Origin of the sequence: Collinsella sp. LCP19S3_H3 (assembly GCF_052119145.1) — a bacterium.
GTDB lineage: Bacteria > Actinomycetota > Coriobacteriia > Coriobacteriales > Coriobacteriaceae > Collinsella.
In genome coordinates this window covers 1-46,189 of sequence record NZ_JBQKFW010000016.1, presented here as the reverse complement: position 1 = coordinate 46,189, position 46,189 = coordinate 1, and the positions used below count along the sequence as shown (strand labels likewise).

Genomic DNA, 46,189 nt, shown 5'->3' with positions numbered 1-46,189 from the left:
TTCCGAACCCGGAAGCTAAGCCCCATCGCGCCGAGAGTACTGCGGGGCCAGCCCGTGGGAGGCCAGGGCGCCGCTGACCGGTGGACGGCACCGAGCCGTGCGCTTGGACTGGGAAGGGGGAGGCCTCGCGGCCTCCCCCTTTTTTGCGCTATATACAAGCTGTGCTTTGTGAACGGACTCTTCCTTTGACTCTCTTACTGTTTGGCTGTTTTTTGAACCGTCGCTTTGTATTTGCGCGATAATTACTCGCATTGACGTTAGGGAGGGCTTGATGTTTACCGTTTTCGTTTTGGGCAATATTGCTTCGGGTAAATCGACTGCCTGCCGCTTTCTGGAATCTCGCGGAGCCCTGCTTATCGATTTAGACGTTCTTGCCAAATCGCTGTACGTGCCGGGGTCGGATATCGTCAATGCTCTTGCTGAAGAGTTTGGCTGGGATATTTTGGACGAGGATGGCGGTGTTCGACGTAACGTCCTCGCTTCTCGAGCTTTTGTTTCTCTCGATACGGTTGCAAGGCTCAATAGTATTGTGCACCCCGTTCTCGTTGAGCAGCTTTCGCTGAGGATTCTCGATCCTGTTTGCTGTACGGTTTCGTCTCCCCGCTATCCCTTTGCGGCGGTCGAAGTATCTGCTCCTACTGGCTTTGAGGACGCCTTTGGCCTTGCGGATGAAATTATGGTTGTTAGCGCTCCTTTAGCGGTCCGTCGCGAACGCGCTATTCACCGTGGTATGGAACCATCCGATTTTGATGCTCGCTGTGCTTGCCAACCCGATGAGTCTTCGCTTTGCAGTCTCGCCACGACCGTGATTGATAACGCAGCGGGCGACAGCTCGCTCTTTGAACAACTGGACGCGTGGCTTGCTCGCCATGGCCTTATGGATGCTATGGATAAGGAGACGACAGATGCCTAAGACGCGTTTCTTTACGTGGTATCGCCTTGTGCCGCTGGTTGTCGTTTTCGTCTTTGGCCTTATCTCGCTCGTTTACTCGTGTGCTCCCGCCGCTTTCTTTAAACCGTTCTATCCGATTGACTATGAGGCGTATGTAAAGCAGTCCAGTATTTCGCATAATCTCGATCCGTATCTGGTGTGTGCCGTCATCAAGTCGGAATCAAACTGGGATCCCGAGGCGGAATCAAACCAGGGCGCCCAAGGTCTCATGCAACTTATGCCCGAAACCGCTCAGGATATGATCGCTAAGGGCCTTGTCGACGGGGATGAGTATTCTGCCGATAACCTGAATGACCCCGCTTCGAATATCGAATTTGGGTGCGCGTACCTCTCGTACCTGCTGACATATTTCAATGGTTCGACGGATAGCGCTATTGCTGCTTACAATGCCGGAATGGGCAATGTCGATGGGTGGGCGCAGCAAAACACATCGCTCCATAACGCGATTGCCTTTCCCGAGACGCAAGCCTATTTGATTCGTGTCAATAATGCCTGGGTTCGCTATAAGACCCTCTATCCTGACCGGTTCGTATAGGACTATGCCTGCCGCCTGCGTATACTGCAGATGTATGAGTTAGGAGTATCCATGGCGGATTTTGAAGTTGAGCGTGTTGGCGGAGAGCTCAAACGTTTTGGCGTTGAGGGCTCTGAGGTACCGTTTGAGGTCGTGTCTCCCTATGAGCCTGCAGGTTCCCAGCCAAAGGCCATTGAGTCGCTTGTGCAGGGTGTGAGGGACGGAGACCGCTATCAGGTTTTGCTTGGCGTGACCGGCTCGGGCAAGACCTTTACCATGGCCAAGACCATCGAAGCTCTCGGTAAGCCAACGCTGGTCATGGCCCCCAACAAAACCCTCGCCGCCCAGCTTGCGAGCGAGCTCAAAGAATTCTTTCCCAACAACGCCGTGGTCTACTTCGTCTCGTACTACGACTACTATCAGCCCGAGGCATATGTGCCGCAAAGCGATACGTATATCGAGAAGGATGCTTCGATTAACGAAGAAGTCGAGATGCTTCGACATCAGGCGACCGCCTCGTTGCTTTCTCGACGCGATGTGATTGTCGTTGCTTCGGTGTCCTGCATCTATGGCATCGGCTCTCCTGAGGACTATGCGGGGCTGGCGCCGAATGTCGACAAGAAAGTACCGCTCGAGCGCGATGACTTTATCCATGCGCTCATCGACATTCAGTACGACCGGAACGACTATGACTTGGCGCGTGGCACCTTCCGCGTGCGCGGTGATGTTGTCGATGTGTATCCGCCCTATGCCGAGCATCCGTTGCGATTTGAGTTCTTTGGCGATGAGGTCGAGCTTATCGCCGAAATCGATGAGGTTACCGGTGAGATGCTTCGTGAGTATGAGGCTATTCCCGTGTGGCCGGCATCGCACTATGTGACCGAGAAGCCCAAGGTCAAGGCGGCCTTGAAGTCAATCAGTGAAGAGTGCGAGAAGCGCGTCGCGGAGCTCAAGGCGACCAATAAGCTGCTCGAAGCGCAACGACTGCAGCAGCGCACCGATTATGACTTAGAGATGCTCGAGACCATGGGTTTTTGCAACGGTATCGAGAACTACTCTCGCCATTTAGACGGGCGTAAGCCGGGTGAGCCGCCGTTTACCTTGATTGACTACTTTCCCAAGGACATGCTCTGCATCATAGACGAGAGCCACGTGACGGTGCCACAGATTCGCGGCATGCACGAAGGCGACCGATCGCGCAAAGTTACGCTTGTTGAACATGGTTTTCGCCTGCCCTCGGCGCTCGACAATCGTCCGCTTCGCTTCGATGAGTTTGAGGCGAGAATCCCCCAGTTCATCTATGTTTCGGCAACGCCGGGCGACTACGAGCTGCGGGTGAGCCAAAACGACGTGGAGCAGATTATTCGTCCGACCGGCCTGCTCGATCCCAAGATCGACGTGCGTCCCGTTCGCGGTCAGATTGACGATCTTGAGGACGAGATTCGCGAGCGCGTTGCCCGCAAGGAGCGCGTGCTGGTGACCACGTTGACCAAGCGCATGGCCGAGGACCTGACCGACCATCTACTTGATGCGGGCATTAAGGTCAATTACATGCACTCTGATACGGCGACAATGGACCGTGTCGAGATCCTGCGAACGCTGCGCGAGGGCAAGATCGATGTTCTCGTTGGCATCAACCTGCTTCGCGAGGGCTTGGATCTTCCCGAGGTCTCACTGGTGGCAATTCTCGATGCCGATAAGGAAGGCTTCTTGCGCAACCGTCGTTCGCTGATTCAGACGATTGGCCGTGCGGCCCGTAACGCCGATGGCGAAGTCATCATGTATGCAGATGTTGTGACCGATTCGATGAAAGCGGCCATCGAGGAGACGCAGCGTCGTCGCGAGATTCAGATGGCATATAACGAAGAACATGGCATTGTGCCCAAGACAGTGCGCAAGGCCATCAACGACATCTCAAGTTTTATTGCCGAGGCCGAAAAAACTGTGGGCTCCAAGGGACGCTCGAAGGGCGACTCTCTTGGCCATGGCGCATTCTATACGCCCGATGAGTCGGGCGAGGGCGGTGTGCCGGAAACGGCGGCGACCGAGCAGACACTTGCGGAGCAGTTGGAAGAACTACCGCATGACGAGCTTGTGCGGATCGTCGAAACCATGGAAGAGGATATGCGTAACGCTTCTGCCGCCATGGACTTTGAGGAGGCGGCGCGCCTGCGTGATGCTGTCGTTCAGATTCGGGCGATGCTCGAGGGTGCGTCTGAGGACGAGACGATCGAGCGCTTACGTTCGCAGGCCCGCAAGGGTTCCACGTTCGCATCGGGTAGAAAACGCCAGGGTGCACGGTTTAAGAAATAGCGAACAGGCCCCGAGCTCCATAGGGAGCTCGGGGCCTGTGTCTTTTGCGCGCTGGAATTCGTTCGCTAGAGGTCTGCGATCAGGGCTTCGGCACAACGGATACCGTCGGTGGCCGCGCTCATGATGCCTCCGGCATATCCAGCTCCCTCACCACAAGGGTAGAGGCCCGGGGTCGACACGGCATGGCACGTTCGGTCTCGGGTGACAGTGACCGGTGAGCTCGAACGAGTCTCCACGCCGGTAAGAACGGCATCGGGGCGGTCGTAGCCCCGTAGCTTTTTTCCGAGTAGGGGAAGTCCCAGGCGGAGCGACTCGACGATATGCTGCGGCAGGGCTTCGTCAATTGCCGTCCAGGTCACACCGAGCGGATAGGTGGGCTTTACCTTTCCCGGCGCCTTGCTGGCGCGTCCTGCGAGGAAATCTCCGACGAGTTGTGCCGGTGCGTTCCAGTTGGAACCGCCCAGGCGATAGGCGGCCGCCTCGCAGGCGCGCTGGAGCTCGATGCCGGCGAGCGGGTCATCGTCGGGAAGGTCCTCGGGCGTGACGTTAACGAGCAGGGCGGCATTTGCGTTACGGCCGTCGCGGGCATTGAGGCTGGCGCCGTTGACGCACAGGTGGCCCTGCTCGGAAGAGGCGGCGACAACCTGCCCGCCGGGGCACATGCAAAACGAGAACACGCTGCGGCCGTTGGGAAGATGGGCGACGAGTTTGTAGGGGGCTGCTCCGAGGGCAGGATGTCCCGCCGAGGCTCCATATTGGGCTCGGTCGATGTCGCGCTGCGGATGCTCGATGCGAACGCCCATGGCAAAGGTCTTTTGTGCGAGGGCCACGTTGTGGTCCTTAAGGAGTTCAAAAATATCGCGAGCAGAATGCCCGCAGGCGAGGATGAGGTGCTTTGTCTCAATTGGCTCGCAAGCGGCGTCTTGGGACGATTGGACATCAATACCGATGATGGCGCCAGACGCGTCGATGCGAATGTCGACGAGTTTTGTTCGATAACGGACGACACCTCCGAGCTGCTCGATGCGCTGGGATATAGCGGTAACAACCGTGGGAAGGATGTCGGAGCCAATGTGCGGCTTGGCATCCCACAGAATATCGCGGGGCGCACCCGCCTCGACGAAGGTTTCGAGGATGAGGCGATGGGCGGGATTTTTGGTTCCCGTATTGAGCTTGCCGTCCGAGAAGGTCCCCGCGCCGCCCAGACCAAACTGAATATTGCTCTCGGGGTCGAGGATGCGCTCCTTTAGAAAGAGGTCGATCGCCTGCGAGCGGCGAAATGCCGGGTCGCCGCGCTCGATGAGCAAGGGCTTCAGACCTGCTTCGGCAAGGGTGAGTGCGGCGAAAAGGCCGGCGCATCCGGCACCGACGACGACGGGGCGCTCTTTGGGTGCGCCGGAAACGGGGGAGGGGAATGAAGGCTCATCGTCTTCTATCGCGCGTACGCGCGAGCGGTCACGCTCGGCAACGCTGTCGATCGCTTCTCGCTCGAGGTGGGGACTAGTCAGCTCAACACGAAAGCTCAGGATAAAATGGACGTCTCGTTTTTTGCGAGCGTCGATTGACTTGCGGTGGAGCTCGATGGACTTGATCTCGGAGTCCTTGCAACGCAGGACGCGCTTGGCGACTCGCTTGCCAACAATGAGGCAGGCATTTTCATCGCCGGCTTCATCGAGTGACGCGTTGACTTGGGTGATTTCGATCATCGAGGTCTCCTTAGAGGCAAGAAAGAGGCCGTCCGGTATCCCAGACGGCCCGAATGCGTTTTTGATTATAGACTGTGCGGCTACAGGCTGCTTGCAGCGCGAATGCCCGAGATCCAGGCCCACGCAAGGTTAAAGCCTCCGCAATCGGCGTCGATGTCGAGCGCTTCGCCGCAGACGTATAGCGGGGCGTCGACAACGCTGCGCGCGCGTAGACTGGGCGTTGAGATGCTCTCGACAGATACGCCACCCCGCGTGACCTGCGCCGAGCGCTCCTCGGCTGTTCCCTCGACGAGCAACTTAAAGTGCTTGAGGATCGAGACCAGGTGGATGACATCGTTGGAGCCTGGATGGCACTGCTCGAACGCTGTGCAGACGACGCGGGAGAGTTGCGGGGCGAGCATGCCGTCGAGCCAACGGGGATCGCGGGGCGAAAAGCCGCCGAGCAGCTTAACGCGCCGGTTAAGCATATCGAGCAACTCGTCTTTAGAGAGGTCGGGGAAAACGTCGAGCAGGATCGTATCGCCGCGCTGGATACGACGGGAGAGGTTAAAGACAGCGACGCCCGAGATACCGAAGGTTCGAAACAGTACTTCACCGTCTTCGTGCCAGAGCTCACTATGGTTACGGGTGAGCGTCAAGCGGGCGCGGACGCGCAGACCATCCAACGTCTTGAGTGCCGCCCGATCGCCGACGACCGTTGCCGATACGGGGCAGAGGATGGGGCGCAGCGAAGTGAGGGGGAGGCTAAACGTATCGGCGATACCGGTGGGGTTGCCACCCGTGGCGATAATTACGGCATGTGCCTCCAGGGCCTCGTTCTTGCGAGGGACATCGGCGAGTGCTTTCCGAAGCGAGCGGAGCTCCGATTTTCGGTCGTCGTGCTTTTTTGCCTTGAGCGCCCGCGCTGGACGGTTTATTTGGAGTGCCCAGCCTTCGGAAGCTTTGTGCGCCGAGGCAACGTTGGCCCCGCAGATTAAGGTGACACCTAGGCGGTCGCAAACGTTGAGAAGCGCGTCGCGTACCGATTCGGCGCGAAGGGAGCGCGGGTACAGCCGGCCTTCCTCGGAGGTTGTCATGATGCCCAGCGAGGAGAAGAAACCCATAAGCTCTTGTTCGGGCTGGGGGCCCATGACGGATTCGACGAATGCGGGGTGGTTATACCGCTGTGGTTCAATCGATTCGTTGGAGAGGTTGCAGCGACCGTTGCCGGTCGCAAGGAGCTTAAGGCCGCAGGCGACATCGCGCTCAACGATGCAGACGCTTTTGCCAGCGCGTGCGGCCGTAATGGCGGCGGCGAGGCCTGAAGCCCCGCCGCCGATTACCAGGACGTCATAGAAGGCGCTCGTGTTCACTTAGGCCTCGTCGGTCTCGTGCGGGGCAATGGCCTCGACGGCAGAGACTGCCTGAGGCAACATGCCGTCGGGCAGCGCGGTCTCGACCTCGCCCTTATCGCAGGCCTCGGCGAGTGCCGGATTAATGGGAATCGTGCCCAAGATGTCGAGGTTATAGCGCTCTGCGACCTCGGGGAGCTTGCTCTTGCCAAAGACCTCGATCTTCTTGCCGCAGTCGGGGCACTCAATATAGCTCATGTTCTCGACAATGCCCAGAATGGGGACGTTCATCTTCTCGGCCATGTTAACCGCCTTGGCGACGATCATCGAGACCAGATCCTGCGGGCTCGTGACGATGACGATGCCGTCGACGGGCAGTGACTGGAAGACGGTGAGCGCGACGTCGCCTGTTCCCGGAGGCATGTCGACCAGCAGGTAGTCGATGGGGCCCCACGAGGTCTCGCTCCAGAACTGCCTAATGGCGCCTGCGATGACCGGACCGCGCCAAAGGACGGGGTCGGTCTCGTTTTGGAGCAGCAGGTTGGAGCTCATGACCTTGACGCCGTGCTCGGAGATTTCGGGCAGCATAAGGTTGCCAAGGGCATGGACGTGGCGTCCGCTCATACCGAACATCTTGGGGATAGAGGGACCGGTGATGTCGGCATCGAGGACGCCGACCTTGTGGCCGTGACGGGCAAGCTCGGTGGCGATGGCGCCGGTGACAAACGACTTGCCGACACCGCCCTTGCCGGAAAGCACGGCGATGACGCGTTTGACCTCGGACAGCGTGTTCTCCTCAAATTGCGACGGCGACGTTTGTCCGCCGGCGGCCTGTGCGTGCTCGCAACCCATGTATGACTCCTTTGTATATGTTGGGGCCGGGGCCCCGTGATGTGACACGAGCGTCATTGTACCCTCGTTTGCGAGCGGGAGTCATTTGTGATGCATTTGGGCCGAGCGTGCTTGCAATACGATGGGCCCAAGCGAATGAGCGGGCTTACTGAACTTTGCTGGCGAACTCGAGGTATTGCATGCGCTGCAGCTTGTCGATCGTCGAGGCGTATGGGCTGTCTTCAGATTCCAAATCGTAGCGCAGCCCGTCGGCACCAAGATAGCCGGCGACATTGATGGTGGGCACATCTGACCTTGTTGCAAGCAGAGCCTTTTGATAGTCGGTGAGCGGGGCGCCGATCTTATTAAGGGTAATGGCTGCAATCTCGTTTGCCCCGACGGTGTCGTAGACGTTGAGCTCGGTATTGCCAGCGATTTCATAGTTAGCCCAGACGAAATAGGTCGACTGATAGATACGGAAAGCGTGGCTTGCCGTATCTTCCTGAGGGTACAGCTCGTCGTTGAGAGTCGTTGCGGCGCTCGGCTGATGGTCGCCAAAAAAGACAAGGACAACCGGTCTGCCGATATTGCGGAGCTCGTTGATAAAGTACTCGAGGTCCCGGTCGGATGCGTTGATGCAGGTAAGATAGGTGTTGAGCGCGCTATTGGCGCCCTCGCTGGCTCCCTCGACCCAATAGTTTGTCAGCTCTTCGGCGGGAACGGTGCCATAGTCGTAGCCGCCGTGATTTTGCATCGTAACGTCAAAGATGAACTGCGGGGCTTCGTCGGTTCTAAGCAGGTCGAGTATCTTGTCGTAGGTGGCGTAGTCGCATACGCCGGCATGGTAACAGGGCGCACCTTCGAAATCGCCGATTGAAAGAAAGTCTCCAAAGCCCAGCTGCTGATAGATTTTATCTCGATGGTAGTTGACGGGGTTTTGCGGGTGCATAGCGGTAGCGGTATACCCAAGCTCTTTAAGGTCCTTTGCCAGGCTGTTGACGCCATTCATCTGATACAGCTGATAGGGGATTTTGCCTAATCCGACAAAGGCCGTTGTCGCTCCGGTCAAAAATTCGAATTCGGAGTTCGCCGTTCCGCCACCGGCGACCGAAGCGAGCATGGTGCCGCGAACAAGTGTGTCGGGAAGCGAGTTGTAGAATGCGGGGCCGGTGTACCCGGCCGCCTGGAGCTGCTCAAAGCACGAAAGGTCGCTAAAACTCTCGTTCATGACGGCAACAATCGTCGGCTTGATTTCATTGAACTGGGCAACGGCCGCCGCGCGCTGCTCGCTCGAGCCATACGTGCTGTCGTAGGTGGCGGCGAGCTCCTGCTCGATGCTCTGCGCCTCATCGGGCGTATAGTCTTCGGGCTTCTCAATGGGCAACTCGTTGACCATTTCGGTGAACGAAGTGATAAAACCCTGAGACGCATACGTGGTGATGGGCTGCCAACGGTCAAATCCAAAATTCAGTGCCTGCTCCAAGTCGATGCTGGAAAAGCCCGAGAGCCCCACAACGGTCACTAGCAGAAAAGCGCAGAGGTTGGCGGCGATTGCGGGGAAGACATGGGTGGGCGTACGGACCTTTCGCGGTCGAATAAGCGAAAGAAGCCCCAGGGAAATCTCTAGCAGGGCTAGAGAGGTTACGATTCCGGCGGTAAAGGTAAACTCGTATCCCTCGCTCACTTCCATTGCGGTGCCAAGGGCCAAGATATCGCTTGGCAGGATGGCCTCGCCTTTAAACGTTATGACGAAGTGCTCGGCAATGCCAAGGATGCAACAGACGACGGGCACGAGGACCATGACGCCTCCATGACGCTGTCCCAGCAAATAAAGGGAGAGCAGAACCGTCGCGAGCAGCCCGACGGAAAACCCGAATGAGTTGGCGGGAATGCGATAGAACGTTTCGTTGCAGGAAATTTCGAGTGAAACGAACGAGAGCGCTGAAACAGCGGCGATGACAAGGATGTCACGGCAAATACAGGCAACCGTTCCCGTCGCAAGATCGGTTTGGTCGATAAGTCCCGAAACCAAAGGCTCGACAAGAAGTATGACGGCGGCAGCACCGAGCGCCGAATAAGAAAGGACCCATAGGGAACTGCCCTCATTTACGAGCAATTGATTCGTAATCCATGCAGCTACCATGCCGAGCGGGATGAGGAGCGTCGCGCACCAAAAGACGCGGGCAATGGGCGGCTTTTCATTGTGTTTGATTGAAAAATACACGCGCACGACGACGGTGGCCACGATAAGGACGGCGATGAATATGGGCAGATTGGCCATGTCGCTCGAAGTGATTTCAAGGGGGATATCTTCGGTCATGGACGTTCCTCTGTTACAGCAAATTAAGTTCAGTATTTGATTACTGTAACCTTTCCACGGCATTTCGAGAAACAAAGCGCCCGATACGCAAAGCTAAAGGTCTGCGAATCTTGTATTACGAACATCTGTGCGCGTCGAGTGCGCTAAACTCATCGGCAGTATGATTCGATGCAATAGGAGGCAAGGAGCTTCCATGTCTGATTCTTCTATCGTTATTCGCGGCGCTCGTGAGCACAACCTCCGTGATATCGATGTTTCCATTCCGCGTGACCAACTCGTGGTCATTACCGGTCTTTCTGGCTCGGGCAAGAGCTCGCTGGCATTTGACACTATCTATGCCGAGGGCCAGCGTCGATACGTCGAGAGCCTTTCGAGCTATGCGCGCCAGTTCTTGGGCCAGATGGACAAACCCGACTTGGATTCAATCGACGGCCTTTCGCCGGCGGTGTCGATCGACCAAAAGACGACGTCTAAAAACCCTCGCTCGACGGTTGGCACCGTAACCGAGATTTATGACTATCTGCGCCTGCTGTTCGCCCGTGTGGGCACCCCGCACTGTCCCGAATGCGGCCGCGTCATTGAGCGCCAGACGACCGACCAGGTTGCCGACAAGGTCTTGGCGGCGGGGGAGGGTCGCCGCGCGTTTGTGCTGGCACCGGTGGTGCGCGGGCGAAAAGGCGAGTACACCAAACTGTTTGAGGACCTTCGCGCCGAGGGCTTTAGCCGCGTGCGTGTCGACGGTGAAGTGCGCTCGCTCGACGATCCAATCGATCTGGACAAGAAGTTCAAGCACGATATCGAGGTCGTGGTCGATCGCATCGTGATCCGTGAGAACTCTCTGGGCCGTATCGCCGAGTCTGTTGAGCAGGCGACCGCGCTGGCTCACGGCAATGTAAATGTGTACATGCTGCCCGATCGTGATGCTCCCGAGGGGACCGAGGGCGAGCTGCTGGAGTATTCGTTGGCCTTGGCGTGCCCGGAGCATGGACACTCCATTGACGATCTTCAGCCGCGTGATTTTTCGTTTAACGCTCCCTATGGCGCATGTCCTGAGTGCGACGGCCTGGGCTTTAAGAAAACCGTTGATGCCGAGGCGCTGATCGAGGACCCCTCGAAGTCCATTGCCGACGGAGTCTTTGGTAGCCTGTTTGGCAATTCGAACTACTACCCGCAGATTTTTGCTGCGGTCTGTAAACACTTTAAGGTAAGCGCCGATACGCCGTGGGAGGACTTGCCCCCTCGCGTGCGTCGTGCATTCTTGGATGGCCTGGGCGATACGAAGATCTCGGTTGACTACCAAAAGCTCGACGGACGTCGTAGCCAGTGGGATACCAAGTTTTCGGGCGTTCGCAACATCCTGTACGAACGCTATACCGAGACGACGAACGAGAACACCAAGGCGCGCTTGGAGAAGTACATTCGCGAGGAACCGTGCTCGAGCTGCCACGGCGCTCGTTTGCGCCCTGAGATGCTCGCCGTCACCGTGGGCGGCAAGTCCATTTACGAGGTTTGTTGCCTGTCGTGCCGTGAGTCGCTCGAGTTTTTTGAGGGCCTGGAGCTCACCGAGCGCCAACAGTTTATCGGCGGGCGCATCGTCAAGGAAATCCTGGAGCGCTTGCGTTTTCTGGTCGATGTTGGACTCGACTATCTGACGCTCGATCGTGCCTCGGCGACGCTTTCTGGTGGCGAGGCGCAGCGTATTCGCCTGGCAACACAGATCGGCGCCGGCCTCATGGGTGTCCTGTACATTTTGGACGAGCCATCGATCGGCCTTCATCAGCGCGATAACGAGCGCCTGATCAAGACCCTTGAGCGTCTGCGCGATATCGGCAATACCGTCATCGTCGTCGAACACGACGAGGACACGATCCGTGCCGCCGACTACGTGATCGACATGGGGCCCGGCGCCGGCGTCAACGGCGGACACGTAGTCGCGGCGGGAACGCCTGCCGATATCATGGCGTGTCCTGAGTCGATGACGGGCGCTTATCTGACCGGCAAACGAATGATCCGGGTGCCTGATGAACGGCGCAAGCCCGGTCGCGGCTGCCTTAAAATTACGGGCGCTCGAGCTAACAACCTCAAAAACGTTACTGCCAAGATCGAGTTTGGTACGCTTACGGTTGTTACCGGCGTGTCGGGATCGGGCAAGAGCTCCCTGGTTACCGACACCATTGCGCCTGCCCTTACGAATGCTATTCACCGTTCGACGCGCCCTGTGGGTCCGTATAAGAGAATCGAGGGCATCGAGTGTATCGATAAGGTTATCGATATCGACCAGTCGCCGATTGGCCGCACACCGCGTTCCAACCCTGCTACCTATATTGGCCTGTGGGATGATCTTCGCGCGCTGTTTGCGAGTACGCCGGAGTCGAAGGCGCGCGGCTACTCGCCGGGCCGTTTCTCCTTTAATGTGAGTGGCGGGCGCTGTGAGGCGTGCAAGGGCGACGGACAGATCAAGATCGAGATGCACTTCCTTCCCGATATCTACGTTCCCTGCGAAGTTTGCGGCGGTAAACGCTACAACCGCGAGACACTCGAGGTCACCTACCGTGGCAAGACCATCTCGGACGTGCTCGACATGAGCGTCACCGAGGCGCTGGCCTTCTTTGGGAATATCCCGCAGATTAAGCGCAAGCTTCAGACTTTGTATGACGTTGGCTTGGGCTATGTGAGTTTGGGGCAGCCTGCCACGACGCTTTCGGGCGGCGAGGCGCAGCGTGTGAAACTCGCCAAGGAGCTTCATCGACGCCAGACGGGCAAGACGTTCTATATTTTGGACGAGCCGACGACCGGCCTTCATTTTGAGGACGTCCGCCAGCTGCTCGATGTGCTGCAGCGCTTGGTCGATGCGGGCAACACGGTTCTGGTGATTGAACACAACCTTGATGTCATCAAGGTTGCCGACCGCCTGATCGATATGGGTCCCGAGGGCGGCAATGGCGGCGGAACCGTCGTGGTCTCGGGTACGCCGGAGCAGGTCGCGGCATGTTCGCAGAGTTACACGGGCAAGTTCTTGGCACCGCTGCTCAAGCGCGACCGCGAGCGTCAGGCACAACTCGACGCCCAGTAAAGAGACGCCGTCGTACGAGAAGCGCCACCGATTCCTTTCGATTCGGTGGCGCTTCTGTGTGTCGAGATGACGTATGCGGCTAAATTGGACATATACTTAGGCGTTACGTTCGAATGCGAGGGAAGGGACATGCCATGGCAAAGGCTGCAAAGACGCCGAAAACCAATGCGATGCGCGAGCTGGAAAACGCCGGCATCTCCTATATTCTCCATACGTATGAAGACGATGGCGATGAGTCGGTGGGTTTAGGCGTCGCAATTTTGGAACAACTTGGCGAGGAGCCTGGCCAGGGGTTCAAGACCTTGGTTTGCGTGACGCCGTCCAACGAACACGTTGTGTGCTGTATTCCCGTTGCCGACGAGCTTGACCTAAAGGCCGCCGCGCGCGCCGCTGGTGAAAAGTCGCTGACCATGATGCATGTCAAGGACTTGCTTGCCGCGACGGGGTATGTCCGGGGCGGCTGCAGTCCAGTCGGCATGAAAAAACGCTTTCGGACGCTGATCGATGAGACATGCGTCCTTTGGGATACCATTTTTATCTCAGGCGGTAAGCGTGGCTATCAACTTGAGCTTGCCCCCGACGACTTAGTTGCATTTTGCGGGGCGACGGTTGCCCCGATCACGAGAGAGGACTGAGCGATGCCGCAGGAAGAATCGAAGCGCGGAGCTCACTTTGCAAAGGGTTCGGCTTCTCAGACGCCCGCGCCTGAGGCTTCTTCGGTCGATGACCAGATTCGAAACGCTTGGTCCGTTGCTGCAGATCCAGGGGAGACGGCTGTGTATTTGCGTGCCGCCGGTGCCGGTACGGTGCCTCCCCGCACGATTCTCTCTTCGGCTCGCCCCGATGAGACGGCGGTGTTTTTGGCCGCGGCTCAATCCCGTGCCGGACGGATGCCTGACGCCGGGGCGTCTCGTGCGCCGCGTCCCGATGAGACGGCGGTGTTTTTGATGGCGGCTCAGGGAAAGGGCGCACTGCAGGGTGTCCCAGCCGATCGTCCCGCGAGGCCTGCAACCGACGGTGATGGCGAGCAGTTGCTTTTGGATGACGAGTGGTCACCGCTCGGCTCGACCGATCCGGTCGAGGGCGTTGCTGTTGAGGACGATGATTGGGGTCCTTTGTCGTTTTCTGGTCGAACCGCTGCCGCCAGGGAAGTTGACACGGTGTTTGGTAATAATGCCGTAGCTAACGATGACGCTTCGTTTGACAACGATGTCACGCCTGTTGACGGAGCTTTTTCTGCCGATGATGCCGTTTTGGTCGACGACCCCTTCGCGATAATCGATGAGCCTGATATCGAGGTTGATTCTCGACAACACACTGAAGTCAGCCCCCAATCACAGGACGACGTAGATGATATGGGCTCGTCGGACTACTCTACGGTTGGCCGCTCTGCCGGCCTCATGACTGCACTGACCATTGTGTCGCGCGTCACCGGGTTTATCCGTACTTGGGCTATGGCTGCCGCCATCGGCATGTCGCTGCTTTCGTCTTCCTATCAGGTCGCCAACAACCTGCCCAATATGCTCTATGAGCTCGTGATGGGCGGTATGTTGGTTACCGCCTTTTTGCCGGTGTACATGGGCGTGCGTCGTGAGCAGGGTCGCGACGCCTCAAACGAATACGTAGGTAATCTGCTCGGCATCCTGCTTTTGCTGCTGGGCGGCATTTCGGTGTTGGGCACCGTGTTTGCTCCGGGCTTTATCTGGACGCAGTCGTTCCTTTCGGGCGATGGCGGAAGCATGGATACCGCTGCATTCATGTTCCGTTTCTTTGCCATTCAGATTTTGTTCTACGGCTTGGGCTCGGTGTTCTCGGGCGTTCTTAACGCGCATCGTGACTACTTTTGGTCGACGTTCGCCCCGGTACTCAACAATGTGATTGTCATTGCGAGTTTTATGGGCTTCGCTCCCGTATCTGCCTGCTTTGGTGAGCAAGCGGGCGTCGTTTTGATTTCGCTCGGCACGACGCTTGGCGTTTTTGTCCAGATGGCGTGCCAGATTCCCGCACTCGGTAAGCATGGTGTCCGGCCTCATATTCATATCGACTTTAAGGATCCTGCACTGCGACAGACGCTCGCGCTCGGCGTCCCGACGTTGCTCGCTACGGTATGCATGTTCGTGTCGACTTCCATTACCAACGCAGCCGCGCTGGTGGTGCAGCCCGAGACCGGTCCTTCTGTAATTGCCTATGCGCGCCTTTGGTACACACTGCCTTATGCCTTGATAGCCGCCTCGCTCTCGACGGCGCTTTATACCGAGCTTTCGCACGATGCCCAGGAAAAGGATTATGACAGCGTGCGCGTTGGTATCTCGCGCGGCGTGGCCCAGATGCTCTTCTTCCTGATTCCTTTCGCGCTATATCTCATTGTGTTTGCCCGTCCGCTCAACATGATTTATTGCGCCGGCAAGTTCGACGAGTCGGGTGTGGCGCTTGTGTCCGAGTTTCTGGTTTATCTGGCGCTCTCCCTGCCGCTCTACGGCGTGGTCGTGTTGATGCAGAAGAGCTTCTCGGCGTTGCTCGACATGAAGCCCTATAGCCGCTATTGCCTATACTCTGCTATCGGTCAGGCTGGTTCGGTTCTGCTGTTTGGTGTGGTGCTGGGCTATGGCATGCCTGCGATTGCGATTTCGTATGTTGTCGACTATGTGATTCTGGTCGGCTGTTCGCTGTGGTGGCTGCGTCGTCGTCTGCAGGGTCTTCAGGTTAAATCTATTCTGCACGGCTGCTTCTATGGCCTTTTGCTCGGCGGCCTGGGTGCCGCAGCGGGTGCCGGCGTTTTGTGGGCGCTCGAGAGTTTTGTCGGAGCGCTTGGCGGATCGATTCTTATTACCTTGGGCTATGTTTGCATCGCGGGCATGGTTTCACTTGCCGTGACTTTTGGCCTTGCCGTCCTTCTAAAGATGCCTGAGGTCTCCGCGCTTCTTCGCCGCAGGTAGGCAGTCGTGGCAGGTCATGACAACATTCCAACGCTTGCCGAACAGGTTTCGCGTGTGCCCATGCAGCCTGGCTGCTACCTTTGGAAAGATGCCAAGGGCGATGTCATTTACGTTGGCAAGGCTAAAAATCTGCGCTCGCGCATGCGTCAATATGTGACGCTGCAGGACGAGCGCCAAAAGATTCCACTGATGATGCAACTGGTTGCGAGCTTTGACTATATCGTTGTCGAGAACGAGCACGAGGCGCTGGTGCTCGAGCGCAACCTGATCGGTCAATATCATCCGTACTTTAATGTCGACCTTAAGGACGATAAGAGCTATCCCTTTATCGCTATCACCAAGAGCGATCTGTTCCCAGCTATTAAATATACTCGTGAGCGTCATAAGCCGGGAACGCGTTATTTTGGTCCCTACACCGACAGCCGCGCGGCGCGCGAGACCATTGATACGCTGCGCAAGGTAATCCCGATCTGCTCGGCTTCTTGTGCGGAATGGCGTCGATGCCGCCGTATCGTCGAGTCCCACAAGGGCGAAGAAGATATCGTCAATATGATTTGCGCTCAAAACGGGCGTCCCTGCTTTGACTTCCATGTTGGCCGCGGCCCGGGGGCATGCGTCGGTGCGATCTCTCCAGCCGACTATGCTAAAAACGTTAAACGCGTCGAGCGATTTTTGTCGGGCCATCGTAAAGATGTCGTTGATGAGCTTACATCCGAGATGACGGACGCCGCCGAAGCGCTCGATTTTGAGCGGGCGGCGCGCGTCAAGCGTCGCTTGGAAGTTATTAGGGGCCTGGACGACCGACAGCAGGTCGTTTTTCCGTCGAGTGTCGATCTCGATGTGATTGGTTTCTATCGAGAAGAGACCATTTCGGCCGCCTGCGTATTTGTTGTGCGCGAGGGGCGAACGGTTCGAACCTGTGAGTTCATTCTCGATAAGGGCCTGGATGTCGATGAAGAGGAGCTTCAGTCGGGTTTTCTCAAGCGCTATTACGACGAGACGGCTGATATTCCAGCCGAGGTGAACCTTTCCGTCGAGCTTGAGGATGCGGAGGCGCTAGGGGAGTGGCTTTCGGACAAGCGCGAGCGTTCCTGTCATCTCCATAGGCCTCAGCGCGGCGAAAAACACCGGTTGCTCGATATGGCATCTAAAAATGCGCGTCATGCCCTCATGCGTTATATGATGCGCACGGGATACGCCGACGATCGCACCAATCGAGCGCTCCTGGAGCTTGAGAGCGCCTTGGCGCTACCTGCGCCGCCAATGCGAATCGAGTGCTTCGATATCTCTACGCTTCATGGCACCTTTACGGTCGCCTCGATGGTGGTGTTTACCAACGGCCACGCCGACAAGAGCCAGTACCGCCGCTTTAAAATCCAGGCCGAATTGGACGAGGCGAACGACTTCGTTTCGATGTCCGAGGTTTTGGGGCGTCGCTATGCTCCCGAGCGGATGACCGACGAACGTTTTGGCTCGCGCCCCGATTTGCTCGTTGTCGACGGCGGCAAGCCGCAATTGACGGCTGCAATTAAGCAACTTGAGGCCCTTGGACTCGATATACCAGTTTGTGGTTTGGCAAAGGCCGATGAGGAGGTTTTCGTGCCTTGGGACGAGACTCCTGTCGTACTTCCGACCGGGTCTGCGTCGCTCTATCTCATCAAGCAGGTGCGCGACGAATCGCACCGTTTTGCCATCACGTTCCATCGCGAATTGCGCGATAAAGCCATGACGGTTTCGGTACTCGATGACGTTCCAGGCGTGGGACCCACTAGAAAACGTGCAATTATGCGCCATTTTGGCTCGATGAAGCGGTTGCGCGCGGCGAGTGAGCAAGAGATCGCGGAAGTTCGCGGCATACCTGCCGATGTTGCCAAGGCGGTCCACGAGGCGCTCGTTGCATGGAATGCCGAGCGCGCCGAGGCCGCGGCTGGCCATTCCGATAGCTAAACACGAGCATAAACAACTGATATACATGATTGCGCGATTTTCAACCATTTATTTCGCCATGATTGCCTGCTGGTTTCGGGTTTTATTAACGCTAAAACGTTTGACTAACCCAAGCGAAAACCCTGCTATCCTGCGGGTTGACGAAGACTGATATCTCACCTCGCCGATACATACTGTCTGCTGTATCGTTTGTCAACGAATTCGGTGAACGGTAGTAAATACCGTTCAAGCGTATGTATGTATCGGTCGCCGAGCGCGGCACCTCAGTTGGGTTTGTCGGTAGGTAAGGTATATATCGTCCGCAAGTTGCGCGGGGGCAAGTTTAGGTGCTCCCGGGTAAGATTCTCTATTGATAGGAGAAGACATGGCCATCATCAATAAGGGTATGTCCAGGCGTTCGTTCCTCGGCCTCACCGGCAGCGTCGCTGCTGTCGCCGGCCTTGGTCTCACTGGCTGCGGTGGCAGCTCTAGCGACGAGGGTTCCGCTCCCGCCGATTCCGCCAACCGTGGCGGCGGCGTGATCACTGCCGGTTCCGCTTACGCTCCGTCCAGCTTCGACCCCGCCAGCACTGGCTCCGCCGTGGGCCTGGGCGCTAACTGGCACGTCGTCGAGGGCCTCTACGGCATCGATTACCACGACTACAGCACTTTCAACGAGCTCGCCACCGATGATCCCAAGTCCGTGGACGACACCACCTTCGAGGTCACCATCCGCAAGGGCGCCAAATTCTCCGATGGCACCGAGGTTACCGCTGACGACGTCGTCGCCTCCTACACCGCTTGCGCCGCTTCTGCCACCTACGCTCCGTTCTTCCAGCCTTTCGAGTCCATCGAGGCCAAGGATGCCAGCACCGTGACGGTCAAGACCAAGGTCCCCAACTTCTCCCTGCTCAAGGATCGTCTGGCCATTATTCGCGTTACTCCTGCCGCCCAGAGCGAGGAGGATCGCGCCAAGCAGCCGATCGGCTCCGGCCCCTGGATGTACGATTCTATCTCCGATACCGAGATCACCCTGGTTCCCAACCCCGAGTACAACGGTGAGTATGCTGCCGAGGATAAGAAGATCCAGTACAGCATCCTGACCGACCCCACCGCTCGCGTCACCGCTCAGCAGGAAGGCTCCACGCTCGTCATGGAGCTCGTTACCGCTGACGCCGTCGACCAGCTCGAGGGCGCTGGCTGCAAGATTGACAACGTCCAGGGCTTCGGCACCCGCTTCATCATGTTCAACGTCGCCAAGGAGCCTTGGAACGACGTCAAGGTCCGTCAGGCTGTCATGTATGCGCTCGACACCGAGAAGATGATCAGCAACACCTTCGCCGGCCTTGCTACCGCTGCCAGCTGCTACCTGCCCAAGAGCTTCACCAACTATCATGAGGCCTCCACGGTGTACAAGACCGACGCCAAGAAGGCCAAGAAGCTTATCGAGGAGTCCGGTATCACCCCGGGCGCCATTACCCTGCGCACCACCGATAACGAGCAGATCAAGGGTATGGCTGCCCAGGTCAAGAACGACCTCGACGCTCTCGGCTTCGATGTGACCATCCAGACCGATACTTCGCCGGCCACCTATGCTGCCATCGACGGCGGCGAGGCCTACGATATCCTCCTTGCCCCTGGCGATCCTTCCTGCTTCGGCGCAGACCCCGACCTGCTGCTCAACTGGTGGTACGGCGACAACGTCTGGATGCAGACCCGTTGCCCGTGGAAGGAGTCCGCTGAGTGGCAGAAGCTCCACGGCCTTATGGACGAGGCTCTTGCCGCCGAGGGCGACGAGCAGCAGAAGAAGTGGAACGAGTGCTTCGACATCATCGCCGACAACGCCGTTCTGTACCCCGTTGTCCACGTTAAGACCGTCTCCGCTTCCTGGAACGATCCGTCCACTGCGCCCAACGGCGAGGCCCTCGATGGCTTCAAGGGCATCGGCACGACGAGCATGTCCTTTAAGGGTGTCGCGACCGTCAAGGCGTAAGACTCGCTTGAGTCTATATGCAGGATGTCGGCCGTTGGGACCGTATCCTCATAGTTGAAACAAAGACCCGGGCGGCAACGATGTCGCTCGGGTCTTGTAATGAGTGTCCGTACTCATATACCAGTTGGTCCTACCGACAAAAGAAAGGGGAGAGAACGTGAACAACTTTCTACGTTTGATTGGAAGGCGTCTCGTGGCGCTGCCGATCATGGCATTGGGCGTCACCGTCCTGGTGTTCTTCCTTATGTCGTTCTCCAAGACCGACCCCGCCTACACGGCGTTGGGTGACGGTGCCTCGCCCGAGGCGGTTGCCGAGTACCATGAGAAGTATGGTCTGGACGACCCCTGGCCCGTGCGCTACGTGCGCTATATGGGCAATTTGATCCATGGCGACATGGGCACCTATGGTGCTGCTCGCAACTCCGTTGCCAAGCGCATCTCCACGGCCCTACCCGTCACGATGCAGCTGACCTTCATCGGTCTTGCCATCGGTGCGGTCGTATCGTTTTTGCTCGGCGTCATCGCGGCACTGTATCGCGATAAATGGCCGGACCAAGTGATCCGCGTCTTTTCCATCGCCGGCTTGGCAACCCCGTCGTTCTGGCTTGCCGTTCTGTTGATCCTGCTGTTCTCTTCCTACCTTAAGGTACTCCCGGCATCGGGTGCCCTGCCGCACTTCACCACGAATCCGGCTGGCTATCTGGGACGCATGATCATGCCCGCCATCGCCTTGGCATTTCCGCTGACGGGTCAGATGACTCGTATCGTGCGTACCGCCATGGTCGAGGAGCTCGACAAGGACTATGTCCGTATGGCTCGCGGCGCCGGCGTTCCCGAGAAGGTCGTCGTCGGCATCAACGTTCTTCGCAACGCGCTGATCACCCCGGTCACCACCCTCGGTCTTAAGATTGGCTATCTCATGGGCGGCGCCGTCGTCATCGAGGTCATCTTCAACCTCCCCGGCATGGGTACTGCGATCCTGCAGGGCGTTCAGGGCAACGAGGCGAACCTGGTTCAGGGCGTCGTCATCGTCGTTGCTCTTGCCTTCATCATCATCAACATCGTGGTTGACATGCTCTACCTGCTCATCAACCCGCGCATCAGGACGGTGTAGATTATGGTAAAGATTCGAGAGAAGCAAACCGAGCAGCTCGAGAAGGCTGCCTCCAAGGGGCTCAAGCTCGGTGGCTGGAAGAAGATGACGCTGTCTTCTAAGATTGCCGCCATCGTGCTGGTGCTGGTCGCCCTGACTGCGATTCTTGCCCCCCTGCTTGCCCCCTATAGCCCGGTCGAGATCTTTACGGCTCGCCAGGCTCCCGGCAACGGGTTTATCTTCGGAACCGACGACAAGGGCCGTGACATCCTTTCGCGTATGCTCTACGGTGGTCGTTACTCGCTGATCATCGGCTTTGGTGCTACCGCTATGGCTCTGGTCTGTGGCTCCGTTGTCGGTGCTCTTGCTGCGGTTTCGCGCAAGGCCGTCTCCGAGACGATTATGCGCATCCTGGACATCATCATGTCTGTCCCGGGTATCGCCCTCGCAGCCGTCTTCGTTTCCATCCTGGGCAACTCCGTGCCGTCGATTATCTTTGCGATCGGCTTTATGTACACCCCGCAGATCGCCCGTATCGTGCGTGCCAACATCGTATCCGAGTACGGTGAGGACTATGTCCGCGCGGTCATCGTCTCCGGCGCCAAGGCTCCGTGGATTCTGATCAAGCACGTTCTTCGTAACTGCATTGCCCCGATCATGGTCTTCACCGTTACCCTGGTCGCCGACGCCATCATCTTCGAGGCTTCGCTGACCTTTATCGGCGCTGGCATCCAGGAGCCCACTGCTACGTGGGGCAACATCCTCGCCGACGCCCGCGGTGGCGTGCTCGCCGGTCGTTGGTGGCAGGCGCTGTTCCCGGGTCTGGCCATCATGATCACCTGCCTTGCGCTCAACATCCTCTCCGAGGGCATTACCGACGCTATGGCCGCTGCTCCTTCCGCCGCTCTGGATCCGACCGATTCCTCCAAGCGCCGCGAGGCCGACCTGCTGGTCTCCGACCCCGTTCGCGCCTACAAGGAGCAGGCCCAGTCCCTGTCCGCCCGTCTTGGCGCCCTGCGCGATGTCGAGCTCAAGCGTAACGACCGCCATGTGCCCGATGAGTCCGTTGAGCCGATTCTTTCGGTCCGCGATTTCTGCATCCAGTTTGAGCACCACGGTGATATCAACGTGGTTGACCATGTCAACTTTGACGTCCGTCCCGGCCAGACCATGGGCCTGGTAGGCGAGTCCGGCTGCGGTAAGTCCATCACCACGCTGGCCATCATGGGCCTGACCGATGAGGACGAGCATCTTTCCGGCGAGGTCCTCTGGGAGGGTCGTGACCTGCTCAAGATGAGCAAGAAGGAGTGGTTCGGCCTGCGCGGTACCGATATCGCCATGGTCTATCAGGACGCTCTGTCCTCGCTCAACCCCTCTATGCTCATCTCCGCCCAGATGAAGCAGCTCACCAAGCGCGGCGGCACCCGCAGCGCCGAGGAGCTCCTGGAGCTCGTCGGCCTCGATCCCAAGCGCACGCTCGAGAGCTATCCGCACGAGCTTTCCGGTGGACAGCGTCAGCGCGTTCTGATCGCTATGGCCCTTACCCGCGACCCCAAGCTGGTCATCTGCGACGAGCCCACGACCGCTCTGGACGTTACCGTCCAAAAGCAGGTCATTAAGCTGCTCAACGATCTTCAGGCCAAGCTCGGCTTTGCCATGATCTTCGTTTCGCATGACCTGGCGTTGGTCGCCGAGGTCGCCCATAACATCACGGTTATGTACGCCGGTCAGGTTATCGAGCAGGCGCCCACCAAGGAGCTGCTCACCAACCCGATTCACGAGTACACCCGCGGTCTTCTGGGCTCCGTTCTGTCCATCGAGAGCGGTTCGGGCCGCCTGCACCAGGTGCCCGGCGCCGTCCCCAGCCCGCGCGATTTCCCCAAGGGCGATCGCTTCGCGCCCCGCTCAAGCCATCCGCACATCGGCCTGGACACCCGTCCGGTCTTCAAGCGTGTGCCCGGCACCGAGCACTTCTATTCCGAGCTCCCCGATGAGGTGCTCAAGGCAAATGGTTTGACCCCTCATGCGGAGGTGATGTAGATGAGCGAGACTGCGGTCAACGGCGTCGAGCCGATTATCTTCCTTGACGATGTCCACGTCACCTTTAGGACCCGTACCGGTTCGATCCTGCACCCCAATCTGGTTCATGCCGTCCAAGGCGTGACCATTAAGCTCATGCCCGGTCAGACGATCGGCATCGTCGGCGAGTCCGGTTGCGGCAAGTCCACCACTGCTAATGTCATGTGCGGCCTGCAGGCCCCCACGAGTGGCAAGGTCTACTTTAAGGGCAAGGACGTCACCAAGCGTACTGCCGAGGATCGTCGTCACATGGGCCGCGTCATCTCGGTCGTGTTCCAGAACCCCGCGACGGCACTCAACCCTCGCATGGTCGTTCGTGAGCAGCTGCTCGACCCCATGCGCGTCCACAACCTGGGTACCGAGGCCGAGCAGGAGAAGCGCGTTAAGGAACTCCTGGAGCTCACCGGTCTGCCCAGCTCTGCCGCCGAGGTTCTTCCCGGCCAGCTTTCGGGCGGTCAGCGCCAGCGCGTGGCAATTGCCCGTGCCCTGTCGTTGAACCCTGACGCCATCATCGCCGACGAGCCCACCTCGGCTCTGGACGTTTCGGTCCGCGCGCAGATCCTCAACCTGTTGACCGATCTTAAGAAGGAGCTCGGCCTGGCTATGGTGTTCATTAGCCATGACATCCAGACGGTCCGCTACATCTCTGACGACATCATCGTCATGAACGGCGGCAAGATCGTCGAGCAGGGCGAGGCCAAGCAGGTCTTCCAGAACCCGCAGGACCCCTACACCAAGATGCTGCTCGGTGCTGCGCCGTCGCTGCTGCACCCCAAGCTTGGCGAGTAGGTTCGCTTTCCCTCCTGTGCGCCCGGCTCCCTTGCCGGGCGCACCCTCGTTGCGATTTCGAAAGGTTGGGTTCACGAGCCATGCCAAGCGCTCAGGAGCTACAACAGCAATTTGGTGGTTATCGGGGCGCCATGCCTCGTCCATCAGATTTCGATCTCTTTTGGAACGACCGCATGGCCGAGGCTGACGCCGTCGAGATCGACTATTCGGTCGAGGCGGCATCGATTGCCGATGCTGCGACCTGCCAGTTTTTTGACCTCTGGTATACCGGCATGTGTGGCGCCCGCCTGCATGCCAAGTATCTCAAGCCGGTTTCGGACGAGTCCGTGCCGCTGGTGCTACAGTTCCACGGCTATCCGGGCGCAAGCCGCAGCTGGTTCGAGCAGGCGTCGTTTGCGGGTATGGGCATGGCACTTGTCGCCCTCGACTGCCCCGGTCAGGGTGGTCCCTCCGAGGATATTGGTGGATTTGAAGGCACAACGGTTGCCGGGCATATCGTTGCCGGTATCGACGGCGACCCGGCCAATCTCTACTACGTACGCCTGCATCAGGATATCCGCATTCTGTGCCGCATTGTTCGCGAGCTCGAGGGCATCGATCTTGCCCGTGTTTTTGTGAACGGTGCGTCGCAGGGCGGTGGCTTGGGCATTGCGACCTGCGCGCTTAACAGCGAGCTTATCAATCGTGCCGCCATCCTCTATCCTTTCCTGTCGGATTTCCGCCTGGTCTGGGATTTGGATGCCGACGACATTGCCTACGAGGGCCTGCGCTATTGGTCTCGCTGGTTTGACGAGGACTCGACTCGTATTGACGAGGCCTATGCCAAGCTGGCGTATTTCGATTCCAAGAACTTTGCCCCCATGGTCAAATGCCCCGTGCTGTTTGGCACGGGAACGGCCGATATCGTCTGTCCACCGGCGACGCAGTTTGCGGTCTACAACAACCTGACCTGTGAGAAGCGCCATGAGTTCTTTGAGGGCTTTGGCCACGAGGAGATTCAGGATTTTGACGATCTGATCATTCCGTTTTTCTGCAAGGAAGGGGAGGCTCATGTCTAAGTGCGAGAGCAATGTCAATGAGCTGATTGACCCCGAGCTTGCGGGGATCTCTGGGACGGTTTCGTCAAGGCTCTCCGATTTCCGTGATTGGCGCGGCGATGCCTTGGCGGATGTTTCCGAGTTGGAGGCAGCCGCTTCGGACCTTGAGGTTTGCGGACTGACTGTCACGGCGATTGATTTCGCCAATCCGTGGGCGTGCTACTCCGAGGTTTCCTTTGAACTTGCCGGGGAAGTCGTACACGGCCGTTTGATTGAGCCCTCAGGTTGCGCCCGGGCATCCGAGCTTGTGCCGCTATGCCTGATGTTTCACGACATCGACCGACCCGTACGTGGATGGCATCACATGACGAGGTTTGCCGCCATGGGATATGCCGTGCTTGCGCTGGACGACGATGTGATTGGGCTCAGCGAGCTGCAGCAGGGGGTTACCTCGCCCGTTTTTGTTGAACGCGTCCGCTGGGGCTGTGCAATGGCAAAGGTCGCGCGCAATCTTGATGGCATGGACCCCGACCGCATCTTTGCATGGGGCGAGGGCCTTGGCGGTGGAGTCGCGCTGGCGGTTTCTGCTCTAGACGAGCGGGGCCTTGCCTGCACGGCGGTTGCCAATCCGCTTCCCGGCGGCCTCGAAGCGCTGTCGTCTCGGGTGCGCGGATCGGTACTCATGGGTACATCGCTCATGGATGCCGTGAGCGATCCCAAGGGTCAGTTTGCCGTATTCAACGGTCTTGAGTGTGACCGGAGGCATATTATCTATGCCAAATATGCTCACGAACGCATCAATGCGTTCGAAAACGAAGTCGTCGACTTCTTTAACCAAGCGTTCTACCTGTGTTCTTTGGCCTAGACGGCCTGGACACTGCCAACAAGAGTGGGCGGCATAGGGCCACCCGCCAGACAACTAAGGAGATTCTTGTGGCAACTCAGAAATTCACCGGCGTTATTCCTCCCGTCGTTGTTCCCGATACCGAAGATCACCAGCTCGACGTTGCCTCCTTTGAGCGCAGCATCAACCGCATGATCGACGCCGGCGTCGATGGCCTGTTCTTCCTGGGCTCTTCGGGTGAGGTCGTTTTCTCCACCGACGAGCGTCGTCGACAGATCATCGCCGAGGCCGTTCGAATCGTCGACCACCGCGTTCCTGTTCTGGTCGGCATCATCGATACCGAGACCGAGCGCATGATTGAGCACGGTAAGGTTGCTCAGGAGCTGGGCGCCGATGCGCTCGTCGCCACCTGCCCGTTCTATGCCCTGCAGGGCATGACCGAGGTCGAGGAGCATTTCCGCATCCTGCACGAGGAGCTCGACCTGCCCATCTTTGCCTATGACATTCCCGTGTGCGTTCACACCAAGCTCCCCTGGAAGCTCCTTGCAAAGCTCGGCGCCGAGGGCGTCCTTGCTGGCGTCAAGGATTCCTCGGGTGACGACGTCTCGTTCCGCTACCTCGTTCAGGAGAACGAGAAGAACGGCCATCCGATGAGCATTCTCACCGGCCATGAGGTCGTCGTCGACGGTGCCTACCTTGGTGGCGCCGACGGCTCTGTCCCGGGTCTCGCCAACGTTGAGCCCGAGGGTTACGTGCGTCAGTGGAAGGCCGCTCAGGCTGGTGACTGGGCTACCGTCAAAGCCGAGCAGGATCGCCTCAATGAGATTTCGCACATCTGGGACGTCACCTCGGGCGTCCAGGGCTATGCCGGTGGCGTTGGCGCCTTCAAGACCGCTATGAACCTCATGGGCATTTTCGACAGCCCGACCATGCCGCGCCCGGTGAAGGCCATGACCGGCGAGAACGTCGAGGCGATTAGGAAGGTCCTCCAGGACAACGGTCTCCTGTAAAGCTTTCCCGGGCACCCGATCTTGGGGCTCAAGCGATCGAGCGTGACCCATTAGGTCAATGCCCGACCGCTTTCACCCCAACCCCGGGCACTCGGGAAGCCTTTAGCAAGCTGCGGCGATAACACCGCCTTTATTTCCTGTAGTTGTTTTTATCTCCTAAGGAGAGCGACATGGAGAACAAGTACATCTGCTCCGTTGATATCGGTGGCACCAAGATTGCGACCGCCATTATGGAATATCCGGCTGATGGCGGCGTGCCCCATCCCGTATTTGAGGCTGAGGTTCCCACCGAGGCCCAAGAGGGCGGTGAGGCCGTCTTCCAGCGTATCGAGGCGTCCATCAAGGCCGCTCTCGAGGCGAATCCCGATGTCGAGGTCCTTGGCGTCGGTATCGGTGCCGCTGGCGTCGTCGATCCCAAGACGGGCGCCATCGCGTATGCCAACGAGATCATGCCCGGCTGGTCCGGCGTTCAGTTGGGGCCGCGTCTGCGCGAGGACCTCGGTCTTCCCGTTGCCGTTGTAGGCGACGTGCAGGCTCATGCTCTGGGTGAGGCCCATTGGGGCGTCGGCAAGGGCAAGTTCTCCGTCTTGTGTCTGGGCATCGGTACGGGTATCGGAGGCGCATATGTCGAGAACGGCCGCGTGATGCAGGGCTTCCATGGTGCTGCCGGCCATATGGGCCACATCGAGTGCTCGGCTGCCGCCGGCATTCCCTGCGCCTGCGGGCGTTCCGGCCATCTGGAGTCGGTGGCTTCGGGTACGTCGATTGGGCGCATGTACGACGAGCGCTTCGGTCGCGTTGACCCCAGCCGTCCCTCGGTTGGCCGCGACGTGAACGACCTGTGCCGCGCGGGTGACGCAAAGGCGACCGAGGTCATCCACGATGCCGGCTTTGCATTGGGCGCTAGCTTGGGCTCGCTCGCCAACATTCTGGATCCAGAGGTCATCGTGCTTTCGGGTGGCGTAATTCACCAGGGACCCGATTGGCGTTCGCAGACGTGGAAGGATTCGGTACACGAGGGCTATGCCAGCCAGGCGCTCGATCCGCTTCAGGACACGCCGATCCTCATCGGTTCTCTGGAGGGCGACGCACCGCTTATCGGTGCCGCCGAGCATCTTCTTGCCTCGTTAAAGTAAACGTATCTGCTGTAGGAGCCTCCCGAGACGACACGCCTCGGGAGGCTGTTCTGAGAAAGGTTATAGCCTTATGACCGTCGATCCTTTAATTCAATCCCTGAAGGGTAAGCTCATCGTGAGCGTTCAGGCGTATATGGGCGAGCCGCTTCGTACGCCCGAGGCCATGGCTCAAATGTCTCGCGCTTGCGAACTCGGAGGCGCCGCCGCCATTCGTTGCCAGGGCCTTGCCGACATTGCTGCCATTAAGGGTCGTTGTGAGGTTCCTGTTATCGGCCTGTGGAAGGATGGACACGAGGGCGTTTACATCACGCCGACGCTGCGTCACGCCCGCGCCTGCGTTGCTGCCGGTGCTGACATCGTGGCGATTGACGCCACCGATCGTCCGCGCCCCGATGGCAAGTCGCTCGAGGACACTTTTCGTCCGCTGCACGAGGAGGGCGTGCTTCTGATGGCGGACTGCGCCACGATCGAGGATATCCGCCGCGCGGTCGACATGGGCTTCGATTTGGTTTCCACTACGCTTTCGCATGGCGTCGCCGCCATCGATTGCACCATGGCAGACGGCCCCGACCTGCCGCTTTTGCGCCAGGCAACCGAGGAGTTCCCCGGTCTTCCCATTATTTGCGAGGGCCGTGTGCATACGCCCGAGGAGGCTCGCGCCGCGATTGACGCCGGCGCCTGGGCCGTTGTCGTTGGCACTGCCATTACGCACCCCACAAGTATTACGAGTTGGTTCAAGGCTGCGCTTGAGGCGTAAGACGGGCCTCGTATCCGCTTGGGGCGGTATACTCAACTAAGGCAATTGATCGCGCGGGATCCGCTGGCCGGGTCCTGCGCTTATTTTAGGAGGCAGCACATGCAAAAGGGAGATGCCATGGATGCGGCGGAGCGCACGGAGCGCATTCCCGATATCGTCATCATCACCGGAATGTCCGGATCGGGCCGAACGCAAGCCATGCATGTGTTTGAGGACATGGGCTATTTTTGTATCGACAACCTGCCTCCGCGCCTGATTGCGCAGCTCGCAGAGCTTGTTGGCATCAATACGGGTGTGGGTAGACATCTTGCTGTTACCTGTGACCTTCGCAGCCAAGGCCTGTTTGATGAGCTGCTTGACGCCGTTGCCGCCTTGGAAGAGCGCGAGATGAGCTGTGACATTGTGTTTCTCGATGCATCTGATGAGGTGCTGATTCGCCGCTACAGCGAAAACCGCCGCCGCCATCCCATTGCGAAGCCGGGGGAGACCACGGCCGACGCCATCCAGCGTGAGCGTTTACAACTCCAGGGCGTGCGCGACCGAGCCGATATGATCATCGATACGAGCCGCCTTCGTACCTCTGCTTTACGCAATAAGCTGCGTGCGGCTTTTTCAGAGCTGTCCGACCAGCAGCTCATGGACGTCCACGTCTTCTCATTTGGCTTTAAGCATGGTATGCCCGTCGAGGCAGACATCATGATCGATGTTCGCTTCCTGCCTAATCCATTCTACGACCCCGAGATGCGCACGTTGACCGGCCTCGATAAGAAGGTCTCCGACTTTGTCCTGGACCATCCCAAGACGCAGGAGTTCTGGAAGGTTTGGACGCAGTTGCTCGATACGGTCATGCCGGGTTATATCGCGGAGGGCAAGCCGCAGCTTTCCATTGCCATCGGCTGTACGGGCGGCCAGCACCGCAGCGTTGCCATTGCAGAGGCTACGGCCCGATACCTGGAAGGTGCTCAGTATCACGTGAGCATTTCTCACCGCGACTTGTCGCGTGCCAATACGAAAGCATAGGTTTGAATGTCGTTTACCGCCGAGGTGCGTGACGAGCTTGCGCGCTGCGAACCCGAATGTGAATATTGCGATCTGTCGACACTTGCCGCTCTTACACGTGTGAGTGGCACGCTTTCGCTAGCGGGCTCTGGTCGGTACCGTTTGACGGTTGCGACCGAGACGGGTGCCGTTGCACGCACGATGATTACGCTGACGCACCGCATCCTCAAGCTCAAAACGGAGTTTACCGTTCGCAAGTCGGTCTTGCATAAGGTGCGAAACTATCTCATCACCTTGCCCGACCAGCCCGACCTCGATAAGGCTTTGGTTCTGCTGGGCATTCTCGACCGCAGGGGAGGGCTCGTCGCCGGTGTGCCGCGCCATATCGTCGCCCGGCCCTGCTGCAGGCTCGCCTACATTCGCGGCGCTTTAATTGCCGGCGGCTTTGTGGCAGACCCGCGTGGCGATTTTCACCTGGAGATTGCGGTGCAGGGCGAACAATACGCCAAGGGGCTTTGCGACCTGTTGGGGCAGGTCGGGGTTCATGCACGCGTCAACGCCCGGCGAGGATCATATGCCGTGTACATCAAGAGCGCCGAGGAGATTGAGCATTTGCTCAAATTGATTGGTGCCAAGCGCAGCGTTGCCGAAATCGAGGAAGCCCGTGCGGTCAAGTTGGTGAAAAACGACGTAAATCGTCGCGTGAATGCTGAGCTGGCCAACCAGACGAGAAGCGCCGGCGCTGCCCAACATCAGCTCGCGCTTATCGAGGAGCTTGAGCGACGCGGCATGCGCGATGTGCTCCCGGATGCCTTGGCGGCCTTTTGTGACTTACGTGAGCGCTATCCCGATCTCTCACTGCGAGATTTGGGGGAGATGGCCGACCCTCCTTTGTCAAAGTCGGCCCTATATCACCGTGTTTTGCGTCTTGAAAAGCTCATTGAAGCGAACAGGTAGTTTAAAGCGGCAGTTTATATAGTACTTGAACTGCTGTTTTATGCTTTAAAACGTTTTAAAGCAAATTTGATTTTCAATTTCGAGCATTCTCGTGAAATTCAAGTCAAAAAAAAGGTATATTAGGCGAGTGGTTAGTTTGTGGGCCTCAACGGCGGGCGCTGTAGCTTGCGGGGGCCTTACGAAAGGAGACACAATGGCAGTAAAGGTTGCTATTAACGGCTTCGGTCGCATCGGTCGTCTGGCCTTCCGTCAGATGTTCGGTCATGAGGGCTCCGAGATCGTCGCTATCAACGACCTCACCTCTCCCGATATGCTCGCTTACCTGCTGAAGTACGACTCCACGCAGGGCAACTATGCTCGCGATCACGAGGTCGTCGCTGGCGAGGATTCCATCACCGTTGACGGCAAGGAGATCAAGATCTACAAGGAGGCCGACGCCAACAACCTGCCTTGGGGCGACCTCGACGTCGACGTCGTTCTCGAGTGCACTGGCTTCTACACCAGCAAGGCTAAGGCTCAGGCCCACATCAACGCTGGTGCCAAGAAGGTCGTCATCTCCGCTCCGGCCGGCAGCGATCTGCCCACCATCGTGTACAACGTCAACCATGAGACGCTGACCGCTGAGGACAACATCATCTCCGCTGCTTCCTGCACCACCAACTGCCTCGCCCCGATGGCCAAGGGTCTGAACGACTTCGCTCCCATCGTGTCCGGCATCATGACCACCATTCACGCCTGGACTGGCGACCAGATGCCGCTCGACGGCCCGCAGCGCAAGGGCAACAAGCGTCGTAGCCGCGCCTGCGCCGTCAACATCGTCCCCAACACCACCGGTGCTGCCAAGGCTATCGGCCTGGTTCTCCCCGAGCTCAACGGTAAGCTCATCGGTGCCGCCCAGCGCGTCCCGACGCCGACCGGCTCCCTCACCAACCTCTACGCTGTCGTTGACAAGAAGGTTACCGCCGACGAGGTCAACGCCGCTATGAAGGCCTACGCTGCCACCATCTCCGAGACCTTCGCTTACAACGAGGACGACATCGTCTCCACCGATATCATCGGCGAGACCCATGGTTCCATCTTCGACGCCACTCAGACCATGTGCTCTGACCTCGGCAACGGCCAGACCCTCGTTCAGGTTACCTCTTGGTACGACAACGAGAACTCCTACACCTCTCAGATGGTCCGCACCATCAAGTACTTCGAGAAGTTCGTTGCTTAATTTGGCTTTTAGCGAATAGCTCGTTGAGCGTCTAAAAAAGGGCGCGGCCTTATAGGGCTTACACCCTAAGGTCGCGCCCTTTTTATAAGAAATCGTCTGCCGTAATGGGAGGCAGACACGTACGAAAGGTAGAAGCAAACATGGCCTTTACCAAGAAGACCGTCCGCGACATCGATGTCGACGGCAAGCGCGTTCTCGTCCGCGTTGACTTCAACGTGCCTATCAAGGATGGCGTCGTTGGCGACACCACCCGTATCAAGGCTGCCCTGCCCACCATCAACTATCTCGTTGAGCACAATGCTCGCGTTATCCTCATGAGCCACCTCGGCCGTCCCGAGGGCACCGGCTTCCAGCCCGAGCTTTCCCTCGAGCCCGTCGCCAAGAAGCTCGCCGAGCTCTCTGGTCTCGATGTTGCTTTTGTCGCCGACACTTATGGCGAGAAGGCCGCCGAGGCCGTCGCCGCCGTCGAGCCGGGCAAGGTCCTCGTTCTCGAGAACGTCCGTTTTGACAAGCGTGAGAAGAAGAACGATCCCGAGATCGCCAAGACCCTCGCTTCCTATGGCGACGTCTTCGTCCTCGACGCCTTCGGCACCGCTCACCGCGCCCAGGGTTCCGTCGTGGGTCCCGCCGCTTACCTGCCCGCAGTCGCTGGCTTCCTTCTGGAGAAGGAGGTCGACACGCTGACCGGTATCTTCGCCGAGCCCGAGCGCCCCTTCGTCGCCATCGTCGGCGGTTCCAAGGTTTCCTCCAAGATCGGCGTTCTCGATCATCTCATCGACTCCGCCGACACCCTGATTATCGGTGGCGGCATGGCCTATACCTTCTTCCTGGCTCAGGGCATGACCGTCGGTCAGTCCCTCAAGGAAGAGGACTGGGTCGAGCGCGCTGGCGAGATGCTCAAGAAGGCCGAGGAGAAGGGCGTCAAGATCCTGCTCCCCATCGACAACCGTGTTGCCGACCACTTTGGCGAGGACGCTGTCCCCGAGGTTGTCGCTTCCGACGCTATCCCCGACGACCGTGAGGGCATGGACATCGGCCCCAAGACCGAGGAGCTCTACGCCGAGGCCGTCAAGGGCGCCAAGACCGTATTCTGGAATGGCCCCATGGGCGTCTTTGAGTTCGACAACTTCGCTCACGGCACCCAGGCTATCGCCGAGGCCGTCGCCGAGGCTGATTGCACCTCGATCATCGGTGGTGGCGATTCCGTCGCAGCCGTCAACAAGTTTAACCTGGCCGACAAGATGAGCTGGATCTCCACCGGCGGTGGCGCTTCCATGGAGCTCGTCGAGGGTAAGGCCCTGCCCGGAGTGGAGGCGCTTCTCGATGCCTAATCGCACCCTTCTTATCGCTGGTAACTGGAAGATGAACAACGACGTCGCCGAGGCTGCCAAGCTTGCCGACGAGCTGGCCCAGGCTCTGCCCGAGGTTCCGGCTGGCGTCGAGGTGCTCGTCTGCCCTCCGACCATCGACATTACTACGGTTCATGACCGCATTCAGGCTGCCCCCATCGCCCTCGGTGCACAGAACGTGTACTGGGAGGCCAAGGGTGCCTTCACCGGTGAGTCCTCTTGCGACATGCTCAAGTCCGCTGGCTGCACCTACTGCATCATCGGCCACTCCGAGCGTCGTGACTACTTCCACGAGACCGATGAGGACCAGAACAAGAAGGCTAAGGCTCTCGTTGCCGCCGGTCTTGTTCCCGTCTTCTGCTGCGGTGAGTCCCTTGAGGTTCGCGAGGCCGGCACCTATGTCGAGCATGTCGTGAACCAGGTCAAGGCTGGTCTCGAGGGTCTTGAGATCACCTGCCCCAAGCAGGTCGTCGTCGCCTACGAGCCCATCTGGGCCATCGGCACCGGCAAGACCGCTACCGCCGAGGACGCTCAGGAGGTCTGCGGCGCTATCCGTGAGACCCTCAAGGAGATGTTCGGCGAGGAGCTCGCCAACGGCATCCGCGTTCTTTATGGTGGCTCCGCCAAGCCCGCCAACATCGCTGAGCTTGTTGCCAAGCCCGACGTTGACGGCGCCCTCGTGGGCGGCGCTTCGCTCAAGGCTGCCGACTTCGCCTCTATGGTCGTCAAGGCAGGCGAGTAGGGCATATGGCACAGCGTCATCTTCCTGCACTCCTAATCATCATGGATGGCTGCGGCTTGGCTCCGGCCGACGGCGAGAACGCCGTCGCTGCCGCCAAGACGCCCTTCCTCGATAGCCTGTACGAGAAGTATCCTCACACCACGCTCGGTGCTTCGGGCGAGGACGTGGGCCTTCCCGACGGCCAGATGGGCAACTCCGAGGTGGGTCACCTCAATATCGGTGCCGGCCGCATCGTGTTTCAGGAGCTTTCGCGCATCAATAACGCCATCAAGGACGGCTCCATCGCCAAGAACGAGGTTTTCGTCAAGGCTATGGATGACGTCAAGGCCGAGGGCAAGACCCTGCACCTCATGGGCCTCATGAGCCCCGGCGGTGTTCATTCTCACATGAACCATGTCGAGGCCCTGGTCAAGATGGCTGCCCAGTATGGCATTAAGACCGTTCGCGTTCACGCCTTTATGGATGGCCGCGACGTCGATCCGCAGTCCGGTGCCGGCTACATGAGCGAGTTCTGCGCCTTCCTGGCCAAGATCTCCGAGGAGACTGGTTGCGACGCTCGCGTTGCTACCGTCTCGGGCCGTTATTGGGCCATGGACCGCGACAACCGTTGGGAGCGCATCGAGCGCGCCTACGACGTCATGGTCAATGCGTCCGATGCCGATACCGACCCCGTTGCCGGTATCAAGGCCTACTACGAGAAGGATCCCCGCGGCGATGAGTTCGTTGAGCCGTTCGCTGCCCACAACGAGGGCATCCACGAGGGCGACGCGGCCATCTTCTTCAACTTCCGTCCCGACCGCGCTCGTCAGATGATCCGCGTGTTCACGGACAAGGAGTTCGACGGCTTTGAGCGCGAGCAGATCAAGCTCTCGCACTTTGTGACGATGACCGAATACGATCCGACGTTTGACGTCGAGGTCGCCTTCCCCAAGACGTTCCCCGAGAACGTTCTGGCCGACGTAATCGCAGCCAATGGCCTGAAGCAGCTGCACACCGCCGAGACCGAGAAGTACGCCCACGTGACGTTCTTCCTTAACGGCGGCATCGAGGAGCCCAAGGAGGGCGAGGAGCGCGTGCTCGTCGCTTCCCCCAAGGTTGCTACCTACGATTTGCAGCCCGAGATGAGCGCTCCCGAGGTTACCGAGAAGCTCGTCGCTGCCATCAACGAGGACCGCGCTGATTTCTACATCGTGAACTTCGCGAACTGCGACATGGTTGGTCACACCGGTGTCTTCGACGCGGCCGTTAAGGCCGTCGAGGCTGTTGACGATGCCCTGTCCAAGGTTGTCCCGGCGATTCTCGCTAAGGGCGGCTTTGCGCTGATTACCGCCGACCACGGCAACGCCGATCACATGTTTGACGTTGCTTCCGACGGTTCCAAGCATCCGTTTACGGCTCACACCACCAACCGCGTGCCGTTCATCATCGTTGATGAGAAGGCACAGCTCACCGGTATCGAGGACGGTCGACTTTCCGATATCGCCCCGACTATGCTCACCATGGCTGGTCTGGAGCCTTCCGCCGAGATGACGGGCCGCGTGCTCGCGACCGAGGCCTAAGAGAAAACGCCAAGCGTTTCTTTGCAAGGGGGTTGACCATATTCGGGCAACCCCCCTTTTTTGGTATTTCTGCCATTTCTACCTCGTCCCCAAATGGCAGGTGGGGAGTGTCGGGGGTTGTGGTACAGTACTGGAGTTTGAATTGTTCTATTAAGGAGCTTCTCTATGGGTCCGTTTCAGATTCTGCTGTTTGTAGTTTGGGCTGTCTCTGCCGTGGCGCTGACGATTCTCGTCCTGATGCATTCCGGTAAGGGCACCGGCGTTTCGGATATGATTGCCAGCTCGCTGTATAACTCCAGCTCTGCCACGGGCGTTATGGAGCAGAACCTTGACCGCCTGACCGTCATCATGGCTGTCGTGTTTGCCGTGTGCGTCGTGCTCTGCATGTTTTTCTTCCCGCAGGGCATCGTGGGCTACTAAGCACGAGTCGCATAAAAAAATTAAAAAGGGTCCCGCATGTACGGGGCCCTTTTTGTTTACAGACTTGTAACAGAGCCAGAATATCACCACATACTGCGCCCAACTAAAGAAATTCTCGACCGTTAACCGGAATTAGCCCCAAACCGTGCATAAAATGCGCTACTGTATTGAAAACGTTGGCCTGTTGTGCATAACCAGCCATAGCAACGGGCGGCGTTTCGATAGTTCGGATCGGATTGTCTCGACATATGTCCGACTGAACGTTTCTTTGTCCTATCTCATAAGGAGGATGGCATGGCTGATTCTATGTTCCACCAGCCCGTTATGGGTCGTCGAGCCTTTGTCGGCGGTACCCTTGCTGCGAGCTCCATGGCTTTTCTTGCCGCATGCGGCAAGAAGGGCGGCGACGCTTCCGGTTCTGAGTCCGGTTCGACGCTGAACTTCTACATCAATAACCCGGTCTGCATCGACCCCTACAATGTCCAGGAGGACCAGGGCACTCAGGTCGAGTACCAGCTCTTTGACGCTCTGACCTCTTATGACGCCGAGAAGGGCGAGATCGTTCCGCTGGCTTGCGAGTCCTTCGAGGCCAACGACGACGCCACCGAGTTTACCTTCAAGATCAAGAAGGCCAAGTTCCACAACGGTGATGACGTTACCTCCAAGTCCTTTAAGCTCGGTTGGGAGCGTCTGGTCAGCACCAAGTCCGCTGTCGCTCAAGAGTATGGTCCTTCCGAGGTCTCCTATCACCTTTCCATGGTCGAGGGCTATGACGATCTGCTTGCCGGTAACACTACTGAGCTCAGCGGTGTTACCTGCCCTGACGATGAGACCCTCGTCGTCAAGCTGACTTCCGCTTACGCCGACTTCCCCTTCGTCGCCTCTCATCCGGCTCTGTCCCCGGTTCCCGAGTGCGCCGAGTCCGATGTCAAGAGCTTCTACCTTGCCCCGATCGGTAACGGCCCGTTCATGATGGACGGCAAGTGGGAGGATGGTCAGGAGATCAACCTCAAGAAGTTCGACGATTACTATGGCGACAAGGCCAAAATCGATGGCATCCACTTCCAGGTCATCAAGGACGTGGAGACCGCTTACAAGGAGTTCCAGGCCGGTAACCTTGACATCTGCGACGTTCCCGTTGCTCAGATCGACGCCGCCAAGAAGGATCGCGGCGAGTCCAAGGACGGCTACACCATGGGCGACGGCGAGCGCATGCTGCTCGGCGCCGAGCCTTCCACCTACTACCTGACCTGCAACACCACGGCCGAGCCGTTCAACAACGCCGATCTGCGTAAGGGTATCTCCCTGGCCATCAACCGTGAGGCCATCTGCAAGACCATCTTCAAGGGTACCCGCACCCCCGCTGACGGCATTGTTCCTCCGGGCATCGATGGCTACAAGGAGGGCGCATGGGAGTTCTGCGCCTACGACGTCGACAAGGCTAACGAGTACCTCGACAAGGTTGCTCCCGCTGACGCCAACGGCAATCGTGGCATTAACGTGACTCTGTCCTACAACCAGGACGGTGGCCACAAGGAGATCATGGAGTCCATCATCGGTGACCTTGCCAAGGTTGGCATTACCGCCGTCTCCGATACCCCCGAGTGGTCTGCCCTGCTCGAGCAGTACCAGAACCTCAACTATCAGTTCGGTCGTCTGGGCTGGATTGCCGACTACCCGATCATGGACAACTTCCTGTATCCGCTGTTCCACTCCGACTCCCTCGGTGGCGACAACCGTTCTGGTTACAACAACCCCGAGTTCGACGCCAAGGTCAACGAGGCCCGCACCACGATTGACGACGAAGAGCGCGTCGCTAAGATGCAGGAGGCCGACGCAATGGTCGCTGCTGACTGCCCGGTCATCCCGCTGATGTTCTACACGCACACCATCGCCGGCTCCGATCGCATCAAGTACCTCTATGTCGATCCGCAGAAGCACGCCGATCTGGGTACCGCTGAGCTCGCCTAAGAGTTTTGCAGCTTCCGTGAGGGTCAAGTATTTACGTAGACCTCATGGGAAACATACAGTTCTCCCTAACCTGGGGTAAACTGGCTGATGGTAATTTTGGGATGCCGGTCTGGCGATCGGCATCCCATTTAGGTTAATCCCTAGATAGGGGAGTGGTATGGGTAAGTACATCGTTAAACGTGTGCTTCAGTTCATCCCGGTATTTTTGGGCGTTACGCTGATTCTGTTCGCCCTCCAGAATATCGTGCCGGGAGATCCGATCAAGCTGATCGGTGGAGACAAGGCTCTGTCCCCCGAGGTGGAGCTTCAGCTTCGCGTCCGCTATCACCTGGTCCAATCGGACGAGGACGGCAACGCGATCCTTGACGAGAACGGCGACCCCGTTCAAACGTCGCTCGTGGACCGTTACTTGTATTACATGAACGGCCTGCTTCATGGCGATCTGGGTAATTCCTATCAGCGCAAGCTGCCGGTTACGGAAATCTTTGCCCAGAAGTATCCGTATACGGTCAAACTTGCCGCGTGCGCCATCGTACTCGAGGCAATCATGGGTATCGGTGCGGGTATCATTTCGGCGGTAAAGCGTTATTCCTTCTGGGATATTTTGGTAACGCTCACCACGTCGATCCTCGTTGCCGTCCCGGCCTTCTGGCTCGGTATGTTGCTGCAGCTGTTCTTTGGCGTCATTCTCAAGGACGCCACGGGCGGTGCATTCTCCATGCCGATCTCGGGTGCCGGTGGTTCCAGTTCTCAGTATCAGGATTGGATGCACTATGTGCTTCCGACCATTACGCTGGCTTCGGTTTCGACCGCTTATGCCGCCCGCATTATGCGCTCGCAGCTGCTTGACGTCATGAGCCAGGATTACATCCGTACGGCAAAGGCCAAGGGTCTCTCCAATCGCGCGATCATCATCAAGCATGCGCTTAAGAATGCACTCATCCCCGTCGTTACCTATATTGGTGTCGACTTTGGTGCCATGCTTTCGGGCGCCATCCTGACCGAGACGGTTTTTAACTGGCCCGGTATCGGCTATGAGGTCTATCGCGCCATTAGCATGCGTGACTGGCCCATCGTTATGGGCGGCGTTACGCTCATCGTCGTCGTCGTCATGGTGATCAACCTGCTCGTCGACATTAGCTATGCATTCCTCGACCCGCGCATCCGCCTTGGCGGTCCGTCGGATAAGGCCTAAGGGAGGTACGTCTCATGCAGGAAACTGATTCTCAGTCTCAGGAGCAGGCTACCGCCACCATGGCCGCATCTGCTCCCGCCAAGTCTCGCACGCTGTGGGGCGACGCTTTTAAGCGTCTTCGTAAGAACAAGCTCGCCGTTATCGGTGTCTGCTGGATCATTATCGTCGTTGTGGTTGCCTTGACCGCAGATCTGTGGGCTAAGCCCTGGCTCGGTTCGCCGACGGCTTCCGATTCGACCACCATGGCCGAGACGTCGCTGCTGGCTCCGTGTGCAGAGCACCCGTTTGGCACCGACTCCCTTGGCCGTGACATTCTCGTCCGCGTTATCTACGGTGCACGCGTTTCGCTGTCCGTCGGCATTATGGCCACTGCGATCTCCACGGTGATTGGTCTGGTCATGGGCGCTCTGGCCGGTTTCTACGGCGGCATCTGGGATACGATCATCATGCGCTGTGCGGACATCTTCCTTGCGTTCCCGTACGTGCTGTTCGTTGTCGCCATGATCGCCGTCATCGGCCGTGGTCTTCAGAACGTCTTTATCGCCATCGGTATTCTTGGCTGGCCTTCGATTGCGCGCGTCTTCCGATCCGCGATCTTGACGGTCAAGGAAAACGACTATGTTGACGCTGCGCGCGCGATGGGTGCATCTGATGCTCGTATCGTCGTGCGTCACATCTTCCCGAACTCCGTTGCCTCCATCGTGGTCTACGCGACTATGAACATTGGTGGCGCCATTCTGACCGAGTCCGCTCTGTCCTTCCTCGGCATGGGCGTTATTCCGCCTACGCCTTCGTGGGGCTCCATGATTCAGGACGGTCAGCAGTATCTTCTGACTGCTCCCTGGATGATGATCATGCCCGGTCTGGCAATTCTCTCGACGGTGCTCGCCTTCACCCTGCTGGGTGACGGTCTGCGCGACGCCCTCGACGTCAAGATGAAGGACGCATAAGGATGAAGAAGAACAAGAACTATGTGGACCTGAAGGACCAGCCGGTTCCCGAGGGCCAGCATCTGCTCGAGGTTGATGACCTTAAGATGTATTTCCACACCGAGGATGGCGTCGTTCGCGCTGTCGATGGTGTGTCCTACACGCTCGATCGTGGCGAGACCCTGGGTGTCGTCGGTGAGTCCGGCTCCGGTAAGTCCGTGACCGCCATGACCATCATGGGTCTTATCTCGATGCCTCCGGGAAAGATTGAGGGCGGTGACGTTCGCTATCGCGGTCGTTCTATCCTCGAGATGACCGAGGAAGAGATGCAGCACATTCGTGGCAACGATATCGCGATGATCTTCCAGGATCCTATGACCTCCTTGAACCCGGTCTATAAGATCGGCAAGCAGGTGGGTGAGGGCCTTCGTCTGCACCGTGGCTACTCCAAGCAGGAGGCGCTCAAGCGCGCCACCGAGCTTTTGGACCTCGTTGGCATTCCCGAGCCCGAGAAACGCGTCAATGAGTATCCGCACCAGTTTTCTGGTGGTATGCGTCAGCGCGTCATGATTGCCATGGCCCTTGCCTGCGATCCCGATATTCTGATTGCCGACGAGCCCACGACTGCTCTGGACGTTACCATCCAGGCTCAGATTATTGAGCTTATGCAGGAAATGCAGGAGAAGAACGGCAACGCCATCATCATGATTACCCATGACCTGGGTGTTGTCGCCGATATGGCCGACAAGATCATGGTTATGTACGCCGGCCGTCCCGTCGAGTTCGGTACTGCTGAGGAAATCTTCTACGAGAGCCGTCACCCCTATACCTGGGGCCTGATTCGCTCCATCCCGGAGCAGGCCATCGATGAGAAGAAGCCGCTTACGCCGATTCACGGCAACCCGCCTTCGCTCATGAACCTGCCCGAGGGTTGCGTGTTCTCGCCTCGTTGCCCCTATGCGACCGATAAGTGCCGCAAGCAGCGCCCCGAGCGTTTTGTCACCGAGTCCGGCCACTATTCTGCGTGCCATTATTCCGGTGACCCCGAGTTCCTCAAGAACGCCCCTGAGACGTCCCGCACGCGTAAGGATTCCAAGAAGGGAGGCGAGGCGTAAATGGCAGACAATAACGAGCGCACTCCGCTACTGAAGGTCGAGCACCTCTCTAAGGAGTTCCCCGCAGAGTCCGGCATGTTCGCCAAGCGTTTTTCCAAGCGCGTCGTCTCTGCTGTAAACGACATCTCTTTTGAGATTTATCCTGGTGAGACCTTTGGTCTGGTTGGTGAGTCTGGTTGCGGTAAGTCCACTACGGGTCGCACCATCATGCGCCTGACCAAGCCGACCGCCGGTAAGGTGTTCTTCCAGGGTAAAGATGTTGCCGAAATGAGCAAGCATGAGATCAAGGATATGCGTCGCGAGATGCAGTTTATCTTCCAGGATCCTTATGCCTCGCTGAATCCTCGCATGACCATCGGCGAGATCGTCTCCGAACCCATGACCATTCACGGCGTGGGAACCAAGGAGGAGCGCATTGAGCGCGTCCGCGAGCTTCTCGACGTTGTCGGACTGAACCCCGAGCACATCAACCGCTATCCTCATGAGTTCTCGGGTGGCCAGCGTCAGCGTGTCGGCATTGCCCGCGCTTTTGCGCTGAAGCCCAAGTTGATTATCTGTGACGAACCGGTATCCGCTCTGGATGTGTCCATTCAGGCCCAGGTTCTGAACCTGCTTAAGGAACTGCAGGACAAGTTTGGTACGGCGTATCTGTTTATCGCCCACGACCTGTCCGTCGTTCAGCACATCTCCGATCGCGTTGCCGTTATGTATCTGGGTAAGGTGGTCGAGGTCTCTGACTGGAAGACGCTCTATAGCGAGCCTCACCACCCGTATACGCAGTCGCTGCTGTCTGCCGTGCCGGTTCCCGATCCGGATATCCAAAAGTCTCGTAAGCGCATCATCCTTGCCGGCGATCCGCCGTCACCGCTGGATCCGCCGACTGGCTGCCGTTTCCACACGCGCTGCCCGATCGCGCAGGGCATCTGCTCCGAGAAGCTTCCCGAGTTTAGGGAAGTTGCTCCGGGCCACTGCTGCGCCTGCCACTTCGCCGAGCCGTTCCCGATCAAGGAATCGCATATCGACCTGTAGTCGGTTGTTTTCGTCCGGGCCTGCCCTGGTGTTGCTTTTCAGAACGTCCTCGGACATGTCGGAAGCCCCGCTGCGCGCTACGCGCTGCGGGGCTTCCTCCGTCCTGCGGAATGTTCTGAAAAGCAACACCAGGGCAGGCCCTGCGGCAACTCGGCAGGTGGAATGCGGTTCCCTGATCGCTCACTTAATCTAATGGGAAAGATAGCGAGGCCGGAGCTTTAGCTCCGGCCTCCTCATATAAGGGCTCGGCAAAGCCGAGCCACTAAATTAATATCAGCCCCCAGAACATGTTTGAGAACTGTGCATGAAGCATGTGCCCCTAGGGCAGGAATGAGGTTGCCTTCCAACGCATTCCGCAGGGGGCGGCATTATTTTGTAGCGCGAAGCGCAGATCAAAATAATGCCGCATGCCCGAGGACGCGTTGGAAGGCAACCTCATTCCTGCCCGAACAGGTCAGTCTACCTGCGCATTTTCAAATTCGTAAACTTTTTTAAAAAAAGTGCTTGCACAGTTCTCGAATCATAGGTTATTATCTTCCTCGTTGAAAGCGCGGGTCCAACAAAACGAACTGCGAATCAACAATATAGCATGTCGGAGTGGCGGAATTGGCAGACGCGCTAGCTTGAGGTGCTAGTGACCGCTTTTTGGTCATGCGGGTTCAAGTCCCGCCTCCGACACCATCGCATTTGAGAAGCCTCTTCGGAGGCTTTTTTGTTACCGATAGACGGTGAGGTTCACGATGGAAACGCTTGAGCGCAATGAGTGGGTTGACGTTGCCCAATTGGTCGATATTACGAGCGATGCTGTCATTATCTGCGAGCTCGACGGAACCATTTTGCATGTAAACAATCGCTTGCTCGACTTGATCTGCGAGGAACGTTCCGATGTGATCAACGGGGACGTTAAAGATCTCTTGTACTCGTCAGCATTTGAACGCGCGACAGAACATCGTCTTCCTTTTGAGACCAATGGTACCGAGAGCGAGTTGATGCTTAAGCTAAGTGACGGCTCCTTTATTCCCGTCCTAGTTTGTGCCGGCTCGGTTACGCCGCCTCGTATCTTTGGCCGCCGTGCGCCGCGTGTTCTCGTGGCGCTCCATAGTATCGAAGAGCAGTATTCGCATGACCGTCAGCTCAAGCGTGCGCTTTCGGAGCTCAGAGTGGCGAATAAGCGCCTCTCGGGCACGTTGTCGGTCATTATGAGCACGGTGGGCTCCGATGAGCTGCCTAGTTTGTTGGATACCGTTTTGAACCAGCTTGTAGGAACCCTGGATGCCTCGGGTGCTGCCATCTATTTTTCTGAGAGCGGCGGTTTTAAGCTTCGCGGTGTTTCCAAGGAGCTGTATGACAGCTACCTGCCCGAGTTTATGCCGTATGGTGCGGGTATCCCGACGTATGTGCTCCGTGAGTCTCGTGCCTGCCGCCTGTCGATTCAGCAGGACCTTGAGGGCGATAGGATTGCCTCGGGTATGTTCATGGACCTGGACAATCGTTCTAAGCACCTGCTACGCATGCAAGATATGCCTCCATACCGCAGCGAGATATGTCTTCCCGTGTTTTATGGCACTCAGGTGCTCGGTGTGTTGGAGGTCGGTTGGAAACGTCCGCAGGCGCCGCTTGCCTATGATGTCAACGTGCTCGAGGTCATTTGCGATTATCTCTCCATCCAACTAGTCGGCATGGCATCGAGTCTGCGTTCACGTCGCACGGCAGAGCTTGGCCGTTCTCTCAACGTGCTGCGCGATGAGTTGTTTGCCTATCTCGATGATCCTATTGCCGCCTCGCGTGCGGTGTCGACCGAAATCTGCGCTGTGCTCAGTTGCCATTTCTGCCCCGTGGAGTATGATGCGGGCCTCGAAACCTATGTCATCGATTTTGAAGGTGGCAGTCGTGTGGCATTGCCGGGCGATCCGGAGTCACTCTTCTTTTCTGTCACGACGCCGGCGGCGCGCCTGGGGGCAATTTCCGATGGATTTGAGACATCGGTGCTGGGCGGGACGAGCGCCGACGACCTCAAGCACGTGCGCCTTACGCGCGTGGACGAATCCACGACTATGGGCGCATGGTTGAGAGCCCACGGCCTGCCGTGTCAGGGACTTTATGTCGACTCCGGTATCGAGGCGGGGCGCTGCCACTCGGAGGCGGATGGTACGCGAAGCAACGATGCAATCGTGCCCGCTGATATCGCCAAGGGACCGACGAGGCGCGTTTTGCTGCTCCGTGATGGCAGCCAGGAGCCAATCGACGACCTTGAATACGACTACATGGTGCATTTGGCACACGACTTTGAGCTGATCTATGAGGGCGAGTCTCAAAAGCGTGAAGAGCGTCATATCGCTCAGACGCTTCAGATTGGCATGAGAAATTCGCTAGGCGACGTTCCGGGCATCGCAACCGATTCGGTATACCTGTCGGCAACGAATTCGGCGTTGGTCGGTGGTGACTTCTATACGCTAGTCCGTCTTCCCGACGATTGCGCCGTTATGATATTGGGCGATGTCTCCGGCAAAGGAATTGAGGCGGCGTCGATGTCGGCACTCGTCAAGACGGCGTTGACGGCTTATGCCTGGGAGGGTGCGGGACCCGCTCGCATGGCCCGCTCGCTCAATAGCATGCTCATGGGCTTTTCGAGGGTCGAGACGTTTGTGACGGCGTTTATCGCCAAGATTGATCTTAAAGCGGGCCGCGCTACCTATTGCTCTGCGGGACATCCTCCCACTATGGTCATTAGGCCGTCGTCGACGCCGCATGGCGGAGGAGAGACCTGCGGGGGAGAAGTGGAGCTCCTTGGGTGCCAATCGGGCGTGATCGGTGCCTTTGAGAGCATGGTGTACGAGACGGGCGTGTTTACGTTCGATCCTGGTGACATGCTGTTTATGTATACCGACGGAACGATCGAAGCACGCGACCGCTCGGGTGCTTTCTTTGGCGAGCAACGCCTGCGCGACCTTCTACTCTCTGTTTCGGGTGAGGGCGTATCGGGCATCTGCGGTAAGGTCTTGGGCGAGCTTGACCGCTTTACCGACTCGGCGCTGGACGATGACATTGCATTGGTGTCCCTTGAGTTTTTACGGGGTCGATCGTAGGCCGCGACGTTGGGCATACAGAATCCTAACGGTTGCAGAAAAGTGTGCATCGAGCGAGCTCTTTTGGGGAACCATGGTCGCATGAATGAGTGGAATGACATAGCGGTTTTGACGCCACCGGGCGATATCGATATCGCCTCGGTGCCCGAGCTGCGCCGACGGTTGGATAATTTAATCGACCGGGGCGTGCGCCGTGTTGTCATCAATTGCCAGACCGTGGCTTTTATCGACTCGACGGGTTTGGCGTTTTTGCTTACGCGTGCCAGAGAGCTTATGAGACGAGAAGGGCTGCTTTCGCTTGTTAACGCCTCCGATGAGGTCGTTCGCTTTTTGGAGATTGCCCGACTTGTCGACATCCTTCATGTTGCGGGTCCGGTGCGGGAGTCGATTCCCGCCATTCCGGTGGGGGAGTTGCCGCGATGGAGCAAGAGCGTCAAGGTGCAGCGAGGCATCGAGAATCTCCCGTATTATCGGCACCGTGTGGCCGAGCTTCTCGAATCGCTTCCCCTGAGGCGTGATGAGCGCTATGACGTCGCATTAGCGTTGGGGGAGGCATTGGGTAACGCATATGACCATGCGGGCGGTGTTGGCTGCATCCTGACGATTCAGGCCTATGGGGACCGTGTTGTGCTTGAGGTGCTTGATCGAGGCGCTGGCTATTCTATCGATGGGGCGAGCGAACCGATGGCATCCGAGGAACGCGGACGCGGTATCAAGCTTATGCGCATGCTCGTCGATAATGTGGAGGTTGCCCGTCGCACGGATGGTGTCGGCACACGCGTTCGGATGGTGAAGCTGTTTAGTTCGGCATTGGAATCGTGCGCTTAGCGCCTTGGGTTGACATGATTTTCCTGCGTGAACTTGCTTTGGGTTGATTTCCGATCTCAGCCGAACACATTGAGCTGATGGCACGCTCCCGCAGTTAACCGAACGCCCCCGAGGTCCTATCCGGGCCCCGGGGGCGCCATTTTCCCAGTTG

The 46,189-nt window shown here is 58.2% G+C and carries 34 protein-coding genes, 1 tRNA gene and 1 rRNA gene; 32 read left to right on the top strand and 4 right to left on the bottom strand.

From position 1 onward, the window contains the following. The 4 genes from rrf to uvrB all read left to right on the top strand — a co-directional run. Positions 1 to 79 (top strand): 5S ribosomal RNA (gene rrf / locus ACTQZF_RS08285); the annotation flags it as partial. A 192-nt stretch (positions 80 to 271) separates the two neighbouring features. Beyond that, entirely contained in the window at positions 272 to 913 is a 642-nt protein-coding gene (gene coaE, locus ACTQZF_RS08280) for a dephospho-CoA kinase (RefSeq protein ID WP_441555021.1), read from the top strand. Then, a complete protein-coding gene (locus ACTQZF_RS08275; protein WP_427795966.1) occupies positions 906 to 1,487 on the top strand; it encodes a lytic transglycosylase domain-containing protein in 582 nt (193 codons plus the stop codon). Before coaE ends, ACTQZF_RS08275 begins: the two co-directional genes overlap by 8 nt. 51 nt (positions 1,488 to 1,538) lie before the next feature. After that, positions 1,539 to 3,779 carry an excinuclease ABC subunit UvrB gene (uvrB, locus tag ACTQZF_RS08270; RefSeq protein ID WP_441555020.1) on the top strand — a complete coding sequence of 747 codons (2,241 nt, stop codon included), beginning with the start codon at positions 1,539 to 1,541 and terminating at the stop codon, positions 3,777 to 3,779. A gap of 65 nt (positions 3,780 to 3,844) precedes the next feature. On the opposite strand, the gene ACTQZF_RS08265 is transcribed toward uvrB, so the two are convergent. The 4 genes from ACTQZF_RS08265 to ACTQZF_RS08250 all read right to left on the bottom strand — a co-directional run bounded on the left by ACTQZF_RS08265 (position 3,845) and on the right by ACTQZF_RS08250 (position 9,967). After that, positions 3,845 to 5,485, bottom strand: coding sequence for an NAD(P)/FAD-dependent oxidoreductase (locus tag ACTQZF_RS08265; RefSeq protein WP_441555019.1), 1,641 nt, complete (start codon positions 5,483 to 5,485; stop codon positions 3,845 to 3,847). 80 nt (positions 5,486 to 5,565) lie between these two features. Further along, positions 5,566 to 6,837, bottom strand: coding sequence for an NAD(P)/FAD-dependent oxidoreductase (locus ACTQZF_RS08260; protein WP_441555018.1), 1,272 nt, complete (start codon positions 6,835 to 6,837; stop codon positions 5,566 to 5,568). Further along, the gene (locus tag ACTQZF_RS08255) at positions 6,838 to 7,668 is read right to left on the bottom strand and encodes an Mrp/NBP35 family ATP-binding protein (protein ID WP_427794829.1); all 831 of its coding nucleotides are present in this window, start codon (positions 7,666 to 7,668) and stop codon (positions 6,838 to 6,840) included. A 145-nt stretch (positions 7,669 to 7,813) separates the two neighbouring features. Further along, positions 7,814 to 9,967 (bottom strand): LTA synthase family protein, encoded by a 2,154-nt coding sequence (locus ACTQZF_RS08250; protein WP_441555017.1) that lies wholly within the window; start codon positions 9,965 to 9,967, stop codon positions 7,814 to 7,816. A gap of 193 nt (positions 9,968 to 10,160) precedes the next feature. On the opposite strand from ACTQZF_RS08250, the gene uvrA reads away from it, so the two are divergent. The 28 genes from uvrA to ACTQZF_RS08110 all read left to right on the top strand — a co-directional run bounded on the left by uvrA (position 10,161) and on the right by ACTQZF_RS08110 (position 46,038). Beyond that, positions 10,161 to 13,040 carry an excinuclease ABC subunit UvrA gene (gene uvrA, locus ACTQZF_RS08245; protein WP_441555016.1) on the top strand — a complete coding sequence of 960 codons (2,880 nt, stop codon included), beginning with the start codon at positions 10,161 to 10,163 and terminating at the stop codon, positions 13,038 to 13,040. A gap of 134 nt (positions 13,041 to 13,174) precedes the next feature. After that, positions 13,175 to 13,675: a Cys-tRNA(Pro) deacylase gene (gene ybaK, locus ACTQZF_RS08240; protein ID WP_427718664.1), complete on the top strand. Its 501-nt coding sequence runs from the start codon at positions 13,175 to 13,177 to the stop codon at positions 13,673 to 13,675. A 3-nt stretch (positions 13,676 to 13,678) separates the two neighbouring features. Next, positions 13,679 to 15,976 (top strand): murein biosynthesis integral membrane protein MurJ, encoded by a 2,298-nt coding sequence (gene murJ / locus ACTQZF_RS08235; protein ID WP_441555015.1) that lies wholly within the window; start codon positions 13,679 to 13,681, stop codon positions 15,974 to 15,976. A gap of 60 nt (positions 15,977 to 16,036) precedes the next feature. Then, positions 16,037 to 17,923, top strand: a complete 1,887-nt coding sequence (uvrC, locus tag ACTQZF_RS08230) for an excinuclease ABC subunit UvrC (RefSeq protein ID WP_154517564.1) — start codon at positions 16,037 to 16,039, stop codon at positions 17,921 to 17,923. A 364-nt stretch (positions 17,924 to 18,287) separates the two neighbouring features. Next, positions 18,288 to 19,895 carry an ABC transporter substrate-binding protein gene (locus ACTQZF_RS08225; protein ID WP_441015871.1) on the top strand — a complete coding sequence of 536 codons (1,608 nt, stop codon included), beginning with the start codon at positions 18,288 to 18,290 and terminating at the stop codon, positions 19,893 to 19,895. A 157-nt stretch (positions 19,896 to 20,052) separates the two neighbouring features. Beyond that, a complete protein-coding gene (locus ACTQZF_RS08220) occupies positions 20,053 to 21,009 on the top strand; it encodes an ABC transporter permease (RefSeq protein ID WP_370450641.1) in 957 nt (318 codons plus the stop codon). A gap of 3 nt (positions 21,010 to 21,012) precedes the next feature. Beyond that, on the top strand, positions 21,013 to 23,028 hold the full coding sequence (locus ACTQZF_RS08215; protein WP_154517511.1) for a dipeptide/oligopeptide/nickel ABC transporter permease/ATP-binding protein: 2,016 nt from the start codon (positions 21,013 to 21,015) through the stop codon (positions 23,026 to 23,028). Further along, positions 23,029 to 23,856, top strand: a complete 828-nt coding sequence (locus ACTQZF_RS08210) for an ABC transporter ATP-binding protein (RefSeq protein WP_154517508.1) — start codon at positions 23,029 to 23,031, stop codon at positions 23,854 to 23,856. A gap of 80 nt (positions 23,857 to 23,936) precedes the next feature. Further along, positions 23,937 to 24,914, top strand: a complete 978-nt coding sequence (locus ACTQZF_RS08205) for an acetylxylan esterase (protein WP_427728772.1) — start codon at positions 23,937 to 23,939, stop codon at positions 24,912 to 24,914. Next, complete coding sequence (locus ACTQZF_RS08200; protein ID WP_441555014.1) at positions 24,907 to 25,758, top strand: acetylxylan esterase; 852 nt, start codon at positions 24,907 to 24,909, stop codon at positions 25,756 to 25,758. Before ACTQZF_RS08205 ends, ACTQZF_RS08200 begins: the two co-directional genes overlap by 8 nt. 68 nt (positions 25,759 to 25,826) lie before the next feature. Further along, on the top strand, positions 25,827 to 26,747 hold the full coding sequence (locus ACTQZF_RS08195) for a dihydrodipicolinate synthase family protein (RefSeq protein WP_427718650.1): 921 nt from the start codon (positions 25,827 to 25,829) through the stop codon (positions 26,745 to 26,747). A gap of 170 nt (positions 26,748 to 26,917) precedes the next feature. Further along, on the top strand, positions 26,918 to 27,883 hold the full coding sequence (locus tag ACTQZF_RS08190; protein ID WP_427728775.1) for an ROK family protein: 966 nt from the start codon (positions 26,918 to 26,920) through the stop codon (positions 27,881 to 27,883). A 70-nt stretch (positions 27,884 to 27,953) separates the two neighbouring features. Beyond that, complete coding sequence (locus ACTQZF_RS08185) at positions 27,954 to 28,640, top strand: N-acetylmannosamine-6-phosphate 2-epimerase (RefSeq protein ID WP_441555013.1); 687 nt, start codon at positions 27,954 to 27,956, stop codon at positions 28,638 to 28,640. A gap of 99 nt (positions 28,641 to 28,739) precedes the next feature. Then, positions 28,740 to 29,660, top strand: coding sequence for an RNase adapter RapZ (gene rapZ, locus ACTQZF_RS08180; protein ID WP_427718645.1), 921 nt, complete (start codon positions 28,740 to 28,742; stop codon positions 29,658 to 29,660). A 6-nt stretch (positions 29,661 to 29,666) separates the two neighbouring features. Beyond that, positions 29,667 to 30,596 (top strand): DNA-binding protein WhiA, encoded by a 930-nt coding sequence (gene whiA / locus ACTQZF_RS08175; protein ID WP_441048567.1) that lies wholly within the window; start codon positions 29,667 to 29,669, stop codon positions 30,594 to 30,596. Between the two features lie 193 nt (positions 30,597 to 30,789). Then, positions 30,790 to 31,815: a type I glyceraldehyde-3-phosphate dehydrogenase gene (gene gap / locus ACTQZF_RS08170; RefSeq protein ID WP_154517458.1), complete on the top strand. Its 1,026-nt coding sequence runs from the start codon at positions 30,790 to 30,792 to the stop codon at positions 31,813 to 31,815. A 140-nt stretch (positions 31,816 to 31,955) separates the two neighbouring features. Beyond that, positions 31,956 to 33,146 (top strand): phosphoglycerate kinase, encoded by a 1,191-nt coding sequence (locus ACTQZF_RS08165; RefSeq protein ID WP_304212190.1) that lies wholly within the window; start codon positions 31,956 to 31,958, stop codon positions 33,144 to 33,146. Next, positions 33,139 to 33,906: a triose-phosphate isomerase gene (tpiA, locus tag ACTQZF_RS08160; RefSeq protein WP_154517452.1), complete on the top strand. Its 768-nt coding sequence runs from the start codon at positions 33,139 to 33,141 to the stop codon at positions 33,904 to 33,906. Before ACTQZF_RS08165 ends, tpiA begins: the two co-directional genes overlap by 8 nt. A gap of 5 nt (positions 33,907 to 33,911) precedes the next feature. Beyond that, complete coding sequence (gpmI, locus tag ACTQZF_RS08155; RefSeq protein ID WP_441555012.1) at positions 33,912 to 35,465, top strand: 2,3-bisphosphoglycerate-independent phosphoglycerate mutase; 1,554 nt, start codon at positions 33,912 to 33,914, stop codon at positions 35,463 to 35,465. Positions 35,466 to 35,630: 165 nt separating this feature from the next. After that, positions 35,631 to 35,885, top strand: coding sequence for a preprotein translocase subunit SecG (gene secG, locus ACTQZF_RS08150; RefSeq protein WP_006236144.1), 255 nt, complete (start codon positions 35,631 to 35,633; stop codon positions 35,883 to 35,885). A gap of 294 nt (positions 35,886 to 36,179) precedes the next feature. After that, positions 36,180 to 37,856, top strand: a complete 1,677-nt coding sequence (locus tag ACTQZF_RS08145) for a peptide ABC transporter substrate-binding protein (RefSeq protein ID WP_441555011.1) — start codon at positions 36,180 to 36,182, stop codon at positions 37,854 to 37,856. A gap of 157 nt (positions 37,857 to 38,013) precedes the next feature. After that, entirely contained in the window at positions 38,014 to 39,051 is a 1,038-nt protein-coding gene (locus tag ACTQZF_RS08140) for an ABC transporter permease (protein ID WP_304212150.1), read from the top strand. Between the two features lie 59 nt (positions 39,052 to 39,110). Continuing rightward, a complete protein-coding gene (locus ACTQZF_RS08135; RefSeq protein WP_370450642.1) occupies positions 39,111 to 40,001 on the top strand; it encodes an ABC transporter permease in 891 nt (296 codons plus the stop codon). Between the two features lie 2 nt (positions 40,002 to 40,003). Further along, on the top strand, positions 40,004 to 41,095 hold the full coding sequence (locus tag ACTQZF_RS08130; protein WP_154517437.1) for an ABC transporter ATP-binding protein: 1,092 nt from the start codon (positions 40,004 to 40,006) through the stop codon (positions 41,093 to 41,095). Then, positions 41,096 to 42,124, top strand: coding sequence for an ABC transporter ATP-binding protein (locus tag ACTQZF_RS08125; protein WP_154517434.1), 1,029 nt, complete (start codon positions 41,096 to 41,098; stop codon positions 42,122 to 42,124). It abuts the gene before it with no gap. 591 nt (positions 42,125 to 42,715) lie between these two features. Continuing rightward, positions 42,716 to 42,805, top strand: a tRNA-Leu gene (locus ACTQZF_RS08120). A 59-nt stretch (positions 42,806 to 42,864) separates the two neighbouring features. Next, positions 42,865 to 45,210: a GAF domain-containing SpoIIE family protein phosphatase gene (locus ACTQZF_RS08115; RefSeq protein WP_441032727.1), complete on the top strand. Its 2,346-nt coding sequence runs from the start codon at positions 42,865 to 42,867 to the stop codon at positions 45,208 to 45,210. 81 nt (positions 45,211 to 45,291) lie between these two features. Then, the gene (locus ACTQZF_RS08110) at positions 45,292 to 46,038 is read left to right on the top strand and encodes an anti-sigma factor antagonist (protein ID WP_441555010.1); all 747 of its coding nucleotides are present in this window, start codon (positions 45,292 to 45,294) and stop codon (positions 46,036 to 46,038) included. Positions 46,039 to 46,189 lie beyond the last annotated feature (151 nt).

Bases quoted from the DNA above. Each gene is read 5' to 3' on its own strand.
- coaE (WP_441555021.1), top strand. From the start codon at position 272: ATGTTTACCGTTTTCGTTTTGGGCAATATTGCTTCGGGTAAATCGACT.
- ACTQZF_RS08275 (WP_427795966.1), top strand. From the start codon at position 906: ATGCCTAAGACGCGTTTCTTTACGTGGTATCGCCTTGTGCCGCTGGTT.
- uvrB (WP_441555020.1), top strand. From the start codon at position 1,539: ATGGCGGATTTTGAAGTTGAGCGTGTTGGCGGAGAGCTCAAACGTTTT.
- ACTQZF_RS08265 (WP_441555019.1), bottom strand. From the start codon at position 5,485: ATGATCGAAATCACCCAAGTCAACGCGTCACTCGATGAAGCCGGCGAT.
- ACTQZF_RS08255 (WP_427794829.1), bottom strand. From the start codon at position 7,668: ATGGGTTGCGAGCACGCACAGGCCGCCGGCGGACAAACGTCGCCGTCG.
- ACTQZF_RS08250 (WP_441555017.1), bottom strand. From the start codon at position 9,967: ATGACCGAAGATATCCCCCTTGAAATCACTTCGAGCGACATGGCCAAT.
- uvrA (WP_441555016.1), top strand. From the start codon at position 10,161: ATGTCTGATTCTTCTATCGTTATTCGCGGCGCTCGTGAGCACAACCTC.
- ybaK (WP_427718664.1), top strand. From the start codon at position 13,175: ATGGCAAAGGCTGCAAAGACGCCGAAAACCAATGCGATGCGCGAGCTG.
- murJ (WP_441555015.1), top strand. From the start codon at position 13,679: ATGCCGCAGGAAGAATCGAAGCGCGGAGCTCACTTTGCAAAGGGTTCG.
- uvrC (WP_154517564.1), top strand. From the start codon at position 16,037: ATGCAGCCTGGCTGCTACCTTTGGAAAGATGCCAAGGGCGATGTCATT.
- ACTQZF_RS08225 (WP_441015871.1), top strand. From the start codon at position 18,288: ATGGCCATCATCAATAAGGGTATGTCCAGGCGTTCGTTCCTCGGCCTC.
- ACTQZF_RS08215 (WP_154517511.1), top strand. From the start codon at position 21,013: ATGGTAAAGATTCGAGAGAAGCAAACCGAGCAGCTCGAGAAGGCTGCC.
- ACTQZF_RS08210 (WP_154517508.1), top strand. From the start codon at position 23,029: ATGAGCGAGACTGCGGTCAACGGCGTCGAGCCGATTATCTTCCTTGAC.
- ACTQZF_RS08205 (WP_427728772.1), top strand. From the start codon at position 23,937: ATGCCAAGCGCTCAGGAGCTACAACAGCAATTTGGTGGTTATCGGGGC.
- ACTQZF_RS08200 (WP_441555014.1), top strand. From the start codon at position 24,907: ATGTCTAAGTGCGAGAGCAATGTCAATGAGCTGATTGACCCCGAGCTT.
- ACTQZF_RS08190 (WP_427728775.1), top strand. From the start codon at position 26,918: ATGGAGAACAAGTACATCTGCTCCGTTGATATCGGTGGCACCAAGATT.
- ACTQZF_RS08185 (WP_441555013.1), top strand. From the start codon at position 27,954: ATGACCGTCGATCCTTTAATTCAATCCCTGAAGGGTAAGCTCATCGTG.
- rapZ (WP_427718645.1), top strand. From the start codon at position 28,740: ATGCAAAAGGGAGATGCCATGGATGCGGCGGAGCGCACGGAGCGCATT.
- whiA (WP_441048567.1), top strand. From the start codon at position 29,667: ATGTCGTTTACCGCCGAGGTGCGTGACGAGCTTGCGCGCTGCGAACCC.
- gap (WP_154517458.1), top strand. From the start codon at position 30,790: ATGGCAGTAAAGGTTGCTATTAACGGCTTCGGTCGCATCGGTCGTCTG.
- ACTQZF_RS08165 (WP_304212190.1), top strand. From the start codon at position 31,956: ATGGCCTTTACCAAGAAGACCGTCCGCGACATCGATGTCGACGGCAAG.
- tpiA (WP_154517452.1), top strand. From the start codon at position 33,139: ATGCCTAATCGCACCCTTCTTATCGCTGGTAACTGGAAGATGAACAAC.
- gpmI (WP_441555012.1), top strand. From the start codon at position 33,912: ATGGCACAGCGTCATCTTCCTGCACTCCTAATCATCATGGATGGCTGC.
- secG (WP_006236144.1), top strand. From the start codon at position 35,631: ATGGGTCCGTTTCAGATTCTGCTGTTTGTAGTTTGGGCTGTCTCTGCC.
- ACTQZF_RS08145 (WP_441555011.1), top strand. From the start codon at position 36,180: ATGGCTGATTCTATGTTCCACCAGCCCGTTATGGGTCGTCGAGCCTTT.
- ACTQZF_RS08140 (WP_304212150.1), top strand. From the start codon at position 38,014: ATGGGTAAGTACATCGTTAAACGTGTGCTTCAGTTCATCCCGGTATTT.
- ACTQZF_RS08135 (WP_370450642.1), top strand. From the start codon at position 39,111: ATGGCCGCATCTGCTCCCGCCAAGTCTCGCACGCTGTGGGGCGACGCT.
- ACTQZF_RS08130 (WP_154517437.1), top strand. From the start codon at position 40,004: ATGAAGAAGAACAAGAACTATGTGGACCTGAAGGACCAGCCGGTTCCC.
- ACTQZF_RS08125 (WP_154517434.1), top strand. From the start codon at position 41,096: ATGGCAGACAATAACGAGCGCACTCCGCTACTGAAGGTCGAGCACCTC.
- ACTQZF_RS08115 (WP_441032727.1), top strand. From the start codon at position 42,865: ATGGAAACGCTTGAGCGCAATGAGTGGGTTGACGTTGCCCAATTGGTC.
- ACTQZF_RS08110 (WP_441555010.1), top strand. From the start codon at position 45,292: ATGAATGAGTGGAATGACATAGCGGTTTTGACGCCACCGGGCGATATC.